This is a genomic window from Blastococcus saxobsidens, assembly GCF_010682065.1.
Taxonomy (GTDB): Bacteria; Actinomycetota; Actinomycetes; order Mycobacteriales; family Geodermatophilaceae; genus Blastococcus; species Blastococcus saxobsidens_B.
On record NZ_JAAGWG010000002.1, the window covers coordinates 227,154 to 283,979 of the forward strand.

Annotated in this window: 55 protein-coding genes (1 of these 55 cut by a window edge); 20 read left to right on the forward strand and 35 right to left on the reverse strand. The window is 73.8% G+C overall.

Going from position 1 to position 56,826, the window contains the following annotated elements:
• A protein-coding gene (locus GCU60_RS02180; protein WP_163201978.1) for a PPOX class F420-dependent oxidoreductase crosses the window boundary here: on the forward strand, positions 1–41 show its 3' portion. The gene continues 343 nt to the left of window position 1, outside the view; the window shows 41 of its 384 coding nt (coding positions 344–384); the start codon falls outside the window, past its left edge; its stop codon occupies positions 39–41.
• A 121-nt stretch (positions 42–162) separates the two neighbouring features.
• Here GCU60_RS02180 and leuS read toward each other — a convergent pair whose 3' ends face one another.
• Positions 163–3,057 (reverse strand): leucine--tRNA ligase, encoded by a 2,895-nt coding sequence (leuS, locus tag GCU60_RS02185; RefSeq protein ID WP_163201979.1) that lies wholly within the window; start codon positions 3,055–3,057, stop codon positions 163–165.
• 289 nt (positions 3,058–3,346) lie between these two features.
• Here leuS and GCU60_RS02190 point away from each other — a divergent pair, with 289 nt between their 5' ends.
• Positions 3,347–5,674, forward strand: coding sequence for a putative bifunctional diguanylate cyclase/phosphodiesterase (locus tag GCU60_RS02190; RefSeq protein WP_345770332.1), 2,328 nt, complete (start codon positions 3,347–3,349; stop codon positions 5,672–5,674).
• Positions 5,675–5,701: 27 nt separating this feature from the next.
• On the opposite strand, the gene GCU60_RS02195 is transcribed toward GCU60_RS02190, so the two are convergent.
• Positions 5,702–6,631, reverse strand: coding sequence for a TIGR03560 family F420-dependent LLM class oxidoreductase (locus GCU60_RS02195; RefSeq protein ID WP_163201981.1), 930 nt, complete (start codon positions 6,629–6,631; stop codon positions 5,702–5,704).
• Between the two features lie 116 nt (positions 6,632–6,747).
• Here GCU60_RS02195 and GCU60_RS02200 point away from each other — a divergent pair, with 116 nt between their 5' ends.
• The 3 genes from GCU60_RS02200 (at position 6,748) to GCU60_RS02210 (ending at position 9,844) form a co-directional block, all read left to right on the forward strand.
• Positions 6,748–7,899, forward strand: a complete 1,152-nt coding sequence (locus GCU60_RS02200; RefSeq protein ID WP_163201982.1) for a hypothetical protein — start codon at positions 6,748–6,750, stop codon at positions 7,897–7,899.
• An 82-nt stretch (positions 7,900–7,981) separates the two neighbouring features.
• Positions 7,982–8,965: a lipoyl synthase gene (lipA, locus tag GCU60_RS02205; RefSeq protein WP_163201983.1), complete on the forward strand. Its 984-nt coding sequence runs from the start codon at positions 7,982–7,984 to the stop codon at positions 8,963–8,965.
• A gap of 60 nt (positions 8,966–9,025) precedes the next feature.
• Entirely contained in the window at positions 9,026–9,844 is an 819-nt protein-coding gene (locus tag GCU60_RS02210) for a DUF4191 domain-containing protein (protein WP_163201984.1), read from the forward strand.
• Between the two features lie 59 nt (positions 9,845–9,903).
• On the opposite strand, the gene GCU60_RS02215 is transcribed toward GCU60_RS02210, so the two are convergent.
• Complete coding sequence (locus GCU60_RS02215) at positions 9,904–10,209, reverse strand: RDD family protein (RefSeq protein ID WP_345770333.1); 306 nt, start codon at positions 10,207–10,209, stop codon at positions 9,904–9,906.
• A gap of 291 nt (positions 10,210–10,500) precedes the next feature.
• On the opposite strand from GCU60_RS02215, the gene glnA (GCU60_RS02220) reads away from it, so the two are divergent.
• The 6 genes from glnA (GCU60_RS02220) (at position 10,501) to GCU60_RS02245 (ending at position 17,435) form a co-directional block, all read left to right on the forward strand.
• The gene (gene glnA / locus GCU60_RS02220) at positions 10,501–11,934 is read left to right on the forward strand and encodes a type I glutamate--ammonia ligase (protein WP_163201986.1); all 1,434 of its coding nucleotides are present in this window, start codon (positions 10,501–10,503) and stop codon (positions 11,932–11,934) included.
• 354 nt (positions 11,935–12,288) lie between these two features.
• The gene (locus tag GCU60_RS02225) at positions 12,289–12,669 is read left to right on the forward strand and encodes a hypothetical protein (RefSeq protein ID WP_163201987.1); all 381 of its coding nucleotides are present in this window, start codon (positions 12,289–12,291) and stop codon (positions 12,667–12,669) included.
• 248 nt (positions 12,670–12,917) lie between these two features.
• Positions 12,918–13,874, forward strand: coding sequence for a hypothetical protein (locus GCU60_RS02230; RefSeq protein WP_204261220.1), 957 nt, complete (start codon positions 12,918–12,920; stop codon positions 13,872–13,874).
• Between the two features lie 2 nt (positions 13,875–13,876).
• Positions 13,877–15,421 (forward strand): hypothetical protein, encoded by a 1,545-nt coding sequence (locus GCU60_RS02235; RefSeq protein ID WP_204261221.1) that lies wholly within the window; start codon positions 13,877–13,879, stop codon positions 15,419–15,421.
• Positions 15,418–16,101 (forward strand): ABC transporter ATP-binding protein, encoded by a 684-nt coding sequence (locus GCU60_RS02240; protein ID WP_163201989.1) that lies wholly within the window; start codon positions 15,418–15,420, stop codon positions 16,099–16,101. Before GCU60_RS02235 ends, GCU60_RS02240 begins: the two co-directional genes overlap by 4 nt.
• Entirely contained in the window at positions 16,098–17,435 is a 1,338-nt protein-coding gene (locus GCU60_RS02245; RefSeq protein WP_204261222.1) for an FtsX-like permease family protein, read from the forward strand. Before GCU60_RS02240 ends, GCU60_RS02245 begins: the two co-directional genes overlap by 4 nt.
• Before the next feature lie 47 nt (positions 17,436–17,482).
• On the opposite strand, the gene GCU60_RS02250 is transcribed toward GCU60_RS02245, so the two are convergent.
• On the reverse strand, positions 17,483–18,304 hold the full coding sequence (locus GCU60_RS02250) for a mycofactocin-coupled SDR family oxidoreductase (protein WP_163201990.1): 822 nt from the start codon (positions 18,302–18,304) through the stop codon (positions 17,483–17,485).
• A 62-nt stretch (positions 18,305–18,366) separates the two neighbouring features.
• Between GCU60_RS02250 and GCU60_RS02255 the strand changes: the two genes are divergently transcribed.
• A complete protein-coding gene (locus GCU60_RS02255; RefSeq protein ID WP_239520282.1) occupies positions 18,367–18,939 on the forward strand; it encodes a TetR/AcrR family transcriptional regulator in 573 nt (190 codons plus the stop codon).
• Positions 18,940–18,945: 6 nt separating this feature from the next.
• On the opposite strand, the gene GCU60_RS02260 is transcribed toward GCU60_RS02255, so the two are convergent.
• The 5 genes from GCU60_RS02260 to GCU60_RS02280 form a co-directional block, all read right to left on the reverse strand.
• Positions 18,946–20,124: an MFS transporter gene (locus GCU60_RS02260; RefSeq protein WP_163201992.1), complete on the reverse strand. Its 1,179-nt coding sequence runs from the start codon at positions 20,122–20,124 to the stop codon at positions 18,946–18,948.
• Positions 20,121–21,554: a hypothetical protein gene (locus tag GCU60_RS02265; RefSeq protein WP_163201993.1), complete on the reverse strand. Its 1,434-nt coding sequence runs from the start codon at positions 21,552–21,554 to the stop codon at positions 20,121–20,123. The genes GCU60_RS02260 and GCU60_RS02265 overlap by 4 nt, the downstream gene beginning before the upstream one ends.
• Positions 21,554–22,636, reverse strand: coding sequence for a transporter substrate-binding domain-containing protein (locus tag GCU60_RS02270; protein WP_163201994.1), 1,083 nt, complete (start codon positions 22,634–22,636; stop codon positions 21,554–21,556). Before GCU60_RS02270 ends, GCU60_RS02265 begins: the two co-directional genes overlap by 1 nt.
• A 93-nt stretch (positions 22,637–22,729) precedes the next feature.
• Positions 22,730–23,269: a DUF1353 domain-containing protein gene (locus tag GCU60_RS02275; RefSeq protein ID WP_163201995.1), complete on the reverse strand. Its 540-nt coding sequence runs from the start codon at positions 23,267–23,269 to the stop codon at positions 22,730–22,732.
• Between the two features lie 22 nt (positions 23,270–23,291).
• Positions 23,292–23,990 carry a Pr6Pr family membrane protein gene (locus GCU60_RS02280; RefSeq protein ID WP_204261223.1) on the reverse strand — a complete coding sequence of 233 codons (699 nt, stop codon included), beginning with the start codon at positions 23,988–23,990 and terminating at the stop codon, positions 23,292–23,294.
• A gap of 212 nt (positions 23,991–24,202) precedes the next feature.
• Here GCU60_RS02280 and GCU60_RS02285 point away from each other — a divergent pair, with 212 nt between their 5' ends.
• Positions 24,203–25,216, forward strand: a complete 1,014-nt coding sequence (locus GCU60_RS02285) for an iron-containing redox enzyme family protein (protein WP_163201996.1) — start codon at positions 24,203–24,205, stop codon at positions 25,214–25,216.
• Here the strand turns inward: GCU60_RS02285 and GCU60_RS02290 are convergent.
• Entirely contained in the window at positions 25,189–26,082 is an 894-nt protein-coding gene (locus GCU60_RS02290) for a bile acid:sodium symporter family protein (protein ID WP_163201997.1), read from the reverse strand. The genes GCU60_RS02285 and GCU60_RS02290 overlap by 28 nt on opposite strands.
• A gap of 273 nt (positions 26,083–26,355) precedes the next feature.
• On the opposite strand from GCU60_RS02290, the gene GCU60_RS02295 reads away from it, so the two are divergent.
• Positions 26,356–27,846: a methyl-accepting chemotaxis protein gene (locus GCU60_RS02295; protein ID WP_430537406.1), complete on the forward strand. Its 1,491-nt coding sequence runs from the start codon at positions 26,356–26,358 to the stop codon at positions 27,844–27,846.
• A gap of 60 nt (positions 27,847–27,906) precedes the next feature.
• Here GCU60_RS02295 and GCU60_RS02300 read toward each other — a convergent pair whose 3' ends face one another.
• From GCU60_RS02300 to glnA (GCU60_RS02320), 5 genes are all read right to left on the reverse strand, one after another.
• On the reverse strand, positions 27,907–28,221 hold the full coding sequence (locus GCU60_RS02300) for a CDGSH iron-sulfur domain-containing protein (protein WP_345770334.1): 315 nt from the start codon (positions 28,219–28,221) through the stop codon (positions 27,907–27,909).
• Positions 28,222–28,273: 52 nt separating this feature from the next.
• Entirely contained in the window at positions 28,274–29,194 is a 921-nt protein-coding gene (locus GCU60_RS02305; RefSeq protein ID WP_163201999.1) for an AMIN-like domain-containing (lipo)protein, read from the reverse strand.
• Between the two features lie 267 nt (positions 29,195–29,461).
• Entirely contained in the window at positions 29,462–32,566 is a 3,105-nt protein-coding gene (locus GCU60_RS02310) for a bifunctional [glutamine synthetase] adenylyltransferase/[glutamine synthetase]-adenylyl-L-tyrosine phosphorylase (RefSeq protein ID WP_163202000.1), read from the reverse strand.
• Positions 32,563–33,300, reverse strand: coding sequence for a glutamine amidotransferase-related protein (locus GCU60_RS02315; protein WP_163202001.1), 738 nt, complete (start codon positions 33,298–33,300; stop codon positions 32,563–32,565). Before GCU60_RS02315 ends, GCU60_RS02310 begins: the two co-directional genes overlap by 4 nt.
• A 65-nt stretch (positions 33,301–33,365) precedes the next feature.
• On the reverse strand, positions 33,366–34,706 hold the full coding sequence (gene glnA / locus GCU60_RS02320) for a type I glutamate--ammonia ligase (protein ID WP_163202002.1): 1,341 nt from the start codon (positions 34,704–34,706) through the stop codon (positions 33,366–33,368).
• Positions 34,707–34,855: 149 nt separating this feature from the next.
• Between glnA (GCU60_RS02320) and GCU60_RS02325 the strand changes: the two genes are divergently transcribed.
• Both GCU60_RS02325 and panB read left to right on the forward strand, forming a co-directional pair.
• The gene (locus GCU60_RS02325; RefSeq protein WP_345770335.1) at positions 34,856–36,685 is read left to right on the forward strand and encodes an NAD+ synthase; all 1,830 of its coding nucleotides are present in this window, start codon (positions 34,856–34,858) and stop codon (positions 36,683–36,685) included.
• Positions 36,682–37,512: a 3-methyl-2-oxobutanoate hydroxymethyltransferase gene (gene panB / locus GCU60_RS02330; RefSeq protein WP_163202003.1), complete on the forward strand. Its 831-nt coding sequence runs from the start codon at positions 36,682–36,684 to the stop codon at positions 37,510–37,512. The genes GCU60_RS02325 and panB overlap by 4 nt, the downstream gene beginning before the upstream one ends.
• A gap of 96 nt (positions 37,513–37,608) precedes the next feature.
• On the opposite strand, the gene GCU60_RS02335 is transcribed toward panB, so the two are convergent.
• The 4 genes from GCU60_RS02335 to GCU60_RS02350 are packed head-to-tail and all read right to left on the reverse strand — an operon-like array spanning position 37,609 to position 39,594.
• The gene (locus GCU60_RS02335) at positions 37,609–38,367 is read right to left on the reverse strand and encodes a helical backbone metal receptor (protein ID WP_345770336.1); all 759 of its coding nucleotides are present in this window, start codon (positions 38,365–38,367) and stop codon (positions 37,609–37,611) included.
• Entirely contained in the window at positions 38,364–38,639 is a 276-nt protein-coding gene (locus GCU60_RS02340; RefSeq protein WP_163202004.1) for a DivIVA domain-containing protein, read from the reverse strand. Before GCU60_RS02340 ends, GCU60_RS02335 begins: the two co-directional genes overlap by 4 nt.
• Before the next feature lie 5 nt (positions 38,640–38,644).
• Entirely contained in the window at positions 38,645–39,340 is a 696-nt protein-coding gene (gene npdG, locus GCU60_RS02345) for an NADPH-dependent F420 reductase (protein WP_163202005.1), read from the reverse strand.
• 59 nt (positions 39,341–39,399) lie between these two features.
• Complete coding sequence (locus tag GCU60_RS02350) at positions 39,400–39,594, reverse strand: hypothetical protein (protein ID WP_163202006.1); 195 nt, start codon at positions 39,592–39,594, stop codon at positions 39,400–39,402.
• A gap of 140 nt (positions 39,595–39,734) precedes the next feature.
• On the opposite strand from GCU60_RS02350, the gene GCU60_RS02355 reads away from it, so the two are divergent.
• Positions 39,735–40,856 carry a GGDEF domain-containing protein gene (locus GCU60_RS02355; protein WP_345770337.1) on the forward strand — a complete coding sequence of 374 codons (1,122 nt, stop codon included), beginning with the start codon at positions 39,735–39,737 and terminating at the stop codon, positions 40,854–40,856.
• A gap of 66 nt (positions 40,857–40,922) precedes the next feature.
• Complete coding sequence (locus tag GCU60_RS02360) at positions 40,923–42,227, forward strand: M24 family metallopeptidase (protein WP_163202007.1); 1,305 nt, start codon at positions 40,923–40,925, stop codon at positions 42,225–42,227.
• Between the two features lie 38 nt (positions 42,228–42,265).
• Here GCU60_RS02360 and GCU60_RS02365 read toward each other — a convergent pair whose 3' ends face one another.
• The 3 genes from GCU60_RS02365 to GCU60_RS02375 form a co-directional block, all read right to left on the reverse strand.
• Entirely contained in the window at positions 42,266–42,694 is a 429-nt protein-coding gene (locus GCU60_RS02365) for a ChaB family protein (RefSeq protein WP_163202008.1), read from the reverse strand.
• Between the two features lie 52 nt (positions 42,695–42,746).
• Positions 42,747–43,637, reverse strand: coding sequence for an alpha/beta fold hydrolase (locus tag GCU60_RS02370; protein WP_163202009.1), 891 nt, complete (start codon positions 43,635–43,637; stop codon positions 42,747–42,749).
• 85 nt (positions 43,638–43,722) lie between these two features.
• Entirely contained in the window at positions 43,723–44,928 is a 1,206-nt protein-coding gene (locus GCU60_RS02375) for an endo-1,4-beta-xylanase (RefSeq protein ID WP_163202010.1), read from the reverse strand.
• A 232-nt stretch (positions 44,929–45,160) separates the two neighbouring features.
• On the opposite strand from GCU60_RS02375, the gene GCU60_RS02380 reads away from it, so the two are divergent.
• Positions 45,161–46,207 carry a LacI family DNA-binding transcriptional regulator gene (locus tag GCU60_RS02380; protein ID WP_204261224.1) on the forward strand — a complete coding sequence of 349 codons (1,047 nt, stop codon included), beginning with the start codon at positions 45,161–45,163 and terminating at the stop codon, positions 46,205–46,207.
• A gap of 32 nt (positions 46,208–46,239) precedes the next feature.
• Here GCU60_RS02380 and GCU60_RS02385 read toward each other — a convergent pair whose 3' ends face one another.
• Genes GCU60_RS02385 through GCU60_RS02400 form a run of 4 tightly spaced genes read right to left on the reverse strand, consistent with a single transcriptional unit; the run spans position 46,240 to position 48,303 of the window.
• The gene (locus tag GCU60_RS02385) at positions 46,240–46,623 is read right to left on the reverse strand and encodes a thioesterase family protein (RefSeq protein WP_163202011.1); all 384 of its coding nucleotides are present in this window, start codon (positions 46,621–46,623) and stop codon (positions 46,240–46,242) included.
• A gap of 1 nt (position 46,624) precedes the next feature.
• Positions 46,625–46,855, reverse strand: coding sequence for a hypothetical protein (locus tag GCU60_RS02390; protein ID WP_163202012.1), 231 nt, complete (start codon positions 46,853–46,855; stop codon positions 46,625–46,627).
• A gap of 1 nt (position 46,856) precedes the next feature.
• Positions 46,857–47,114 carry a DUF2795 domain-containing protein gene (locus tag GCU60_RS02395; protein WP_163202013.1) on the reverse strand — a complete coding sequence of 86 codons (258 nt, stop codon included), beginning with the start codon at positions 47,112–47,114 and terminating at the stop codon, positions 46,857–46,859.
• A 58-nt stretch (positions 47,115–47,172) separates the two neighbouring features.
• Positions 47,173–48,303 (reverse strand): Vms1/Ankzf1 family peptidyl-tRNA hydrolase, encoded by a 1,131-nt coding sequence (locus GCU60_RS02400; RefSeq protein ID WP_163202014.1) that lies wholly within the window; start codon positions 48,301–48,303, stop codon positions 47,173–47,175.
• 172 nt (positions 48,304–48,475) lie between these two features.
• On the opposite strand from GCU60_RS02400, the gene GCU60_RS02405 reads away from it, so the two are divergent.
• Entirely contained in the window at positions 48,476–48,805 is a 330-nt protein-coding gene (locus GCU60_RS02405; RefSeq protein ID WP_163202015.1) for a hypothetical protein, read from the forward strand.
• Positions 48,806–48,991: 186 nt separating this feature from the next.
• On the opposite strand, the gene GCU60_RS02410 is transcribed toward GCU60_RS02405, so the two are convergent.
• The 9 genes from GCU60_RS02410 to GCU60_RS02450 form a co-directional block, all read right to left on the reverse strand.
• Entirely contained in the window at positions 48,992–49,891 is a 900-nt protein-coding gene (locus GCU60_RS02410) for a type II secretion system F family protein (RefSeq protein ID WP_163202016.1), read from the reverse strand.
• Entirely contained in the window at positions 49,891–50,832 is a 942-nt protein-coding gene (locus GCU60_RS02415) for a type II secretion system F family protein (RefSeq protein ID WP_163202017.1), read from the reverse strand. The genes GCU60_RS02410 and GCU60_RS02415 overlap by 1 nt, the downstream gene beginning before the upstream one ends.
• A gap of 2 nt (positions 50,833–50,834) precedes the next feature.
• Positions 50,835–52,298: an ATPase, T2SS/T4P/T4SS family gene (locus GCU60_RS02420; protein ID WP_163202018.1), complete on the reverse strand. Its 1,464-nt coding sequence runs from the start codon at positions 52,296–52,298 to the stop codon at positions 50,835–50,837.
• Positions 52,295–53,488, reverse strand: coding sequence for an AAA family ATPase (locus tag GCU60_RS02425; protein WP_163202019.1), 1,194 nt, complete (start codon positions 53,486–53,488; stop codon positions 52,295–52,297). The genes GCU60_RS02420 and GCU60_RS02425 overlap by 4 nt, the downstream gene beginning before the upstream one ends.
• Complete coding sequence (gene cpaB / locus GCU60_RS02430; protein WP_163202020.1) at positions 53,485–54,225, reverse strand: RcpC/CpaB family pilus assembly protein; 741 nt, start codon at positions 54,223–54,225, stop codon at positions 53,485–53,487. Before cpaB ends, GCU60_RS02425 begins: the two co-directional genes overlap by 4 nt.
• A gap of 10 nt (positions 54,226–54,235) precedes the next feature.
• Complete coding sequence (locus GCU60_RS02435) at positions 54,236–55,195, reverse strand: pilus assembly protein TadG-related protein (protein ID WP_163202021.1); 960 nt, start codon at positions 55,193–55,195, stop codon at positions 54,236–54,238.
• Positions 55,183–55,593: a TadE/TadG family type IV pilus assembly protein gene (locus GCU60_RS02440; protein WP_163202022.1), complete on the reverse strand. Its 411-nt coding sequence runs from the start codon at positions 55,591–55,593 to the stop codon at positions 55,183–55,185. Before GCU60_RS02440 ends, GCU60_RS02435 begins: the two co-directional genes overlap by 13 nt.
• A gap of 92 nt (positions 55,594–55,685) precedes the next feature.
• Complete coding sequence (locus GCU60_RS20040; protein ID WP_345770338.1) at positions 55,686–55,922, reverse strand: Flp family type IVb pilin; 237 nt, start codon at positions 55,920–55,922, stop codon at positions 55,686–55,688.
• A gap of 186 nt (positions 55,923–56,108) precedes the next feature.
• Positions 56,109–56,777 (reverse strand): prepilin peptidase, encoded by a 669-nt coding sequence (locus GCU60_RS02450; protein WP_345770339.1) that lies wholly within the window; start codon positions 56,775–56,777, stop codon positions 56,109–56,111.
• Positions 56,778–56,826: the final 49 nt, after the last annotated feature.

Below are 56,826 nucleotides of genomic sequence, written 5' to 3' on the forward strand. Positions count from 1 at the left end.
AGGGCGAGCGGCACGAACTCATCAGCATCCGTCCCGCCTGACAGGCTGACAGGCGCGCTGTCGTGCCGAGTGGGCCCGGAGGGTCCGCGCAGGCGCGACGGTGCGGCTCAGCGCATCAGGGGGACGCCACCTGGCCGCGGTGCGATCCGGAGGATCGCGATGTCACAGCACGAAGTTGACCAGGCGGCCGGGGACGGCGACGACGCGGCGGATCGTCGCGCCCTCGAGGTAGCCGGCGATCTTCTCGTCCGCCCGCGCCGCCGCCTCCAGCGCGGCGGCGTCGGCGTCGGCGGGCACCGACACCTGCGCGCGGACCTTGCCGTTGACCTGCACGGCGACCTGCACGGTGTCCTCGACCAGCCACCGCTGCTCGGCCACCGGGAAGGGCGCCCAGGCCGAGGACCCCTCGTGGCCCAGCCGCGACCACAGCTCCTCGGCCAGGTGCGGGGCCAGCGGGCCCACCATCAGCACCAGCGGCTCGGCCGCGGACCGCGGCACCGGGGCGTCGGCGCCGAACGCCGACGTCAGGTGGTTGGTCAGTTCGGTGATGCGGGCGATGGCGATGTTGAACCGCAGCGTCGCGTAGCCGTCGCGGACGCCGTCGATGGCCTTGTGCAGCGCGCGCAGCGTCTCCTCGGTCGGCTCGACGTCGTCGGCCGCGCGCACCGCACCGGTCTGCTCGTCGACCACCACCCGCCAGATGCGCTGCAGCAGCCGCTGGGAACCGACCACGGCCTTGGTCTCCCACGGCCGGGACTGCTCCAGCGGACCGGTGGACATCTCGTACACGCGGAAGGTGTCGGCCCCGTAGGCGCCGATCATCTCGTCCGGCGTGACCATGTTCTTCAGGCTCTTGCCGATCTTCCCGTACTCGCGGTTGACCGGCTTGCCCTCGTGCAGGAACTGGCCGTCGCGCTCCACGACCTCGGCGGCGGGCACGTAGAAGCCGCGCTCGTCGGTGTAGGCGTAGGCAGAGATGTAGCCCTGGTTCACCAGCCGGCGGAACGGCTCCTCGCTGGAGACGTGGCCCAGGTCGTGCAGCACCTTGTGCCAGAAGCGGGCGTACAGCAGGTGCAGCACCGCGTGCTCGACGCCGCCGACGTACAGGTCGACGCCGCCGGTGTCGCCGTCGCCGCGCGGGCCCATCCAGTACCGCTCCAGCTCCGGGTCGACCATGCGCTCGTCGTCACCGGGGTCCAGGTAGCGCAGGTAGTACCAGCACGAGCCGGCCCAGTTGGGCATCGTGTTGGTCTCGCGGCGGTACCTCTTCGGGCCGTCGCCCAGGTCCAGCTCGACGGTTGTCCACTCCGTGGCGCGCGACAGCGGGGGCTCCGGGGCGGAGTCGGCGTCGTCGTCGGCGAAGGTCTTCGGCGAGTAGTCGTCGACCTCGGGCAGCAGCACCGGCAGCATCGAGGTGGGGACGGCGACGGGCGAGTCGTCCTCGTCGTAGACGATCGGGAAGGGCTCGCCCCAGTAGCGCTGCCGGCTGAACAGCCAGTCGCGCAGCTTGTAGGTGGTGGTCGCCTCGCCGGCACCGCGCTGGACCAGCCACGCGGTGATCCGCTCGATCGCCGCCGCCTTGTCCAGGCCGTCCAGCGAGATCTCGTCGTTGGCGGAGTTGATCATGCGGCCCGGGCCGGTGTACGCGCCGCTGTCCTCGTCGAAGCCCTCGGGGCGCTCGACCGTGGGCACGATCTCCAGGCCGAACGTCGCCGCGAACTGCCAGTCGCGCTGGTCCTCGCCCGGCACGGCCATGATCGCGCCGGTGCCGTAGCCGGTCAGCACGTAGTCGGCGATGAACACCGGCAGCTCGCGCCCGTTCACCGGGTTGACCGCGGTGGCGCCCAGCCAGACGCCGGTCTTCTCCCGGCCGGCGTCCTGACGGTCCAGCTCGGAGCGGCGCGAGGCCTGCCGCTGGTACTCCCGCACGGCCTCGGCCGGCGTCGCGGCGCCGCCCGTCCAGCGCTCGTCGGTGCCCTCGGGCCACGCGTCGGCGGTCAGTGCCCCGACCAGCGGGTGCTCGGGCGCCAGCACCATGTAGGTAGCGCCGAACAGGGTGTCGGGCCGGGTGGTGAAGACCTCGACCGTCCGGTCACCGGCGGCGAACCGGACCTTCGCGCCGGTGGAGCGGCCGATCCAGTTGCGCTGCATGAGTTTCAGCGACTCGGGCCAGTCCAGCCGGTCCAGGTCGGCCAGCAGGCGGTCGGCATAGGCGGTGATCCGCATCATCCACTGCTTGAGCGGCCGCCGGAACACCGGGAAGTTGCCCCGCTCGGAGCGCCCGTCGGCGGTGACCTCCTCGTTGGAGAGCACCGTGCCCAGGCCCGGGCACCAGTTGACCGGCGCCTCGTTCAGGTAGGCCAGGCGGTGCGCGTCGACGACCGCCTTCCGCGCGCGCTCGTCCAATTCCGCCCACGGCCGGCCCGACGGGTTGGTGCCGGCGGCCGGCTCGCGCGTCCCGCCGTCCAGCTCGGCGACCAGCTCCTCGATCGGCCGGGCCTTGTTCGCGTCCTCGTCGAACCAGGAGCCGAAGATCTGCAGGAAGATCCACTGGGTCCACTTGTAGTAGCCCGGGTCGATCGTGGCGAAGGTGCGCCGCTGGTCGTGGTCGACACCCAGCCGGCGGAGCTGCGCGCTGATCGCGGCGATGTTGGCCTCGGTCGTGATCCGGGGGTGCTGGCCGGTCTGGACGGCGTACTGCTCGGCGGGCAGGCCGAAGGCGTCGTAGCCCATGGGGTGCAGCACGTTGTCGCCGTCCATCCGGCGGAACCGGCTGGTGACGTCGGTGCCCAGGTAGCCCAGCGGGTGGCCGACGTGCAGGCCCGCGCCGGAGGGGTACGGGAACATGTCCATCGCGAAGAACTTCGGCCGGTCGGCCACCCGGTCGAAGCCCTCGCTCAGCCGGCCGGTCGGGTTGGGCGTGTGGAAGGTGCCCCCGGCCTCCCAGCGGTCCTGCCAGGTCAGCTCGATCTGCTGCGCCAGGGCCGGCGTGTAGCGGTGCGGCGGCACGTCACCGGACACCGGCTCGACGTTCGGCTGGTCGGCGGTCTGGCTCATCGCTGGTGCTCCCGGGGTTCCGACTGGCGGCGCGGTGACGGCGGCGGACATAAAGAAACCCCTCACGCAGGAGGGGTCGGCCGTGCTGTCTGGACGTTCTGGGTCAGCACGGCCGGCGAAGCAGGAGCCGCCCGGTCACGATCGGCAGCCTACCGCCTGGGCACCCGGTTCCGACGGCCCCCGCGGGACCGCCCTGCGGATGCCCTCGCGACGCGGGCGTCTCCTCCGATGGGGCGAGTCCGGACGAATTCGTCTCGCCATCGCACCGGACGGAGCCGATGACCGGACCGTGGACCCATCCGACGCGCACGCCGGCCAGGGCCGCACCCCCGTGACCGGCCCGCTGCTGCTTGCCTGCCTGGGTGCGGTGGCCGCCTACGCCCTGGGCGAGATCTGGCGCCCGTCGACGCACCCGGTCGCGATGGTCTACGACCTCCTGGCCTACGACGCGGTCTACCTCTTCGGGGCGGCCGCCTGCCGGCGGACCGCGCTCCACCGCACGGACGACCGGCTGGTGTGGAACGCGCTGGCGGTCGCGCTCGCCGCCGTCGCGCTCAGCACGACGCTCTACGCCGTCACCCTCGCACCCCTGGGCGACCTCGTCCCGGCCTGGTTGCTGGTCGCCCTCTGGGCGCCCACCTACCCGGCGATGGGGGCGGCCCTGGTCGGACTGGTGCGGTCCCGGGTCGGGAAGCCGCACCCGAGCATGTGGTTCGACGCGCTGACCGGGGCCTGCGGTGCCGTCATCCTCGCCGTCACCCTGTTGCCTTCGCTCGCATCCGGGCCGGCCGACGGCTCGTTCGCGGTCATCCAGCTCTACCCCGTGGCCGACACCCTGCTGCTGGCGGCCGTCAGCGCCGTGTGCGCCGTCATGGGCCTCCGCCGGGACTGGCCGCTGGTGCTGATCATCGCCGGCCTCCTCTGCACCCTCGGCGCGGACGCGCTCCTCCTGAGCCGCACCGTGGACGGGGAGGCGGTCGTCGACGGCCCGATGACGCTCGCCTGGCTGACCGGCACCGCGTTCACCGCGCTGGCCGCCCACGTCGCCGGGCGGACGCCGACCGTCGTGCCCGCCGGCACCGACCCCGTGGCACGCCTGAGCTGGCGGGTGGCCTTCGTGCCCCTCAGCTCGATCGTGCTGAGCGTCGTCGTCCTCGTGTCCACGTGGGGCTCGGACGGTCTCGGCATGGCCGGGTGGGCCGCTGTCACCTGCCTGCTCGCCACCTTGGCGCGGACGGCCATGTCCGTGCAGGAGCTGCGTGGGCTGCACGAGATCACGGAGCAGGCCCGGACCGACGAGCTGACCGGTCTGCCCAACCGCCGGGCGCTCCTCGAGCGGACCCGCGCGGCCCTCGCCGCCCCGACCGCCGGTGAGCCGCTCGCCCTGCTGCTGCTCGACCTCGACGGGTTCAAGGAGATCAACGACAGCCTGGGGCACGCCGCGGGCGACGACCTGCTGCGCATGATCGGGCCACGGCTGGCACCGGAGCTGGGGCGCGGCGAGCTGCTCGCGCGCCTGGGCGGGGACGAGTTCGCGGTCCTGCTGCCCGGCGCGGGCCTGGACGACGCGCTCCTCCGCGCCGAACGCCTGCGGGCCCTCGTGCTCGAGCCGTTCGTCGTCCACGGTGTCCGCCTGCACGTCGGCGTGAGCGTCGGCGTCGCCACCGGCCCCGTGCCCGCCGCGACCGTGATCGAGCTGCTGCGGTGCGCCGACGCCGCGATGTACGAGGCGAAGAACGCCCGGGACGGCGTGCGCTCCTACGTGCCCGACGTCCGGAGTGGGGGCGGTGACCGGCTGCGGACCATGGAGGACCTCCGGACGGCGCTCGACGAGGGCCAGCTGGTGGTGCACCTGCAGCCGCAGGTCGCGCTGCACGGCCGCTCGGTGGTGGGCGTCGAGGCGCTGGTGCGCTGGGAGCACCCTGAGCGCGGGCTGCTGTCCCCGGCGGTCGTCCTGCCGGCGGCCGAGCAGGCCGGGTTGCTGCGGCCGCTCACCGACGCCGTGCTCGACCTCGCCCTGCGCGCGGCCGTGCGCTGGTGGTCGACCGACCCGGTCCCGGTCTCGGTCAACCTCTCGGCCGCGAACGTCACCGACGTCGACCTGCCGGCCAAGGTCGCCGCGGCGCTGGCCCGCCACGACCTGCCCGCCGAGGCACTGACCCTGGAGCTGGTCGAGGACACGCTCATGACCGACCCCGACCGCGGCCGCACGGTGCTGGGAGAGCTGCGACGGCTGGGCGTCCGGACCTCGATCGACGACTACGGCACCGGCTACAGCTCGCTGGCCTACCTCCGGCACCTGCCGGCGGACGAGCTGAAGCTGGACCGGAGCCTGACGCACGACGTCGGGCGCGACGACCGGGCGACGGCGATCGTGCGGCACACCGTCGCGCTCGCGCACGACCTCGGCCTGACGCTGGTCGCCGAGGGCGTGGAGGACGAGGCGACGGCCGCCGTGCTGACCGACCTCGGGTGCGACGTCGCGCAGGGCTGGGCCATCGCCCGCCCGATGCCGGTGGAGGACTTCCTCGGCTGGCTCGCCGACCGCTCGGCAGCACTCCCCGGGACGCCGTCGGTGCCCACGCCGCGGAGCCCTGGGCAGCGCATCCAGCTGTGACCGCCGCCGGGGGACGCCCGGCGGCGCTCAGGCCAGCTGCGGGGCCACCTCCGCGGCCACCAGGTCGAGGTGGTCGAGGTCGGCGAGGTCGAGCACCTGCAGATAGACCCGCTGCGCCCCGGCCTCGGCGTACCGGCCGAGAACGTCGACGGCCTCGGCGGGCGTGCCGGCCACCCCGTGGGCGCGCAGCTCGTCGACGTCCCGGCCGATGGCCGCCGCGCGGCGGGCGATCTGCGCCTCGTCCCGGCCGACGCACAGCACGAGCGCCGAGCTGTACGTGAGCGAGGCGGGGTCCCGCCCGGCCTCCTGGCACGCCTCCCGCACGCGGGCGAACAGCCGGGCGTTGTCCTCGGCGGGCATGAAGGGCACGTTGAACTCGCTCGCGTAGCGGGCGGCGAGCCGCGGCGTCCGCTTCCTGCCCGCGCCCCCGACGAGGATCGGGACACCGCCCTCCTGCACCGGCTTGGGCAGGGCCGGGGAGCCGGTCAGCCGGTAGTGGCGGCCGTCGAAGTCGAACGTCTCCCCCACCGGCGTGCCCCACAGGCCGGAGATGACGGCGAGCTGCTCCTCGTACCGGTCGAACCGCTCGCCCAGCGGCGGGAACGGGATGCCGTAGGCGCTGTGCTCCGCCTCGAACCACCCGGAGCCGATGCCCAACTCCACGCGGCCGCCGCTCATCTGGTCGACCTGGGCGACGCTGATCGCCAGCGGCCCCGGCAGCCGGAAGGTGCCGGCCGTCATCAGGGTGCCCAGCCGGATCCGGCTGGTCTCGCGGGCCAGTCCGGCGAGGGTCACCCAGGCGTCGGTGGGGCCGGGCAGCCCGTCCCCACCCATCGTCAGGTAGTGGTCGGAACGGAAGAAGGCGTCGAAGCCGGTCTCCTCCGCGCGGCGGGCCACGGCGAGCAGATCGTCGTAGGTCGCGCCCATCTGGGGCTCGGTGAAGATGCGCAGCTGCACCCCCGGACCGTAACCACGCCCACGGCCGGATGTGCACCGGCAGGTGGTCTCGGGGTGTGCTCCCCGCCCGGACCGGGCAGGATGATCGCCAGACGATCAACTCGGAGGTGCAGCTCGTGTTCCGCAAGAAGACGCGTGGTCAGGTCATCGGCGCCGAGCTCCAGGAGGCATTCGCCCACATCGGGGTCGCAGCGACCGAGGCCGGCCGCCTCGCTGCCGAAGAGCTGGGGCCGCGCGTCGCGGCCACCCGCGAGGCAGCCGGTCCGGCACTCGACGCAGCCCAGCGCGCGGTCGCCCCGAAGGTGGCGGCCGCGGTGGCGGTGGCGGCCCCGGCCGTCGCCAGCGCACGCGACACCCTCGGCCCCCGCGTGGAGGCAGCCCGTGACGCGCTCGCTCCCCGCATCGAGGCCGCCCGGGACGCCGCGGCGCCCAAGGTCGCCGGTGCGGTCGTGGCCGCCCAGGCCGCGGCGAGCAAGGCCGCCGCGGACCTCGGCCCGCGGGTCGAGGCGGCGCAGAAGGCACTGCGCGACGACGTCGCCCCGCGCCTGACCGCCGCCCAGAAGGCAGCGCAGAAGACCCTGACCGACGACGTCGCGCCACGGCTGACGGCCGCGCAGGCCGCCGCCCTGGCCTACGCCACCCCGCGGGTGTCGGCGGCGCGGGACGCGGTGACGCCGGCGCTGGAGAGCGCCCGGGACACCCTGGCCGCCGGTGTCGACAGCGCCCGGAGCGAGCTCGACGCCCGTCGCGCCGAGCTCGCCGCGGCGGCCGCGGAGTCCGGCCGCAAGGCGCGCAAGACGGCCAAGAAGGCCCGCAAGAAGGCCGGCAAGAAGCACAAGGAGTTCGAGAAGGCGGCGCTGGCCACCGCCAGGACCGTGAAGCGCCGGGTGGGCGTCGAGCCCGAGCCGCGCCGCTGGCCGTGGGTGTTCCTGTTCCTCGGCGTGGGTACTGCGGTGTTCGTCCTGCTGCGCCGTTCGAAGAACGACGCCTGGACCCCCGCTCCGGCCGGCGACGGCCCGGTGCCCAGCTACCGAGAGGACCCCGTGTTCAGCTCCGAGAGCAACTCCGGCAAGACCGTCTCCACCGCCGACACCACCGGCGACTCCGCTCCGGCGGAGTCGGACATGGGTGTCCGCGACGCCCAGTTCGTCGACGGCGACGGCGACGACAGCGCGAGCGAGGACATCAAGAACACCCCGGAGCCGTTCACCTCCGGTGGTGGCGCCACCGAGGGCCCGACCGCCGGTCCGGACGACCGTCAGGTCTGACCACCCCGCCCGACCGCACCCCCGCAGCCCCCGTCGCCGTCGCGACGGGGGCTGCGGCGTTCTCGCGAGTACCGTGGGGATCATGAGCGAGGCGCGGACCACCCCTGACCCGAGCACCACGCAGGAGTCCACGATCGCGCCCGCGGGCCGCAAGCTCCTGCGGCTCGAGGTGCGCAACAGCCAGGTGCCGATCGAGCGCAAGCCCGAGTGGATCAAGACCCGCCTCAAGACCGGCCGGGAGTACACCGAGCTGAAGTCGCTGGTGCGTCGCGAGGGGCTGCACACGGTCTGCGAGGAGGCCGGCTGCCCCAACATCTACGAGTGCTGGGAGGACCGGGAGGCCACCTTCCTCATCGGTGGTGACCAGTGCACCCGGCGCTGCGACTTCTGCCAGATCGACACCGGCAAGCCCGCCGACTTCGACGCCGACGAGCCGCGCCGCGTGGCCGAGAGCGTCGCCACGATGGGGCTGCGCTACGCCACGATCACCGGCGTCGCCCGCGACGACCTGCCCGACGGTGGCGCCTGGCTGTACGCCGAGACCGTGCGCCAGATCCACGCCCAGCTCCCCGGGTGCGGGGTCGAGCTGCTCATCCCCGACTTCAACGCCGACCCCGCCCAGCTGGCCGAGGTCTTCTCCTCCCGCCCCGAGGTGCTGGCGCACAACGTCGAGACGGTGCCGCGCATCTTCAAGCGCATCCGCCCCGGCTTCCGCTTCGAGCGCTCGCTCGCCGTCATCACCGCGGCCCGCGAGGCCGGCCTGGTCACCAAGTCCAACCTGATCCTGGGCATGGGCGAGGAGCCGCACGAGGTCGTGGAGACCATGCAGGCCCTGCACGACGCCGGCTGCGACCTGCTCACGATCACCCAGTACCTGCGGCCCTCGCCGCGCCACCACCCCGTCGTCCGCTGGGTCAAGCCCGACGAGTTCGTGCAGTTCCAGGCCGACGCCGAGGCGATCGGCTTCCCCGGTGTGCTGGCCGGCCCCCTGGTGCGCAGCTCCTACCGCGCGGGGCGCCTGTACCAGCAGGCGATCGAGGCCCGCGGGCTCGCCGCGCAGGCCTGACGAGGGGCTTCCAGCTCGGCGCACGCAGAGCCGGCCGGTCCCGGCCCTATCCTGGGGGGCATGGCACGCAGCAAGTCCTCAGACCCGGCGACTCCGAGCGGCGGCGGCAAGGCCGCATCCGCGGCGAAGGGCGCCACCGCGTCGGGGGCGACGAAGGCTCCCAAGCTCGGCAAGGACGGTCAGCCGAAGGTCGGCCGCCTGAAGAAGCTCGGCAACAACGGCCGCATGATCAAGCAGGCCTACACGCTCACCCGGCGCAACGACCCGAAGCTGCCGTGGGTGATGCTGATCGCCTTCGTCGTCGTGTTCGCCGTCGTCGAGCTGCTCGGCATCCTGCTGAACTCGCCGTTCATCTTCCTGCCGCTGGCGCTGATCCTCGGTGGTCTGGCGGCGCTGATCATCTTCGGTCGGCGCGCGCAGGGGTCGGCCTACCGGCAGGTGGAGGGTCAGCCCGGCGCCGCCGCGTGGGTGCTCGAGGGCATGCGCGGGGACTGGCGGGTCAGCTCCGGCATCGCCGGCACCCCGCAGATGGACTCCGTCCACCGGGTGCTGGGCCGCCCGGGCATCATCCTGGTCGGTGAGGGGTCCCCGCACCGGGTCCGCGGCCTCATCGCCCAGGAGAAGAAGAAGATCGCCCGCGTCGTCGGGGACACCCCCATCTACGACATCACCGTCGGCGACGACGAGGGCCAGGTGCCGCTGAAGAAGCTGAGCACCCACGTCATGAAGCTGCCGCGCAACCTGTCGGCCGCCGAGGTGAACACGCTGGGCCGGCGGATGAGCGCCCTGGGTGGCGCCCGGATGCCGGTGCCCGGCGGGCCGCTCCCCGGCGGCCGGCAGATGTCGATCAGCCAGCGGCAGGTCCGCCGCCGCAGCTGAGCTCCCACCGCAGAGAGGGCCCCGTCCGGTCGGACGGGGCCCTCTCTGCGTCTCAGGCCTCAGGCGTTGACGACGGCGGTCCCCGTCAGCCGGTCGTGCAGGCCGCGGCCGTCGGCGTCGGTGATCAGCGCCGGGACCAGCAGCACGAGCAGCGCCGTGCGCACCACCGCCCGCCACGGGGCGAGCCGCGCGCCGGGCGTGGGGTGGGCCAGGCGCAGGCCCAGCAAGCGGTGCCCCGGGGTCTGACCGAAGACGGCGACCGAGACCGCGGTGAGCACGAAGAACACGAGCAGGCTCAGGTTGCCGGGCAGTTCCGGTGCGCTGAACGCCCAGGCGATCGCCGCCGACAGCAGCGCGTCCACCACGTACCCACCAGCCCGCGCGGTGAAGGAGGCCAGCGATCCCGGGCCTTCGGCCGGCAACCCCAGGGAGGCGCCACGCCCAGGGGCCTGAGAGGGTTGTCCGGCATTACCGACCATGACCGCCAGCGTAGTAAGAGGACCCCCTGCCCCCCACCACTCGCCGGCTCGTGGCGGTGCCCTGCAGGGGGTCGTGCGCCCGGCGTGTTGTTACGCCCCCGAAACAATCGGGACACGGCGGGGCAACCCCTCGCTCGTAGCGTTCCGTTCGGCCGTCCGCCCACACCCGGAGGATCGATGTTCAACAGTCCCGACGAGGTCGCCGCCTACATCCGCGACAACGACGTCGAATTCGTCGACGTCCGCTTCTGCGACCTGCCCGGCGTCATGCAGCACTTCACCATCCCTGCGTCGACGTTCGGCGAGGACACCTTCAGCGAGGGGCTCGGCTTCGACGGCTCCTCGATCCGTGGGTTCCAGGCGATCAACGAGTCGGACATGCTCCTGCTCCCCGACGCCAACAGCGCCTTCGTGGACCCGTTCCGCCGGCACAAGACGCTGAACGTCAACTTCTTCATCCACGACCCGATCACGCGCGAGGCCTACAGCCGCGACCCGCGGAACGTGGCGAAGAAGGCCGAGGCGTACCTCGCCTCGAGCGGCATCGCCGACACCGCCTACTTCGGCCCCGAGGCCGAGTTCTACGTCTTCGACTCGGTCCGGTACGACACCGGCATCAACGAGGGCTACTACCACATCGAGTCGGAGGAGGGCTCCTGGCGATCCGGGGCCGCCACCGAGCTCGACGGCAGCCCGAACCGCGGCTACAAAGCCCGGCCCAAGGGCGGGTACTTCCCGGTCGAGCCCTACGACCAGCAGAGCGACCTGCGCTCGGACATGATGAAGAACCTCATGAGCGCGGGGCTCGAGCTCGAGCGCGGCCACCACGAGGTGGGCACCGGCGGGCAGGCCGAGATCAACTACAAGTTCGACACCCTGCTCCGCTCGGCCGACAGCCTGATGCTGTTCAAGTACATCATCAAGAACACCGCCTGGGCCGCCGGCAAGACCGCGACCTTCATGCCCAAGCCGCTGTTCGGTGACAACGGCTCGGGCATGCACTGCCACCAGAGCCTCTGGAAGGACGGGCAGCCGCTCTTCCACGCCGAGACCGGTTACGCGGGCCTGTCGGACATGGCCCGCCACTACATCGGCGGCCTCCTGGCGCACGCCCCGTCGCTGCTGGCCTTCACCAACCCGACGGTCAACAGCTACCACCGCCTGGTGCCGGGCTACGAGGCCCCGATCAACCTGGTCTACTCGGCCCGCAACCGGTCGGCCTGCCTCCGCATCCCGATCTCCGGTGACAGCCCGAAGGCCAAGCGCATCGAGTTCCGCGTGCCCGACCCGTCGGCCAACCCCTACCTCGCCTTCTCGGCGATGCTGATGGCCGGCCTCGACGGCGTGAAGAACAAGATCGAGCCGCCGGCGCCGGTCGACAAGGACCTCTACGAGCTGCCGCCCGAGGAGGCCCTGGGCATCGAGAAGGTCCCCGCGTCGCTGGACGCCGCGCTGGACAACCTCGAGACCGACCACGAGTACCTGATCGACGGCGGGGTGTTCACCCCCGACCTCATCGAGACGTGGATCGACTACAAGCGGGCCAACGAGATCGACCCGATCCGCCTCCGTCCGCACCCGCACGAGTTCGCGATGTACTACGACATCTGATCGCTCCTCCGGCGACACGAGGGCCGGTGACCTGCATCCGCAGGTCACCGGCCCTCTCGCTTTCCCAGGGCCGCCGCGGTCGGGACCGCCGGACGGACCGCCGGGAATGTCATCGACCGTTCCCGCCGTTGTCGTCGGCGGGCAACGGATCGCTCCTACGGTGGAACCGTGCCCGCAAGGCGTACACCGGCCCGACGACCGCGCACCGCCCACCGGCGAGGAACGCGCGAGGCCCGGTACCCGGCATCGACGCCGGTTCGCAGCGTCGCGAAACCCCACGAACCCGCCCGGGACGGCCGTCCCGGCGCTCCCTGCGGCGAACCGATCGCCGCCACCGACAGACGGATGGTCCCCATGACACGAGCACGCCCCGCACCGATCACCGACGACCACGGCGACCAGTTCCCCGGCGCCGTCCCCTTCTCCCCCGCGGCACCGGCCGCGGCGGCGTCCGAGCGCCTGGTGCGCATGCACGCGACCTACGTCCAGAAGGTCAATTCCGTCGTGGGGGCCGGCCGGGACGACCTCGTCGAGGAGCTCGCGTTGTCCTTCGCCGAGGAGTCCGGCGACGGCCGGCGGACCTCGGCCTCCCCGGACCGGCGCCCGGCCGGGCGGAGCCGGGGTGGACGAGGCCCGGGGCGCGTGGGCGGCTTCACGCGCCGCTCCCTCGAGCGGTTCGACCGGTACACCCTCGAGGTCTTCAACGCCGGGACGCCCACCCGCCCGCTGGACTGAGCACGCCGGCCGACGCCGTCGCGGACCGGTCCGCGTCGCGCACGGGCGCTGGGTGGCGGACCCGGCGTCGTCGGCCGGCCGGAGACGCCGGGCGGCCCAACGAGGTGGTTCCGGAACGACACGGAACATTCCGCGTCGAATGTGATGTACGGCCCGGTCAGGCACGGTTACGTTGCGCGCACGCGCCGTCCCGTGGAGACCTCATGCACATCCGCCGTGCCCTAGCCCCCCTGTCAGCGCTCGCCGCCTTGACCCTGCTGCTGTCCGGCTGCTCGGGGTCGGACGGCGACGCAACCGCGTCCTCCGAGCGGGACGACGAGTCCTCGCCGCTGACGGAGTACCTGAACGCCGTGTACGGCGGCGATCTCACGCCCGAGGAGCAGGAACGGAAGTTCACCGAGGAGCAGGAACGGGCCGAGGAGCTCGTCGCGCAGTGCATGCAGGAGCAGGGCTTCGAGTACACGCCCAGCTCCACCGGGGGCGCGTACCTGTCCGGTGACGGCACCGAGTGGGAACCCGATGACCGCGAGTGGGTGACCCAGTACGGCTACGGCGCCATCAACTCCCCGTTCAGCGAGGCACCCATGCCGGAGGAGGAGACCGTCGACCCCAACGCCGACTACGTCCAGAGCCTGTCGGAGTCCGAGCAGACAGCCTTCTACGAGGCGCTGTACGGCCCGATGCCCTCCGAGGACGAGATGCCCGAGGAGGTCGCCACCGAGTACGACTGGACCACGGCCGGGTGCCAGGGCGCCGCCCAGCACGAGGTCGCCGGCGAGGACCCCTCGCAGTCGGAGGAGTTCAGGCCGCTGTTCGACGCGATCAACGAGCTGTACTCCGGAACCGCGTCGTGGCCGGGCATGGCCGAGCTCGACGACGAGTGGTCCGCGTGCATGGACGCCTCCGGCCACGGTGGGTTCGCCACCCAGATGGACGCACAGGAGTCGATCAACGAGGCCGTGAACGAGCTGTACGAGAACGTCGGCATGTCGGACGACGGCATGCCGACCGGGGAGCCCGACCAGGCCGCGTTCGACGCGCTCGCCGAGCGCGAGGTGGAGCTGGCTCTGGCCGACCTCGACTGCCGTGAGGAGATCGACTACGCCGACCGCGCCGCTGAGATCACCCGCGAGGTCGAGCAGCAGTTCATCGACGACCACAAGACGGAGCTGGACGCGCTGGTCGCCGCGGCCGAGCAGAACTGACGGTGAACGAGCCGGACGACGAGTTCCTGATCGATTCGGTCACGGACGAGGCGGGGCCCTCGCGGTGGGCTGCCTGGCCCGCCCTGCTCCGCCGCAACCGCCCGCTGTGGATCACCGCCGCGGCAGCGGTCGTCGCCCTGGTCGCGGGGCTGCTCGTCGGCCGGTTCGTGGTGGCCCCCGACACCGCCGGGGCGAAGACCCCGGAGCCGGGCCTGGTGACCGTGCCCGTCGCCTTCGGACCCCTGAGCAACGACGTCACCATCCGCGGCGAGGTCGCGTACGCCGACTCCGTCGAGGTCACCCTCGACACGTCCGGCGTCGCCGGCCCGGCGGTGGTGACCGGTCAGGTCCCCGAGGTCGGCTCCGAGCTGGGGCCCCTGGGTGTCGCCCTGGAGATCACCGGTCGCCCGGTCATCGTCCTGCCCGGAGAGCTGCCGGCCTACCGGACGTTGCGCCTCGGCGTCGCCGGACCCGACGTCGTCCAGTTCAAGGAGGCCGTGCGCACCGTTGGCCTGGATGCCGGCGACCCCTCCGACGACGTGTTCACCGGAACCGCCGCCGCTGCCGTGACGGAGCTGTACGCCCAGGCAGGCTATCCGCCACCGGCCGCCGAGGAGGGTGCCGAGGAGGGCGTGCTCGCAGCGCAGGACGCCGTGCGCAGTGCGCAGCAGGGGGTGGCCGCCGCGCAGGCGGAGCTGACCGGGGTCCAGCGCGGTCCGTCGGCCGTCGACGTCCGGGAGGCGGACAACGCCGTCGCCAGTGCGCGCCGCGCGCTGGACGCCGCGCTGGCCGGCAACCCCGACGACCCCGTGGCGATCGGCGACCTGAGGGACGCCCTGGGCCTCGCGCAACTCCGGCGTCAGCAGCTCGACGTCCCGGGGGACACCAGCTCGCAGCGCGCCCAGCTGTCGGCCGCGCAGCAGCAGCTCACGCAGGCCCGCCAGGCCCTGACCCAGGCGCAGGAGGCCGTCCTGCCGACGCTGCCGGCCGGCGAGATCCTCTACCTCACCCAGCTGCCGCGCCGGGTGGACGCGGTGTCGGCACGGCGCGGCTCGGTGCTCCAGGGCGCGGCCATGACCGTGTCGGGCGCCACCCTCGGCCTGTCGGGCACCGTCGCCGTCGCGGACGCCCGGCTGCTCGAGCCCGGGATGACGGCGACTTTCGAGCTGCCCGACGGCGGGGAGCACGAGGCCACGATCACCGAGGTCACCCCAGGAGAAGGCGACGAGGCACGGTGGACCGTGCAGCTGGAGCCGGCCCCGCTCACCCCGCAGGAGGTCACCGAGCTCCAGGGCGCCAACGTGCGGGTCGGGATCCCGGTGGGAGCGACCGACGGCGACGTGCTGTCGGTCCCCCTGGCAGCGCTGAGCGCGGGCCCGGGCGGTGAGTCGCGGGTGGAGGTGGTCGACGGCGACCCGCGGGAGGGCTCCCGCGCCCGGACCCGCCTGGTCGCGGTCGAGACGGGGCTGGCCGCCGACGGCGCCGTCGAGGTCCGGGCCGAGGACGGCGACCTCGAGGAGGGCGACCTGGTGGTGGTCGGCCGATGACGGCGGGAGCGCCGGCCATCGAGCTCCGGGACGTCACCAGGTCCTTCCCCGGGCCGCCGGAGGTCCAGGCGCTCAAGGGGGTGAGCGTGTCCATCGCCGACGGCGAGTACGTCTCCATCACCGGGCCCAGCGGGTCGGGCAAGTCCACGATGCTCAACATCCTCGGGCTCCTCGACCGGCCGACCGTCGGGGAGTACTGGCTGGGCGGTGTGCTGAGCAGCTCCCTCGACGAGGACGCGCGGGCCGCCGTGCGCGCGCGGCACCTCGGCTTCGTGTTCCAGGCGTTCCACCTGATGTCCCGGCGGAACGTGCTGGAGAACGTGCTGCTGCCCATGCTCTACAACGGCACCCCGCGCACGGAGCGCGAGCCCCGGGCCCGGGCGGCGCTCGAGCGGGTGGGCCTCGGCCACCGCATCGACTTCCTGCCGGGCACCCTCTCCGGTGGGGAGCGCCAGCGGGTCGCCGTCGCCCGCGCCGTGGCCTCCCGACCACGGGTGCTCCTGGCCGACGAACCCACCGGCAACCTCGACCAGACGACGTCCGCGGAGATCATGGCGCTCTTCGAGGAGCTGCACGCGGACGGGCTGACGCTGGTGGTCATCACGCACGACCGGGACGTCGCCCGGCGGGCCTCCCGGCGCATCCGGCTCGCCGACGGCCGCGTGAGCGAGCCGGGGTGACCGCCCGGGACACCCGCCCGCTCCGGGCCCTGCGGGGGTGGGCCCACCACCAGCCGGCTCTGCTGCGCCGGCTCCGCCGGCCGGTCCCCCCGCCCGACGATCGGCCGGTCGAGCCGGCCGACCGGTTCCGCTTCTCCGACCTGCTGGGCGAGGCGACCGCCGACATCGGGTCCCGTCCCGGGCGGCTGGTGATGACGATCGCCGGCACCGTCCTGGGCATCTCCGCGCTGATCACCACCATCGGCCTCGCCCAGACCACCGCCGGGCAGATCGCCCGGCAGTTCGACGCCGACGCCGCCACCCAGCTCGTGGTCACGCCGAGGACCGCGAGCACCGGTGGCGGGGCGGTCGTCGCCACCGGAGCCCTGCCCTGGGACGCCGTCCCCCGGCTCGAGCGCCTGGCCGGGATCGAGTCGGCAGCCCTGCTCGCGGAGGTGTCCCTGCCCGGGGCGGTCGTCACGACGGTGCCGGTGAACGACCCCTCGCAACCGCCGAGCGCCCCTCCCCCGGTCTACGCGGCCTCCGAGGCCCTGCTCGACACGATCGGCGGCCGGTTGTCCACCGGCCGGTTCTTCGACGCCGGTCACGACCTCAGGGCCGACCGGGTGGCGGTGCTGGGCGTCCGGGCCGCGGACCGGCTGGGCGTCCAGCGGGTCGACACCCAGCCGTCGGTCTTCGTCGACGGCATCGCCTACGCGGTCCTGGGCGTGATCGACTCGGTCGATGCCCGGGCGGAGCTCCTCAACGCGGTGGTCCTCCCCACGGGGACGGCGCGTGCGGACTTCCGCCTGTCAGCCCCGGGCGACGCCCAGGCCCGCATCGCCGTGGGAGCCGGCCCGCAGCTGCGCGGGCAGGCCGCCCTCGCCCTGGCTCCCGACGACCCGGAGAGCCTGGACGTCAGTGCCCCGGACGGCCGGTCGCAGCTCGGCCGGGACGTGCAGGCCGACGTGAACGGGGTGTTCGTCATCCTGTCCGCCGTCGTGCTGGTCGCCGGCGGGGTGGGCATCGCCAACGTGACCATGCTGTCGGTCATGGAACGCGTCGGCGAGATCGGGCTGCGCCGGGCGATCGGCGCCACCCGGCGGCAGATCGCCGGGCAGTTCGTGGCCGAGTCGGTCGTGGTCGGTCTGCTCGGCGGCCTCATCGGCGCGGCGCTGGGCGTGTTCGCGGTGGTCGCCATCTCGGCGGTGCGGGCCTGGACACCGGTGGTCGATCCCTGGATCGCCCTGGGCGGCGCGCTGCTCGGTGCCGTGGTCGGGCTCGTGGCCGGGGGGTTCCCGGCGCGCCGCGCGGCCAGGATCGAGCCGGTCGACGCGCTACGCGGAGGCACCTGAGCATCGGGTGCTGACGCCCGACCTGCGAACCCGCGGGCCGAGAAGGCTCAGCGGCCGAGGATGCCGAGGTCCACGGGCAGCTGGATGCCGGTCACGTGCCGGGCCTCGTCCGAGGCGAGCCAGGCCACCGCGTTGGCGATGTCCTCCGGCTGGGAAACCGGGTCGGGCAGGGCACCCATGAGCATCGGGGCCAGCGTGGTGGCGTGCTGCTGCGCCAGCTGGAACATCTCCGCCGGCTGCATGCCGGTGGCCACGCCGTGCGGGTGCACGGTGTTGACCCGGATGTTGTGCTGCCCCAGCTCGTTGGCCATGGTTCGGGCCAGGCCGACGACGCCGTGCTTGCTGGCCGCGTAGTCGGCGAGGAACGGCAGGCCGCGCAGCCCGGCGACCGAGGAGATGATGACGATCGACCCGCCGGTTCCCTGCTCCAGCAGCACCGGCACGGTCGCCTTCATCGTGAAGAACGTGCCGGTCAGGTTGGTGTCGATCGTCTCCTGCCACTTCTCGACCGGGATCTCCCACGACATCGAGCCCGAGCAGATGCCGGCGTTGGCGACCACGACGTCGAGCCGGCCGAACTCGGCTACGCCGTCCTTCACCAGCGCTGCCTGGCCGTCGAAGTCGCGGACGTCGACCTTGCGCGTGAGGACCCGGCGGCCCTGCGCCTCGACCAGCCGCGCGGTCTCGGCCAGGTCCTCCTCGGTCGGCCCGGCATAGGACGTCGTCTCCGCCGTCGCGCAGTTGTCCAGGGCGATGATGTCGGCGCCCTCGGCGGCAAGTCGGACGGCGTGCGCCCGGCCCTGGCCGCGGGCCGCCCCGGTGATGAAGGCGACCTTGCCGACGAGGCGCCCGGTTGTAGTCGTGGTCACGCATCTCCTCCTGTGTTCCAGGCTCAACCGGACACTGCTGTCCGGATCACTAGGGTATGAGCATGGTCACCGTGGGCGGCAGAGTCAACCGCGGACCCGCCGCGGCGACGGACAACCGGCGTGCACTGCTGGCGGCGGCCCGCCGGGTCTTCGCCGAGCGCGGGTACCGGGTGCCGCTGAGCGCCATCGCCCGGGAGGCGGGGGTGGGCCAGGGCGTGCTCTACCGGCACTTCCCGACCCGGCTGGACATCGCGTTCGCCGTCTTCGAGGACAACTTCGCCGAGCTGGAGGCCATCGCCGCCGACCCGGGCCCGGACGCCTTCGGGCGGCTGTGGGTCCGGCTGGTGGACCTCACCATCGAGGCGTCGGCGTTCGTCGAGATGGTCGTCGACGCCCGGGACAGCCTCCCCCGTTACCCCGGTGCCGAACGGCTGCGCGCGCTGGTCGCGACCACCCTGCCGCCGGCCCGGCAGGCCGGCCTGACCGACGCCTCCGTGACCGTGGACGACGTCCTGCTCGCCTGGCGCATGGTCTTCGGCGTGGTGGCCACGGCTCCGGACCGGGACCAGGTCCGGACCGCGGTGTCGCGGGCCGTGTCGCTGCTGCGGCTGCCCGGGGACCGACCCGGTCGGTGACCGGCCTCAGGTCCGGGCGGGCACGGTGTCCAGCCGGCGGACGAGGAGCAGGGCGACCGCCACCAGCAGCGCGCCCACGGCCGCCCACGCCCCGAACGCCACCGGCGTGGACCAGTTGTCGGCGACGAGGCCCAGGGCCGGCCGCGCCACCGCGATGCCGAGGCCGCCGAGCATGGAGACGACGCTGAACGCCGTCGCCAGCACCGCCGGCGACGTGACCTCGCTGGTGACCAGCTCCAGCAGGACCTGGCCGAGCGCGTACGCCAGGCCGAGCACCGGCAGGAAGAGGAAGGGGCCCAGTCCCTCCCAGACCCCCGTGCCGACGAGCGCGGCCAGCACCACCAGGAACGACGCGCGCAGCACGGCGGGACGGCGGGCCGGCCCCACCCGCCCGGCCAGCAGCCCCGCCACCACGGCGGCCGCGGCGAAGGCTGCGTACATCCAGCCGGTGCGCTGGGCGGAGTAGTCCAGCTCCAGGGCCAGCGGCTGGAAGAGGATGCGCGGGCTCCAGCCCAGCAGCAGCAGGAGCGCCCCCAGCAGCACGGCGAGCCGCACCCGCTCGTCGGCGGCGGCCCGGCGCACGTCGCGGAGCACCGACCGGATGGTCGACCGCGCGCCGGCCGCCGAGGTCTCGGGAAGGGTCCAGGCGACGGCGAGGGCGATCGCCGCGAGCACGGCGGTCACGGTGAACGGCGCGGTCGGCTCGACGTCGTAGAGGTAGCCCGCGGCCACCAGCGACAGCAGCACGGCCAAGTGCCCCAGCGCCCGGACGACGGCGAAGCTGCGCGCGGGGTCCACCGAGGGCGCGTCCCGCACGGCGAGCTCGTAGAGGTAGGCGGTGGAGGCACCCGAGGCCAGCGCCCACAGCACCCCCCAGCCGATCCACGCGGCGAACAGCCCCGGGACGGAGGACACCTGCGAGATGGCGAGGAAGACGGCGACCGTGAGCCCGGCCAGCAGCAGGTAGGTGCGCCGACGGCCGATCCGGTCGGCGAGCACGCCCATCGGCACCTCGCAGGCCACGCTGACCAGCCGGAACAAGCCGTCGGCCACGACCGCCACGGCGAGCGTGAAGCCCATGTCCAGCAGGAAGATCAGGTAGACCGGGAACCAGAACTGGACTTCCAGCAGGAAGTGGGCCAGCGCGAAGCGCCGGAGCACGGGACTGCGCAGCGCACCGCTCATCGGCCGTGGTTGCGGCGGAACAGCAGGTAGAGCACGACCAGCGCCGCCGATACGGTCGCCGAGATCAGCAGGAGCGCATCGGCCGGCTGGGCGGCGAACCACGCGGTCACGGAGTTGCGCCCGATGTCGTAGCGCGCCATCCCCGGATCGCTGGCCATGGTGCGGCCGAAGTCCGACAGCGCCAGCGCCGTGCCGAGCACCGAGGTCACACCGATGCCGAGCAGGATGAGATCGGTGACCAGCGAGGAGCGCGCCGTCCGCCGGGCCGCGAGCTCGGCCAGCCGCCGGTCGCAGATGCCGATCTTGAAAAGGACCGGGGCCTCCACCAGCTCCGCGTAGTCCCACAGGTCGAGGATCTGGTCCATCTCGACCCGCACCGCGCGCTTGAGGTGCTTGGCCAGGGCCTGTCGGTCCATCACCACCAGCTCCGCCCGACGGCTGAGCCCGACCAGCTGCTCCTGCAGCTGCGCCAGCTCCCAGCGCGCGGTGGCCGCGGCCGAGTCGGCCAGGATCTTGGACAACCGGGTGTCGACGACGTCGAGCGCCGCGTAGAAGAACTGCGCGTAGCGCATGGCCTCCCACGAGTCGGTGAACCGCTGCCCCGGCAGCATCGTGCCCCCGGCGGCGCTGCCGTCGAGGAACACGTAGTTCAGCCACCGGGCGAGGTGGTCGATCTCCCCCGTCACCAGCCGTTCCACCGGCGGCGCCTGCTCCCCGCGCACGGCCGCCACGTCCTTGAGCCAGTGCCGGACGACCGCCTCGCAGTCGGCATCCGCGCGACCGACGACCAGGCTCCGGGTCACCCACAGCACCTCGCCGAACAGTCCCGCGCCGTCGCCCGGCCGGGCGGCGGGGGCCAGGACGTCGTCGCCCCGGTCGGCCTCGCGCAGCAGGGCGAGCACCGGGTCGAGGTAGCGGTGGACCGCCTCGCGCGCGACCGCGGCCCCCAGGGCGACGGCCGCGTCCTGGAGCAGGTCGAGGCACTCCTCGAGCGGTTCCTCGCGGCCGGCCAGCCACGCGTCGACGTCCACCAGCAGCTCCACCAGCAGGATGCCGTGGTCGTGCAGCCGCAGCGTGATCTCGCGGACGCCGCCGCACAGGGCCGGGTCCCGGCCGGCGAAGGCCTCGGGGAGGTGCTCCGGGCGCAGCGAGCCCGTCAGCACGTGCACCGGAAGGTCGACGGCGAGGTCGCTGATCACCCGGTACCGGTTCGCCGCGCTCGCCGGCCGGACGTGCTCCAGCCGGACGACCGGCGGTGCCGGCTCGGTCCCGGGCTGTCCCGCCGGTGCCGGGGCGAGCCGGTGGAGCAGCCGGTCGACCGGCTCCTGCTGGGACGTCCAGAACCGGGCGTACCGCTCGGGCTCCCGGACCGCCGCTCCGGGCACGGTCGTATGGTCGACGACGGTGGGCGCCAGGACGCGCAGCTGCATCAGTCGCTCCCCGTCAGCGCCAGCGCGCGGGCGTCGACCTGGAACACCCGTCCCTGCGCCGGTCCGTTGAGCAGCTTCACCGGCACCAGCAGGCCCTCGGTGGCCTCGCCCGCTGCCGACACGAAGGGCGCGGGCCAGGACAGCACCCGGGCCCGGGTGCCGCGGGGTGCGACCAGGGCCGGCGTCCCGTCGGCGGCGAACAGCTCGACCAGGTCGGCGTCGTCGACCGGCTCGAGCAGCACCTCGACGTCCGCACCGCCCTCGGTCAGCCCCGTGACGATGCGGGTGTAGGTGTCGGTCCCCTTGAGCGCAGCCAGCCCCGCGTCGAAGTCGCGCATCACCGCGGCCGCCTCGGCCGTCCGCGGCATCACGAAGTACAGGCCCTCGGTGGACCGCACCAGCGGGTCGTCGCCGGGGAGGTGGCCGAAGCGGGCCGGATCGGGGTCGAACCGGGGGTCGTCCAGGACCGCGCGCCCGGACAGCAGGCCCTCGGGCAGCAGGTCGATCTCCCCGTCGGCCAGGGCGCGGAACGCGGCCGTGCTCGTGGGGTACTCCACGAACCCGGGCACGGCGTCCTCCAGCTCGGACCAGTAGTCGTAGCCGGCGATCCGCCCGACCCGCAGGCCGGCCAGGTCGTCCGGCGTGCGGACCAGCGGTTCGCCGCGCGAGCGGTCGTAGAACAGCACGTACTGGAACTCGACCAGCGGCTCGGAGAGCAGCAGGGACGACCGCCGGGACTCGCTGCCCACCAGCGGGAAGGCGCCGATGGTCTCCCCCGTGGCCGCACGCTTCTCCGCCAGCGACCAGGAGGTGAAGTCGACCTGGGGGGTGTACCCCTGCGCGCGCAGCACCTCGGTGACCAGCTCGGTCAGCGGCCCACCCTCGGGCAGGTCCGGGCCGACGAACGGCGCCCAGGGCCCGCTGGACACGAGCACGGGCCGGGGCGTCGTCGCGGAGGTCCGGCCGAGCTGGATCGCGACGTACCCGAAGACCGCGGTGAGCAGCACGGTGACCAGCACCGTGGGGACGACGACCCGGAGCACCGGCCACCGCCGGAGGAGTCGACCGAACCGTAGGCGCACAGTGACCCACCGTATCGGCGCGCGCGAGCATCAGGAACGAACGCCGCTCCGACACGTCGGACGGCGCGGCCCCCCAACCCCCAGGAGGGCCGATCAGGTGCGGAAGGACCCGGCGTCCTGCGTCGTGGAGCCGGTCAGCGCACCGACGACCCGCTCGGCCGCGCCGTAGACCAGCAGGGCGACGGCGATGAGGACGGCGGGGGGCACGACGACCGGCCCCGCGAGCAGCGAGATGGCGAGGACCCCGGGGGCGCTGCGCCACCAGCCCTCCCCGCGCACCGGGTCGCCGAACGCGCCCCAGCGCACGCCGCACCACATCAGCCAGCGCCGGACCACCGGCACGCCGCTCTCCCGCATGACCCGCCGGAAGACGCCGTCGGCCTGGCGGGCGTTCACCGCGCCGCCGGCGATCCCCTCCGTGCACAGCCAGTCGTGCAGGATCGCCGCGGCGGTGTACCGGCCGAAGCGCGGCACCAGCCACACGACCACCCGCGGCACGGTCGCGAAGTCGGTCGGGAAGCCGGCGGGCACCACGAAGCGGTCCCGCTTGCCCCGGTAGACCAGCGGCTCCACGACCGCCCAGTGCTCGTCGTCCAGCCGCCGGACGACGACGTCCCCCACCTCGAACGGCACGCGTCTCCCCCGGTCCTCGTGCTCAGCGGAGCGCCGCGGCGCCCCGGCCCCCGTCGCCGACCCGCTCCGGTGCACCGGTGGCGGCCAGCCGCCGGTCGACGAACCGGAACAGCAGCAGGAACGCCAGGGCGAGCAGGACGACGAAGGCCAGGTTGCGCAGGGCGATCGCGTAGCCCTGCGCGGCGACGTCCATGAAGTCGTACGGGTACCAGTCGGTGACGGTGCCCTGCGCCAGGATCCAGGCGATCCAGGCCACCGGCCACAGGAGCGCCCTCGCCACCACGCCCGAGGTGATCCGCGGGCGGGGGCCGAACAGCAGCCAGCCCAGCACGGTCATCACCGGGGAGACGTAGTGCTCACCGGCGTTGGTCCAGGCGTTCACGCCCTCCGGGTCGTACAGCGGTGCCAGCACCACCGCGTACACGATGCCGGTGATCGTGATGCCGAGCAGCGACGCCAGGCGGACGACGCGCCACCACCGCCCGTCGTGGTCGGCGTCGCGGACGAGCGGCAGCACGGCGGCCAGCACGAGCAGGTTGCTCTGCACCGTGAAGTAGCTGAAGAAGCGCACCACGCGCTCGACCACGCCGAGGGAGGCGTCCTCGGGGTCGACCAGGTGCAGCACGAACTCGGTCGCGACCGAGACCAGCACGACCGCGGCGAGCACCGCCCACCACGCGCGGGCGACGGTTCGGGGGGCACCGGGCGTCGGGGTCGTCACGGGCGCCGATCATGCCGTGCCCGTGCGTGCCCGCCGGGAGGTGGTGAGCAGGCCGAGGTCAGCAGCCGCACGAGGCGGGGGCAGGCGGCTGCGTGAGCAACGCGGTGGTGGGCGTGCTGCAGCCCTGCGCTCGGGCCGGGCCCTCCTCCGACCGGAGGACATCACACCCGGCCGGCGCATCCTTTCCCGCGGCGTTGGGCATGGAGACGATCATGCGCCTGCCCGAGCCGAGGGGTCCGCTGACCGACGCCCTGACCCGTGACCTCCTCACCCGCTCGCCGTTGCCGGCGAGCACGCACGAGATCGCCGACCAGCTGGTGGCGCGGGTGGACGACGCGCTCACCGACGACGACCTCCAGCTCGCGCTGGCGATCTGCTACGAGCTGCACTACCGCGGTTTCGAGGGCGTGTCCGACGACTGGGAGTGGGACACCGGGCTGCTCGGCCTGCGGGCCGGTCTGGAGCGGGCGCACCTGGCGGCGCTGCGCGGGCTGGTCGGCCCGGTCACCGCCACCGACGAGTCGATCGACCGGCAGATCACCGCGCTGATCGACGCCGACGAGAGCCCGTCGCTGTCGTCCTACATGTCCAAGCACGGCACGGCCGAGCAGTGGCGCGAGTACCTGACCCTCCGGTCGGTCTACCACCTCAAGGAGGCCGACCCGCACACCTTCGCCATCCCCCGGCTCTCCGGCCGGGCCAAGGCGGCGATGGTGGAGATCCAGGCCGACGAGTACGGCGGCGGGTCAGCCGCGCGGATGCACAGCGAGCTGTTCGCCGGGCTGCTCCGCGACCTCGACCTGGACGCCGGCTACGGCGCGCTGTGGGACGAGGCGCCGGCCGCGGCGTTCGCCTCGGTGAACACCATGTCCCTGTTCGGCCTGCACCGCCGCTGGCGCGGTGCGGCCCTGGGCCACCTGACCGCGGTGGAGATGACCTCCTCCGAGCCCAGCCGCCGCTACTCCGCCGGCCTGCGCCGGCTCGGCCACGACGAGCGCACCACGGTCTTCTACGACGAGCACGTCGAGGCCGACGCCGTGCACGAGCAGATCGCCTCGGTGGACATGTGCGGCTCGCTGGTCGCCGAGGAGCCCGAGCTCGCCGCCGACGTCCTCTTCGGCGCCGCCTGCTCGCTGGCCATGGACGGGCTGGCCGCCTCCCACCTGCTCGGCGCGTGGGAGGCCGGCAGCTCCGCGCTCTACCGGGAGCGGGCGCTCGCCGCCTGATCGGCCGGGGCACCGGCCCCCCGGCTGATCAGCCACCCGAACGCCGCGGCCAGCGGGAACATCAGCACCCCGTAGACGGCGGCCGGCACGGCCAGCTCGACGTTGCCCAGCACGCTGAGGGCCACCGTGATGGCCAGCGTGCTGTTGTGGACGCCGATCTCGAACGCGCAGGCGATCGCCTGGCCGCGTGCCACCCCGAGCAGCCGCGGCACGGCGAACCCCACGCCCAGGCTCAGCAGGCAGAACAGGACCGCCGGCAGGCCCACCTGGCGGAGGTACTCCCCCACCCGGTCCTGCTCGGCCACGATCGTCCCGACGATCACCAGCGCGAGCACCACGGCCGACATGATCCGGACCGGCTTGTCCATCCGGTCGGCGAAGCCCGGGGCCCGGTTGCGCACGAGCATGCCCAGCAGCACCGGCACCAGCACGATCGCGAACACCTGCAGCGTCTTGCCGAACTGCAGCCCCAGGCTGCCGGCGTCGGCCGGGTCGAACCAGCCGATCGCCAGGTTGGTGACCAGCGGCAGCGTGACGACGGCGACCACCGAGTTGATCGCGGTGAGGCTGATGTTGAGCGCGACGTCGCCCCGGAAGAGGTGGCTGAACAGGTTCGCGGTCGTGCCGCCCGGCGAGGCGGCCAGCAGCAGCATGCCGACGGCCAGCAGCGGCGGGAGGTCGAAGGCCAGCACCAGCCCGAAGCACAGCACGGGCAGGACGAGCAGCTGCAGCCCCAGTGCCAGGAGGACGACCTTCGGCCGGCGACCCACCTCGGCGAAGTCCTGGGTGGTCAGGGACAGGCCGAGGCCGAACATGACGACGGCGAGCGCCAGGGGCAGGGCGACGGTGACGAGCGCGGAACTCATCGGACCTCCGATTCGGGAGCCGCCGGCGGCGGTAGGGGCATCATGAGGGACGAAGGTCACATCCCGGCACGCGGGCTCCCCGGTCCGCCCGACCGGGTGGCGCGCAACCGAGTGGCGCGCCGATCCGGCTCAACATCGACCGGTGCAGTCCGAAACCATCCCGGGAACGTCGACCGGGCTCCCGTGCGATGCCCGGCCCCGGGGGCAGGGAGAGCTTTGATGCGCAGGCGCGAGTCGGGTCGGGCATCGGTTGCGGCCGAGCAGCCGAGGGACGTGGAGGCGCTCGAGCGCGTGATCGAGGGGCTCGACGCCTCGGTGACCAGTGAGCTCGAGGCGCACCAGCGGATCATGTCGGTGCTGGTCGACGCGTTGGGCCTCTCCTACGGCGCGGCCTGGCTGCCCGACGGGCGGGGCGGCTTCGTGCTCCGCGTGACCGAGGGCCAGGCCGCCGACGCCATGGCGGCGCGGTGGAAGCCGGGCGAGGCGATGGTCGAGGGCGCCGGCTACGGCGGCGAGGCACTGCGCCGACGGACGACCGTGCTCATGGACGACACCACCACGGGCGACACCTGCCTGCGCTGGGCCGCCGCACGGGCGGCCGGCGCCCACCAGGGCTGCTTCCTGCCCGTCGTGGAGGACGGCCGGGTCACCGCCGTCCTCGAGTACTACAGCCGGAGCCCGCTCCCGTTCTTCGGCGGCCGCGCCCAGAAGTGGGCGGCCCTGGGCCGGCTCATCGCGCACGCCCGCCGGAGCGCGCTGACCGCCGCCGCCCTGCGCGAGAGCCTGGACGACCGCAACGCCGTCACCACCGTCGTGAGCCGCGTCGGTGACGCCCGGGACGAGGACTCCGCGCTGCGGGTCGCCCTGGACGCCGTCCGCGAGGCCTTCGGCTGGGCGTACGGCTCGTTCTGGGCGCTGGACCCGGAGGACAACGTGCTCCGGTTCGCGGTCGAGTCCGGCTCGGCCGGCGACGAGTTCCGCAAGGTCACGCTGGAGGCCAGCTTCGCCGAGGGCGTGGGCCTCTCCGGCCGCGCCTGGCGCGCCCGCGACCTCGTCTTCGTCTCCGACCTGGGCGACGTCACCGACTGCGTGCGCCGGCCCGCGGCGATGCGGGCCGGGGTCAAGTCGGGCGTGTGCTTCCCGATCGTGTCCGACGGCCACGTCGTGGGGACCATGGACTTCTTCGTCACCGAGACGATCGAGCTGAGCGAGTCGCGGGCGTCGGCCCTGCGCAACGTGCAGCAGCTGGTCTCCCAGCGCCTGGACATCCTCCGGCGGGCGCAGGCCGACGCGGTCAACTCGCGCGCGCTGCTGGAGACGGTGTCCCGGCTCCGTGACGCGGCCGACGACGCCGGCCGGGTCGCCGACAGCGCCGTGGGCAAGGCGTCGTCGATGACCACCGAGGTGGCGGCGCTGGCCACCGCGTCCGGGGCGGTCGGCGACGTGATCCGGATCATCTCCTCGATCGCCGACCAGACGAACCTGCTGGCGCTCAACGCGACGATCGAGGCGGCCCGGGCGGGCGAGTCGGGCAAGGGCTTCGCCGTCGTCGCCAACGAGGTCAAGGAGCTGGCCCGCGAGACCGCCGCGGCGACGAACAAGGTGTCGGAGCAGATCGCCGGCATCCAGGCGAGCACGGACTCCGTCTCCACCGGCATCCACGCGACCAGCGAGGTGATCGGCCAGCTCGACGCCGTCCAGGCCCGCATCGGGGAGATCCTCGAGGAGCAGGTGCGGATGGCCCGGGCGTTCGAGACGGCCTGACCCGCCGGGGGTCCGCGCAGCGCACCGACCTGCGCGGCGCGGGCCCCGCCCCGTGGGCGGTCAGTCCTCCCGGCGGAGCTGCGCGGCCGGCCGTGGCCGGCTGGGGGCGCTGGGTGCGGAGAAGCCGGACCGCTTGTGCGAGCCGTCGCAGAACGGCTTGATGCCGGACTTCCCGCACCGGCACAGCGCGATCGTCTCGCGGCCGGGGTCGATCTCGGTGCCGTCCTGGTCGACCAGCCGGAAGTTCCCGCGGACGATCAGCGGCCCGTCGCGGTAGGGCGTGATGGTCGCGGCATCGGGCCCGTCGCCGGGCGGCGGGCCCGCGGCGTCGACGTCCTCGGGCAGGTCCGGCTGGGCCGGCAGCGTTCGTGACACGTCCTCAGCATGCCCTGCCGACGGCGGCACCCTCCGCGTGTCCCCCGGCCGGTCAGGGGTCGCCGAAACTGAGCGTCTCGACCATGCGGTCGAGCACCCCGACGTTGCGCGCGTAGTCGAACTGCGGCAGACCCACCGTGTCGACCACCAGGGTCCGTGGTGCCTCCGCTCCCCCACCGAGGTCGACCACGTAGCTGGTGGCCCGCACTCCCGCGGGCCAGAGACCCTCACCGACGGAGACCCGTTCGACGCGCACCGCCGAGCGACCGCCGACCGTGGTCGCGCGACGGCTGAGCTCGTCCCCCGGACCAGGGCCGGCCACCTGCTGGAACGGGGCCTGCTCCACCCGGGCGGTCACGGCACCGACCCGGGCATCGGTGTTCGGGGGCACCGTGAAGGGGTCCGGGGCGAACCGGGTGCACGCGGCGACCGTCTCCCCCGGGTTCGCCGACCACCCCTGCGGATACGCCAGCGAGAACCCGGCCGGGCTCTCGCAGCGCTGGGTGAGCGCCGCGGGGGTCGCGGGATCCTCCGCGAGGACATCGACCACGATCCGCTGCGGGGAGTTCGCCGTCCCGACCGCGAACGGCCGCCGCCGGTCGGTCCCGGCGAAGAAGCTGTACGCGCCCTCGAAGAGGGTGTCCGCCACGAGCTCCTCCAGCACGGTGGCGTCGGCGATCCCCTGCCGCTCCGGCCCCTGCCAGCGCACCGCGCCGGCCTCCTCGTCGCCCGGCAGCGCGACGTTGGTCAGTGTGATGCCGAGGAACGCCTGCCCGGGCACCTCGACGGGGGCGCCCGACCCCTGGGCCCGCGGCTCGTCGACCCAGCCGACCTGCCAGCCGGCCGATCCCTCACCGGCGACCTCGAAGACGATCCGGTCGAAGCCGTCGTGCGCCCCGAGCCGCACGTCGGTGAGGGTCACCGGGCGACCGGCCCCGGCCGCGGCGGAGTCGGCGGTGGTCCCGTCGCCCACCGGTCGCAGCTCGTCGGGGTCGTCCCTCCCGGGGGCCGGGGACTGGCTCCCCGGGGTCCCGGTCGGGTCGGGCGCCGCGGCCGGTCCGCCGTCGCCGCCGCACGCGGTGAGGAGCAGAGCCGCACACACCCCTGCGGGGAAGAGACGCCACACGGTTCCTGCCTCGGTGTCGGGGTCCGGTCGTCCCCGTCCCCTAGCCCGTGCCCGACCCGTCCGAACCCGGGCGGGCCCGATGCCACCGGATCGTCACACGGCCCGCGAGGGCCCTCAGCCCTGGCCCGGCGGCGGCTGCCCGTAGAAGACCTGCTCCACGACCGACCGCGCGTGCCGGGTGGTGCGGCGGTAGTCGTCGACGAACTGGCCCGGGTCCTGGTCCGGGCCGTACCCGCACGCCCGGGCCACGCCGGCCAGCTCCAGCCCCGGGCGCGGCAGCTGGTCGCTGGGGCGTCCCCGGACCAGGAAGATCGCGTTCCGGGCCGTGGTCGCCAGCGCCCAGGCCTCGCGGAGGGAGGCCGCCTGCTCCGCGTCGAGGTGCCCGGCCGCCGCCAGCGCGTCCAGCGCCGGGGCCGTGGCGGGCACCTGCAGCGCCTCGGACCCGGCGGCGTGCTGCAGCTGCAGCAGCTGGACGGTCCACTCGACGTCGGACAACCCACCCCTGCCGAGCTTGGTGTGCGTCGCCGGGTCCGCCCCGCGGGGCAGCCGCTCCCGTTCCACCCGGGCCTTGATCCGGCGGATCTCGGCGACCTGGTCGGCGCTGAGCCCGGCAGCCGGGTACCGGATCGGGTCCACCAGCGAGACGAAGTCGGCGCCGAGCTGCTCGTCGCCGGCCACCGGCACCGCGCGCAGCAGCGCCTGCACCTCCCACACCGACACCCAGCGCTCGTAGTACTCCCGGAACGCCGAGAGGCTGCGCACCAGCGCACCCTGCCGGCCCTCGGGACGCAGGTCGGCGTCCACCTCGAAGGCGGGGTCCGGCCCGGGCTCGCCGAGCACCCGGCGCAGCGCATGGGCGACGGCGTTGGCCGCGGCCGCGGCCTTCGTCTCGTCCGCCCCCGGCCGGGCGCGGTGCACGAACAGCACGTCGGCGTCGGAGCCGAAGCCCATCTCCCCGCCACCCAGCCGGCCCATGCCGATGACCGCGAGGTCCATCGGCAGGTCGGCGACGTCGATCCGGGCCTCCCGCGCGTGCGCCCGCACGGCCACGTCCAACCCGGCCTGCAACGTGGCGACCGCGACGTCGGTGAGGGCGCGGCCGACCCGGTGCACGTCGAGCCGGCCGAGGAGGTCGGCCGCCGCGATCCGGAGCAGCTCCTGCCGCCGCAGGCCCCGGACCACGCGGATGCCCGCCTCCGGGTCCGGCGCGCGCCCGGCCGCCTGGCGCCACGCCTTGGCCAGTACCGCGGCCTCGCGCGGCTCGAGCTCGGCGTCGTCGGCGAGGATGCGCAGCGCCTCCGGAGTGCGGGTGAGCAGCGCGGCCACGTACTGGCTGGAGCCGAGCAGCTGGGCGAGCCGCTCGACCACCTGCCCCTCGTCGCGGAGCAGCCGCAGGTACCACTGGTTGCCGCCGAGGGCCTCGCTGACCTGCCGGTAGGCGAGCAGGCCGGCATCCGGGTTCGGGCAGGAGGCGAAGGTCTGGAGCAGGACCGGCAGCAGGTACTTCTGCATCGACGCCGACCGCGACAGCCCGCCGGTCAGCGCGGTCATGTGCCGCAGCGCGCCGTCGGGGTCGGCGAACCCGAGGGCGCGCAGCCAGTCGCCGGCCGCCTTGGAGCCGAGCTGGAGCTGCTCCCCCGGCACCCGCGCGACCGCGGACAGCAGGGGCCGGTAGAAGAGCTTCTCGTGCAGCCTGCGCACCTCGCGGGTGTGCAGCGCCAGCTCCGCGCGGAGCACGTCGACGGCGTCGCCGCGGTGGTCGGGCTTGTAGCCCAGCGAGCGGGCCAGCCAGCGCAACTGCTGCTCGTCGGTGGGCAGCAGGTGCGTGCGACGCAGCCGGAGCAGCTGGAGCCGGTGCTCCACGGTGCGCAGGAAGCGGTAGGAGGCGACCAGGGTCGCGGCGTCCTCGCGGCCGACGTAGCCCCCGGCCGACAGCGCCTGCAGCGCCGGCACGGTGCCGCCCAGCCGCAGGTTCGGGTCCACCCGCCCGTGCACCATCTGGAGCAGCTGCACGGCGAACTCGACGTCGCGCAGGCCGCCGCGTCCGAGCTTGAGCTCCCGCTCGGCCTGGGCCGGGGGGATGTTGGCCTCGACCCGGCGGCGCATGGCCTGCACCTGGCCGACGAAGCCGGGCCGGTCGCCGGCCTTCCACACCAGCGGCCACAGCGCCTCGACGTAGGACCGGCCCAGATCGGGGTCACCGGCGACCGGTCGCATCTTCAGCAGCGCCTGGAACTCCCAGGTGTCGGCCCACTGCTCGTAGTACGCGGTGTGTCCGGCGACGGTGCGCACCAGCGCCCCGCGCTTGCCCTCCGGGCGCAGCGCCGCGTCGACCTCCCACGCCGCCTCGTGGCAGATCCGCATGAGGGCTGCGGCCACGCGCGTGGCGCTGCTCAGCGCGGCGCCCTCGGCGTCCGTGGGGTCGACCGCCTCGGCCACGAACACGACGTCGACGTCGCTGACGTAGTTCAGCTCCCGGCCGCCGGTCTTGCCCAGGGCGATGACGCTGAGCCGGCAGGCGGCTGCGTCGGCCGGCTGCTCGGCGACGGCGACGGCCAGGCCGGCGGTGAGCACGGCACCGGCGATGTCGGCCAGCTCGACGGCGACCTCCTCCGCCGGCACGCCCTCGCCCAGGTCGCGCCCGGCGAGCGACAGGATCGCCCGGCGGTAGGCCAGCCGGAGCGCGGCCACGCGTTCGGGCCCGGCGTCCGGCGCCCCCTTGCCGAGCCGCACGCCCCACGGCGGGTCGTCCGGATCCGCGCCCACCGCCGCCAGCATCTGCCGCTCCAGCGCGTTCGGCGTCGGCCGCCAGATGCCGTGCCGGTCGTCGTCGAGCACCTGCCAGTCGAGCGGGTGCGCGGCCAGGTGGTCGGCCAGGCCGGAGCTGGCACCCAGGACCGACACGAGCCGTCCGCGCAGGTGGCCGGGCCCGCGGAGCCTGGCGAGCAGCGCCGCCGCGGCGCCGCCGTCCGGGTCCTCGGCGTCCAGCGCCTCGACCAGCCGGTGCAGCGAGCGGACGGCGAGGTCCGGGTCACCGGCGCGGGCGAGCGCCGCCACGACCGGGCCGGCCTCCGGGTCGGCGGGCTCGTTGCGCTCCAGGTCCCACAGGCCCAGGGCGGGGTCCGACAGCAGCCGGGCCGCCCGCTCGCCGTCCCCGAAGCCGAACCGGACCAGCCGGACGACGGCGCGCCGGGGCACCTCCGGCAGCGCAGCGGTCACGCCCGGGCCCCGGCGGAGGCGCTCACCAGCGCGGCGAAGCGGGCCGCGAAGGGCTGCCAGGCGTCGGCGACGTCGTCGTGCGCGGCGGTGGCGCGCAGGCACAGCGTCTCGAGGTCCAGCGGGCTCGCGGCCACGCCCACCGGATCGCTCTCGGCCCAGGCGCGCACCATCTCGGGCGTCGTCTCGATGTGGAACTGCAGGGCGTAGACGTGCCGGCCCACCCGGAAGGCCTGATGCGGGTAGTGCGGGTTGCTCGCCAGCAGCTGGGCGTCGCGCGGCAGCTCGGAGATCTCGTCGTGGTGCCACTGGATGACGTCGGGCGAGAGCGGGACGGGGCCGAACACCGGATCGGCGTCGGCGGCGTCGCGCTTGGCCACCAGTGTGGCGCCGACCTCGGGCCCGTCGACGCCCACCCGGGTGCGGCCACCGCCCACCTGCGCCACCAGCTGGGCGCCCAGGCAGATGGCGAGCGTGGGCAGGTCGCGGTCGATCGCCTGGCGCAGCAGCGCCCGGACACCGACGAGCTCGGGGCTGGTCTCCTCGTCGTCCATCGAGGACTGCGGCCCGCCCAGGACGAGCAGCCCGTCGACGCCGTCGAGGTTCTCCGGCAGCGCGTCACCGAGCCGCAGGTGCCGCTCGTCGAGCTCCAGCCCGGCGGCACGCAGCCACTCCCCCAGCCGCGCGGGCGGGTCGGTCTCGCTCGGGACGACGACGAGCAGGCGCGCGGCGGTCACGCCGTCGAGATTAGTGGCCCGCCCCCTGCACGCCGTCCGACCATGCTTTTCCGCGGAAACTCAGCTCACAGGCCGGGCAGGTAGCGCTGGAGCTCGAAGGGCGTCACGTTCTGCCGGTAGGAGTTGAACTCCTCCCACTTGTTGCGGAGGAAGAACTCGAACACGTGCTCGCCCAGCGTCTCCGCGACGAGCTCGCTGCCCTGCATCGCGGTCAGCGCCTCGCCGAGGGAGACCGGGAGGTCCTCGTAGCCGGCGGCGCGGCGCTCGGTGTCGGTCAGCGACCACACGTCGTCCTCGGCCTCGGGCGGGAGCTCGTAGCCCTTCTCGATGCCCCGCAGCCCGGCGGCCAGGATGACGGCGAAGGTGAGGTAGGGGTTGCAGGCGGAGTCCGGCGACCGCACCTCCACCCGGGCCGACTGCGCCTTGCTCGGCTTGTAGGAGGGCAGCCGGACCAGCGCCGACCGGTTCGCCCGGCCCCAGGTCGCCGCCGTCGGCGCCTCGGTGCCGGCCAGCAGCCGCCGGTAGGAGTTCACGGTCTGGTTGGTGATGGCCGTCATCTCCCGGGCGTGGACCAGCAGCCCGGCGATGAACTGCTTGCCGGTGGTGGACAGCCGCATCGGGTCGGCCGGGTCGTGGAAGGCGTTGCGGTCGCCCTCGAACAGCGACACGTGGGTGTGCATCGCCGAGCCGGCCAGCTCGGTGAACGGCTTGGGCATGAAGGTGGCGTGCACCTGCTGGGCCAGCGCGACCTCACGGACGACGTGCCGCAGCGTCATGATGTTGTCGGCCATGGAGAGCGCGTCGGCGTAGCGCAGGTCGATCTCCTGCTGGCCGGGCGCCACCTCGTGGTGGCTGAACTCCACCGAGATGCCCATCGCCTCCAGCGCGAAGACGGCCTCGCGACGGAAGTCGTGCGCCACGTTGTGCGTGGACAGGTCGAAGTAGCCGCCGGTGTCGGCCGGCGTCGGGGCACTGCCGTCGGTCGGCAGGTCCTTGAGCAGGAAGAACTCGATCTCGGGGTGGGTGTAGAAGGTGAACCCCATGTCGGCGGCCTTGGCCAGCGCCCGGCGCAGCACGTGCCGGGGGTCCGCCCACGCCGGTGAGCCGTCGGGCAGCGTGATGTCGCAGAACATCCGCGCGGTGTCGCTGGGCCGGCCCTCGCGCGCGGGCATCACCTGGAAGGTGCCCGGGTCGGGCTTGGCGAGCATGTCGGACTCGTAGACGCGGGCGAAGCCCTCGACCGCCGAGCCGTCGAAGCCGATGCCCTCGGCGAACGCCGCCTCGATCTCGGCCGGGGCCACCGCGACGGCCTTGAGGTAGCCGCTGACGTCGGTGAACCACAGCCGCACGAAGCGGATGTCGCGCTCTTCCAGGGTTCGCAGGACGAACTCCTGCTGTCGGTCCATGCCCGCCATGATCCGGTCCCCTCGTTTCCGGGATGTGAACTGGGCGCCAGCCTGCCCTGTCCGGGCGATTCGCACACGCTGCCGCGCTGCCGCGGCTCAGCGGCGCCCCACCTGGCCGTTCCCCGCGGCGAGCGGCGAGACTGTGCGGCGTGAACGAGCAGCCGGTGCAGTTGCGGGTGGCCATGGCCCAGGTCGACACCCGCGTCGGTGACCTGGCGGGCAACAGCGACCTGGTGCTCCGCTGGGCGGTGCGGGCTGCCGAGGCCGGCGCGCACCTGGTCGTCTTCCCGGAGATGACGCTGACCGGCTACCCGCCGGAGGACCTGGTGCTGCGGGAGTCCTTCGCCCGCGCGAGCGAGCAGGCGCTGGTCGACCTGGGCGCCCGGCTCGCCGCCGAGGGGCTCGGGGACCTCGCCGTCGTCGTCGGGTACCTGGCGCACACGCGAGGCGCAGGGCCGGCGCCGGTCGACCACCCCGACGACGACGACCGCCCGAGGGACGCCAACCCGCGCCGCGGGGCACCGCGCAACGCCGCGGCCCTGCTGCACGGGGGCGACGTCGTCGTCCGCTACTACAAGCGGCACCTGCCCAACTACGGGGTCTTCGACGAGGCCCGCTACTTCGTGCCCGGCACAGAGCTGCCGGTGGTGCGGCTGCACGGCGTGGACGTCGCGCTGACCGTCTGCGAGGACCTGTGGGTCGAGGGCGGTCCGTGCGGCGTGGCCGGGCAGGCCGGCGTCGACCTCGTCGTCTCCCCCAACGCCTCCCCCTACGAGCGGGCGAAGGACGACCTGCGCCTCCCGCTGGTGCGCCGCCGGGCGGCCGAGGCGGGAGCGGCGATCCTCTACTGCAACCAGGTCGGCGGCCAGGACGAGCTGGTCTTCGACGGCGACTCGATGGCGGTCTCCCCCACCGGCGAGCTGCTCGCGCGGGCGCCGCAGTTCGTCGAGCACCTGCTGACCGTCGACCTCGAGCTCGACCCCGCGGCGACCCCCGAGCGGCGCGAGGGCCGGCTCGGCCCGATGACCGTCACCCGCCACGTGCTGTCCGACGAGCCGGTCGCGGCCTACGAGGCGCAGCCGGCTCCGATCGCCGAGCCGCTGGAGGAGTGCGAGGAGGTGTGGCGGGCCCTCGTCCTGGGGCTGCGCGACTTCGTCGACAAGAACGGCATGCCCTCGGTCGTGCTGGGTCTCTCCGGCGGCATCGACTCCGCCGTCGTCGCCGCCCTGGCCGTCGACGCGCTGGGTGCGGACCGGGTGCACGGCGTGGGCCTGCCCTCGAAGTGGTCCAGCGAGCACTCCCTCGCCGATGCCGAGGACCTCGCCCGCCGCACCGGGCTGCACTACTCCGTCGTGCCGATCGCCCCGATGGTCGACGCCTACGAGTCCTCCGTCGAGCTGTCCGGGGTGGCCGCGGAGAACCTGCAGGCCCGGGTGCGCGGCACGCTGCTCATGGGGCTGTCCAACCAGCACGGGCACCTGCTGCTCACGACGGGCAACAAGAGCGAGGTCGCCGTCGGCTACTCGACGCTCTACGGCGACTCCGCCGGTGGGTTCGCCCCGATCAAGGACGTGCTCAAGACCCTGGTGTGGGAGCTCGCCCGCTGGCGCAACGCCGCCGCCCGGGAGCGCGGCGAGACCGAGCCCATCCCGGTGAACTCCATCGAGAAGCCACCCTCGGCGGAGCTCGCCCCCGGCCAGGTGGACAGCGACTCGCTGCCCTCCTACGACGAGCTGGACGCGGTGATCGCCGACTACGTCGACCGCGACCTCGGCATGGCGCAGCTGCTCGAGCGGGGCCACGACCCGGAGGTGGTCGCCCGCGTCCTCCGGTTGGTGGACACCGCCGAGTTCAAGCGCCGCCAGTCCGCTCCCGGTACCAAGATCAGCCTCAAGGCGTTCGGCCGCGACCGGCGGCTGCCCGTCACCAACCGGTGGCGCGAGACGCTGCCCACCGTGCGCGAAGGAGCCAGGGCATGAGCGAGTCGGTCCTCTACGGCGGGCAGTCGACGTCGCGGGTGCGGATCCACCACCTGCAGCAGGCCAAGGAGCGTGGCGAGAAGTGGGCGATGCTCACCGCCTACGACACCTACAGCGCGGCCGTCTTCGAGGAGGCCGGCATCCCGGTGATGCTGGTGGGTGACTCGGCGGGCAACGTCGTCCTCGGGCACACCAGCACCGTGCCGGTGACGGTCGAGGACCTGCTGCTGATGACCAAGGCGGTGACCCGCTCCACGAAGCGGGCGCTGATCGTGGCCGACCTGCCGTTCGGCAGCTACGAGTCCGGCCCTCAGCAGGCGTTCGACACCGCCGTCCGGTTCATGAAGGAGGGCGGCGCCCAGGCGGTCAAGCTCGAGGGCGGCGTGCGCGTGGCCCCGCAGATCGCGCTCCTCACCGACGCCGGGATCCCGGTGATGGCGCACATCGGCTTCACGCCGCAGAGCGAGCACGCCCTCGGCGGCTTCCGGGTGCAGGGCCGGGGTGCGGGCGCCGAGCAGCTGCTCGAAGACGCGCGCGCGGTGCAGGAGGCCGGCGCGTTCGCCGTCGTCCTGGAGATGGTGCCGGCCGGGATCGCCCGCCAGGTGAGCGAGGAGCTGTCCATCCCGACGGTCGGCATCGGCGCCGGCGTGGACTGCGACGCGCAGGTGCTGGTGTGGCCGGACATGGCCGGTCTCAACGGCGGCCGGGTGCCGAAGTTCGTGAAGAAGTACGCCGACCTGCGCGGTGAGCTGCTGCGGGCGGCGAAGGAGTACGCCGACGAGGTGCGCAGCGGCGTCTTCCCCGGCCCGGAGCACTCCTTCGACTGACCGTCCTCCGCTCTGGGGGTCGTGCACCTGCTCCACGACCCGTGCAGGACTTCCAGAGCGGATGAAGAACCCCCAGAGCAGCGACGGTCGGAGAACTCAGCCGGCGAGCTGGGCGACCAGCACGGTGGGCGCATCGACCAGCGAGGGGCCGTACCAGGTGAGGAGCCGGCCGCTGACGAACACCGGTCGAGCCTGCGGCCACGCCTCCGGGCCGTCGGCCGGGGTGAACGCGTAGGGCTCGTCCGGGAACACCACCAGCTCGGCCGGGACGCCGACCGGATCGTCCCGGCCCAGCTCCGGATACCGCTCGGCGTGCCCGGCGAAGACGTTGCACACCCCGAGCCGGGCCAGCACGTCGCCGGCGAAGGTGTCCCGGCCCAGCACCATCCACGGCCGACGCCAGATGGGCACGACGGCGCGGACGTCGGGCAGCCGCGGCGGGTCGGTCCACACGCTGCGGGCCCGGACCAGCCAGTCGGGGTCGGGCCGGTCGAGCACCTGGAGCAGGCGCCCGAGGGAGTCCAGCGCTCCGTCCACGGTCGCCGGCGCGGTCACCCACACCGGGACGCCGGCCGCGCGCAACGCGTCGACGTCGGAGTCCCGGTTCTCCTCGGCGTTGGCGACCACCAGGTCCGGCGCCAGGGCGAGCACCCGCGCGAGGTCGGGCCACTTCGTGCCGCCCACCCGCGGCACGTCGAGCCCGGCCGGGTGGGTGCACCAGTCGGTGACCCCGGCCAGCAGGGTCGCGTCGGTGACGGCGATCGCCTCGGTCAGCGACGGGACGAGGGACACCACCCGGCGCGGCGCCGCCCCGCCGTACGGCGTGCCGCGGTCGTCGAGGCGGGCCGGTGTCACGCCGCGGCGGCGCGCAGGGTGTGCTCGATCCGGTCGAGCAGCTCGTCGACCTGGTCCTCGTCGTATCCCCGTCCGCGGCCGAGTCCCGGCTTCCGGAACACGATGGAGCGCACCTCGTCGGCGGTCAGCTGCGGAGGGCGCCGGAGCGCCAGCGCCGTCAGCGCCTCGGCGGCACGGGCCAGGAAGGCGTCGACCTCGTCGGGGGCGTACCCGCGCCTGCCCAGGGGCGGCCGGCCCAGCTGCGCCGCCCGCAGCTCGTCCGCGGTGATCACGGGCGTCAGACGTCGGTGATGCGGACGCCGGCGTGCACCTTGTACCGCCGGTTGACCGAGACCAGGTTGATGGTCAGGGCCTCGACCTGGCGGGCGTTGCGCAGCCGGCCGGCGTAGATGCCGCGCATGCCCGGCAGCCGCCCGGCCAGCGCCTGCACGGTGTCCATGGACGCGCGGTCGTCGCCGACGACCATCACGTCGCCGTCGAGGGTGGGCTTGGACAGGTCCTCGAGCAGCTTGGCCGACAGGTGGTGGAACGCGCCGACCACGTGCGAGTCGGGCAGCAGGGCGGCGGCCTGCTGGGCGGCGCTGCCCTCCTCGACGTCCAGCACGTAGGCGCCGAGCTCGTCGAAGCCCATGGGCACCACGCAGTCGACGACGATCTTCCCGGCCAGCGGGGTGGCCAGCTCGGCCAGGGTCGCGGCGTGCCCGGCGAAGGGGACGGCGACGATCACCAGGTCGGCGGCGCCGGCGACGTCGACGTTCGAGCCACCGGTCACCGACACCTCCGCGTCGCCCGCGACGGTGGCGGCGCGCTCGGCGACCTCGGCGGCCACCTCGGCGGCGCGCTCGGCGTCCCGGGAGCCGAGCAGCACGCGCTGCCCCTGGGCGGCCAGCCGGACGGCGAGCCCCCGCCCCTGCGGGCCGGTGCCCCCCAGCACCCCGATGACCAGTTCCTCGACCGCGCGACCGTCCGACACGTCACTCCTCCCGGGGAGCCGGGTTCTCCGGCTGCTCGGCTCCGATCATGCCCGCCCGATCAGGACGGCGGCGGGTCACCCCGCCACTCGCGGTCCTCGGCGTCGAGCTCCTCGTTCCGCTCGGCCACCGCGTCGAGCGCGTGCTCCGCCTCGTCCCGGGTCTCGTACGGCCCGAGCCGGTGCCGCTCGGCGCACCCCTCCACGGGTTCGACGGTGTGGTGCTTCAGACAGAAGAACCAGGGCCCTCCGGCCATGTGCGCAGCCTCCTTCGCTCGACGTCGTCCCCACCCTTCCACCCGGGCCCGTTCCTCGCCGTGGGCGCTACCCCGCCCGGTCGGTTATCGGTCGCGCACAATTTGCCCCGGAATCGCCGATCGTGCGGCATCCTGCTGCCGTGACCAGCCCGGAGCCCGCGCCCACGCCCGCCGGGCCGATGCCGCAGGTGACCCCGGTGCTGAGCGGCCCCGACGGTGGTCTGGCCGCCCTGGCGGTGGCCGCGCTGCTGATCACCGGCGGGCTCATGGGCTCGCTCAACCTGCTCGTGGAGGGCGTCCTGCGCGAGGGCGCCGGCCGGTGGGCCTACGGCGCCACGATGCTGCTGCTCCTGTCACTCGGGGTCTCCATCGCCGTGCGCGGCCGGATCAGCCCCCGGCACACCTTCGTGCTCGTCCTCGTCGGCGACCTCGTCTACCTGGTCGTCGTCCTCTGCATCCACGACCCGCTGCGCTACGCCACGCCGCTCATGCTGCTGTTCCCGGCGCTGATCGCGGCCTGGTTCCTCGAACTGCGGCAGCTGTGGGTGCACATGCTCGTCACGGCCGCCGTCTGCCTGATGGCGCTGTGGCCTAGCTACGACAACGCCATCGGGCTGGGCGTCCAGGTGGGGGTCAGCGCGGGCATGCTGAACGCCGCCGCGCTCGGGGTCTTCCTGCTGCGGCGACGGGTGCAGCGGCTGCTGGTGGCCACCGAGAACCTCACCCGCCTGGACCCGCTGACCGGCCTGTTCAACCGCAGGTACCTGGTGGAGCAGGCGCCCCGGTTGTGGCGGCAGGCCCGGCGCGAGGGCACCCGGGTGTGCGCCATGGTCCTCGACCTCGACCACTTCAAGCGGCTCAACGACCAGTTCGGGCACGGCGCGGGCGACCAGCTCCTGACCGCGGTGGCGCGCTCGCTGGCCGCCACGGTCCGCCCGGCCGACGTGCTGGCCCGCACCGGTGGCGAGGAGCTCGTCGTCGTGGGCTCGGTGTCCGACGCGGCGGAGGGCCGCCGGCTGGCGGAGCGGCTGCGCGCGGCGGTCGCCGCGGCCCGGACGCCGGACGGGTACGGGGTGACCGCCTCCGTCGGCCTGGCGGTGGCCCGGCCGGTGGACGGCGAGGACCCGGTGGCCGCCCTCTGGCGACTGGTCGACCTGGCCGACGCGGCTATGTACGAGGCGAAGCGCCGTGGCCGCAACCGCGTGGCCACCGCCGCGGCTCCCCGCGCACGTTCCCCGCGCCCGGAGGAGACCCCCGCCTGAGGGAACGCACACCCCGCTCCCCGGCCTCGACCGGTGAGTTCGCCGGTTCTCTGCTTCCCTTGATCCATGTCGCTCGTCCTGCCGGACCCGACGCGGACGGTGCCGCTGCCGCTGCGCGAGCAGGCCGACGTGCGCGACCGCTGGCTCACCCAGCGCCTCCTGGACGTCCTGCCCGCTCTCATGGACCGCTGCGGCATCGACCTGTGGATCGTGGCCGGCCGCGAGTGCAACGAGGACCCGGTGCTGCGCACGCTGCTGCCGGCCACGTGGTTGTCGGCGCGCCGCCGCACGATCCTGGTGCTGCACCGCAGCGACGACGGGGTCACGCCCGCAGCGATCTCCCGCTACCCGGTGGGCCAGTTCCTCGCGGCCTGGACACCGGGGTCCTCGGGGGCCGGCGCCGACGGCGAGCAGCAGTGGGCCGAGGTCCGCCGGTTCGTGGAGCAGGCCGACCCGCTGCGGATCGGCATCGACGTCTCGCCGGACTTCGCGCACGCCGACGGGCTCTCCCACACCGAGCACCGGCTGCTGACCGAGGCCCTCGGCCCGTGGGCCGACCGGGTGGTGTCGGCCGAGGAGCTCGCCGTCGGCTGGCTGGAGACGCGGCTGCCCGAGGAGATCGCCGCGTTGCACGCGCTCAACCGCCTGGCCCACGACGTCATCACCGAGGCCTTCTCCCCCGCCGTGGTGCGCCCGGGGTCGACGACGGCGCTGGACGTGGCGTGGTGGATCCGGCAGCGGCTGCACGACCTCGGTGTCGAGCCGTGGTTCCAGCCGTCGGTGCTGATCCAGCGGGCGGGGGTGCCACTGGCCGAGGAGCGGGGGGCGCTGCTGCCCGCGGTGCCCTTCGACGCGGTGATCGAGCCGGGCGACCTGCTGCACTGCGACGTGGGGCTCACCAGCCTGGGGCTGCGCACGGACAACCAGCGCAACGCCTACGTCCTGGGGAGCGGTGAGAGCGCGGCGCCGACGGGGCTGCGCGAGGCCATGCGGGCGGCCAACCGGCTACAGGAGCTCACCGTGGCCGCCCTCGTCCCCGGGCGCACCGGCAACGAGGTGCTCGCGGCGACCCGCGCCGCCGCGGCTGCCGAGGGCATCGACGGCGAGGTGTACTCCCACCCCATCGGCTACCACGGGCATGGCGCCGGGCCCGCCGTCGGGCAGTGGGACGAGCAGCGGCGCATCCCCGGCGCCGGGGACTACCCGGTCCGCCCCGACACCGTCCTCGCGCTGGAGCTGGCCGTCAGCCGGCCGGTGGCCGAGTGGGGCGGCCAGTGCGTGCGGCTGGGGCTGGAGGAAGGTCTGGCGCTGACCGGCGGCGGAGCCGAGTTCCTGGGCCGGCGGCAGACCGAGTTCCTCATGATCGGCTGAACCGCCGGCGACCGCTGGGCGGCCGCCGGCGGAGGAGCCTACTTCTTCCGCGCCGCGGCGGTCTTCGTGTCGTTCGCCTTCTGGATGGCGTCGACCAGGTCCTTCTTCTTCATCCGGGACCGGCCCGAGATGTCGAGCTTCTTGGCCACGTCGAGCAGGTGCTCCTTGGTGGCGTTGGCGTCGACCCCGCCCGACGTCTGCTTCGCGGTGCCGCGGCCGCCCTCGGCCTGCGCGTCGGAGGGGCCCTTCTTCCCGCCGGGCTTCTTCTCCCAGTGGTCGCCGACCTTCTCGTAGGAGTGCTTGACCGCGGCCCAGGCCGTCCGGTTGGCGCGCTCCTCGTCGTCGTACTCCTCGACGGCGGAGTCGTAGGCCTTGGTGAACGTGCGCTGGGCCTTCTTCTCCGACCGGCGCAGCGTGCTCGGCAGTTCCGACTGCTTCGCCTCGCCCTTCTTGCTGGTCTTCGGCATGACCATCTCCTCTCGGGTCCGGCCGTGCCCCTACCCCGCCCGGCGATCATGATCACATCGCGAGGAACGGGACCAGTGCGGCGGCCAGCGCCTCGGGTGCCTCCTCCGCCATGTGGTGGCCGCTGTCGATCGGCCCGCCGCCACGCAGATCGGAGGTCCAGGCAGCCCAGATCTCCCGCGGGTCGCCGTGGAGCTCCTCCAGGTCGTCCCGGGCCGACCAGAGCACCAGGGTCGGGCACCCCACCCGCCGTCCGGCCGACCGGTCCGCCTCCTCGGCCAGCCGGTCGACGCCGAGCCCGGCCCGGTAGTCCTCGAGCATGGCCAGGCGGGTCGCCGGATCCCGGATCGCGGCGAGGAAGTCGGCGTGGTTCTCCTCCCCCATCTCCACGGCCCTGCCGGGCGCCAGCGCGTCGTACCAGGCCTCGGGGTCGGCAGCGATGGCCCGCTCGGGCTTGCCCGGCTGGGCGAAGAAGAACCAGTGCCACCAGGCCGCGGCGAAGCGGGCGTCGGCCCGCTCCAGGTGCTCGACCAGCGGGATGCAGTCGAGGACGGCCAGGTGGGTGACGGCCTCCGGGTGGTCCAGCGCCGTCCGCAGGGCGACGTAGCTCCCCCGGTCGTGCCCGACGAGGGCGAAGCGCTCTTGGCCGAGCGCGCGCATGAGCGTGACGACGTCGCCGGCCAGCGCCCGCTTCGAGTAGGGGGCGTGGTCGGCGGTGGTGGCCGGCTTCGACGAGCGGCCGTAACCCCGCAGGTCGGGGCAGACCACGGTGTGTCCCGCCGCCACGAGCAGCGGCGCGACCCGGTGCCAGGTCGTGTGCGTGCGCGGATGCCCGTGCAGCAGCACGACCGGCGGCCCTTCCCCGCCGACCCGGAACCGTAGGACGACCCCGTCGCCCACCTCGGCGCGACGCTCCTCGAAGCCGTCGAAGAATGCGCCCCTCACGCCCCCGATCCTGCTGCACGGGTGCGCGGACGACGAATCCCCCCGACCGGCCGGACGGCTGGTCGGGGGGATTCGGGTGCGGGAGTCAGTCCTGGGCGGCCGCGAGGGTCTCGTGCAGCGCCCAGTACGCGGGCTTGCGCTCGTAGTCCTCGAACATCACCGTCGCCGCCCCCTGGCCCGGCGAGAAGCTCGGGACCCACGAGTACTTGTCGGTGAAGCCCCAGATCGTGAAGGAGTTGCAGTCCTCGACCGACAGGCAGGCCTCGAGGACCCCCTGGTAGGTGTCGGCCTGCTCGGCCAGCTGCTCCGCCGTCGGCACCCCGCTCGCGGGCAGGGTGAACCGGACGTCGAGCTCGGTGATCGCGGTCTCCAGGCCCAGGTCGTCGAAGCGCTGCATGTTCTCGTCCAGGGTCGACGGGAAGGGGTACTGCAGGTCCAGGTGGGCCTGGAACGCGAACCCGTGCAGCGGAACTCCCTGCTCGAGCAGGTCCTGCGACAGTTCGTGGTAGGCGGTGCTCTTGGTGTTCCAGTCCTCGACGGCGTAGTCGTTGAGGAAGAGCTCGGCCTCCGGGTCGGCCTCGTGGGCCCAGTGGAAGGCCTTGCCGATGATCTCGGGGCCGAGCCGCTGGATGAAGATGTTGGCGGTCGCGAGCTCGGGGTCGTCCCGCAGCCGGACGCCGCCCTTGTCCCACTCGTCGGCGAAGATCTCGTTGGCGACGTCCCACTGCTGGATGCGGCCCTTGAAGTGGCCGACCACCGTCTGGATGTGCGACTTGAGGATGGCCTCGAGCTCCGCGTCGGTGTGGTCGCCCTCGGTGACCCACGCCGGCAGCTGGCTGTGCCACAGCAGGGTGTGGCCGCGGACGACCTGACCGTTGGCCTCGGCGAAGTCCACGATGGCGTCCGCCGGCCCGAAGTCGTAGACGCCGGGCTCGGGATGGATGAAGTCCCACTTCATCTGGTTCTCGGGCGAGACCGAGCTGAACTCGGCGGCGAGGATCTTCCGGTACTTCTTGTCGTAGGTGAACGGGTCCGGGTAGTCCTCGTTCATGTGATGGCCGCCGCCGGCGGCCGCAGTCCCGATGACGAGGTCGTCGGGAGCGACCGTGCGCAGGCCGTTCTTCTTGGCCTGGCCGTAGGACTGGTCCTCCTGCGCCTGGACCGGCGGGGCCGCCTTGTCCTTGGGCGCTGCGGTGGCGGGCAGGACGGTGGCGGCCAGGACGACGGGCAGCACGCCCAGACCCACCGCGCAGCGCGTGACCGCGCCGGAACCGAACCTCGATGTGCGCATTCCTCGACCTCTCGTCGGCGTCGTTGCCGTCTCCCGATAACTTCCGGAAGGTTGCCGGAACGTTACGAAGGTCACATCTGGGGCGTCAAGGGCGACCTGCGTCGTGCCTCGTCGCGCCGCGTGTCCCCGTCCGGCGGAGGCCCGCCGACTGCCCCGGTGGGGTGGTCCCCCACGGGCGGCAACGGTCCCCCGGGGCGTCCGGCCGTAGGCTGGCCGCCCGACGAGGAGGGGCATGTTGGCCGACCACCAGGCACGCACGGTGACGATCGCGGACATCGCCGCGGAAGCCGGCGTCTCCGTCCCGACCGTCTCGCGGGTGCTCAACGGGCGCTCCGACGTCGCGCCGCGGACGCGCCAGCGCGTCGAGCAGCTGCTGCGCGACCACGGCTACCAGCGGCGCGGGGTGCGACCGCAGCGCCGGGCCCGGCTGATCGACCTGGTGTTCAACGACCTCGACAGCCCCTGGGCGGTCGAGATCATCCGCGGTGTCGAGGACGCGGCGCACGCCGCCGGCGTCGGCACCGTGGTCACCGCGATCCACCGGCGGGCCAGCGCCGCCCGGGAATGGCTGGAGAACCTGAGCGCGCGGGCCAGCGACGGCGCGATCCTGGTGACCGGCGACCTCGACCCCGAGCTGCACTCCGAGCTGCGCAACCTGCAGGTACCCGCGGTCGTGGTCGACCCGGCCGGGGTGCCCGGCCTCGACGTGCCGACGATCGGCGTCACCAACTGGGCCGGCGGGCTGAGCGCCACCGAGCACCTGACCGGCCTGGGGCACCGGCGCATCGCCTTCGTCGCCGGGACGCCGACGCTCTGGTCGGCCCGGGCCCGGCTGGACGGCTACCGCGCCGGCCTGGAGAGCGCCGGCCTGCCGTTCGACCCGGAGCTGCTCGTGGCCGGCGACTTCGACTACGCCTCCGGCGCCCGGGCCGCCGACGTGCTCCTGGCCCTGGACGACCCGCCCACCGCCGTCTTCGCGGCCAACGACCAGATGGCCCTCGGGGTCTACGAGGGGGCCCGCCGCAAGGGCGTGCGGGTGCCCGACGACCTCAGCGTCGTCGGGTTCGACGACCTGCCCCAGGCCCGGTGGTCCTCCCCGCCCCTGACGACGGTGCACCAGCCGCTCGCGGAGATGGGGATGATGGCGGCCCGGACGGTGCTGCGCATGGTCGACGGCGAGACCATCGAGAGCCCGCGGGTGGAGCTCGCCACGCGGCTGGTCGTCCGGGACAGCACCGCGCCCTCGCGTCTGCTGGCAGCCGGCCCGGTCCCGTCCTAGCCGGCGACCACCCGCAGCCCCCGCCCGGCGGGTCAGGGCTCCAGGTAGGTGCTCCAGTGCTCGCGCTCGTCGTCGGTCATGGGCCGGCTGGTGCTCGCGGTGAAGTCGAAGACGACGAGGACCAGGTCGGCCCGGATGGCGACCTCGCCGTCCTGCACGAGCTCCTGGCGGACGCCGAACGACTTCGTGCCCAGCCGCGTCACCCAGCTGGACACGGTCAGCGACTCGTTCACCCGGTAGTAGAGCTGCCGCAGGTAGTCGGCCTCCAGGCGCGCCAGGATCAGCTCCCCGCCCGGCCGGCCGTCCATCATGGCCAGCCGGGCGTCCTCCAGGAGGCTCAGCGCCCGGGCGTGGTTGACGTGCCCGAGCATGTCGGGGTCGGACCAGCGCAGCTGGACCCGGTGCTCGTGCCGCACGTCAGGGCTGGTCGGCGGTCTCGGCCGACTGGCGGTGGGCCCCCTGCGCGTCGTCGGCGTCGGGGTGCACGGTCCGCTCCTCGGACTCGGCCAGGATGATCTCCGCCGCCACCTCCTCCATGCCGCTGCCCTTCATCCCGTCCTCCTCGGGCAGCAGGTGCGACCGCGTCTCGACGTTGTGCTCGGTGACGTTGTCCAGTGCCTCGGGGCTCGGCTTCTTCTGCGTCGTCACCTCAGAACCGCTGCTGCTCGGTGCCGAGCCCGAGTGCCTGCGCGACCTCCTGGACGTTCTCGAACTGCTGGCCGGCGGGCAGCCGCCGCAGGTCGGCGAGGACCCGGTCGGCGGGGTTCCTCTCCTGCGCCTTGGCGACGAGCTGGTCGCGGTCGGCCGGCCACACCTCCTTGCCCAGTGCCTCGGCGATCGCGGCGCGGTGCTCGATGTCGCCCTGGTCGGTGCCGGGGCTGGTGGCGGGCTGGTGCGGGTCGGTCACGGGATCGTTCTCCTTCGGTTCGGTTCGGTGCGGTTCGGATGGGTTTCGGTTGAGGAGGTCAGTCGGACGACGTCGAGGCGTCGGTGTAGCGGAGGATCGCGGCCACCGGCTCGTCACCGGCGAGGGCCGCCTGGGGCACGACGAGCAGGCCGGCCGCGCCGGCGACCGCGGCCGCCACGAGAGCGGCAGCGGCGGGCTGGACCGAGCCGTGCACGCCGAGCGCGTCCATGTCCTGCTGCCCGACGCCCAGCTCGAGCGGGCCGTTGCCCACGAGCAACGTCGCGTCGTCCGGCCACTCGTCGGTCAGGATCAGCGTCTCCACCTGGCCCTTGCGCAGGGCCTCGACGACGGCCGACGTCCCGGTGACCGCGAGGCCGTGGGCCCCGGCGCTCTGCACCTGCTCGACCGCGGTGGCGATGTCCCGCGCCTCGTGCTCGGCGAGCAGCTCCGCGGTGCGCCGCGAGATCGGCTCGCGGTCGGCCCCGGCCGCGCGGCCACCCTCCTCCGTCGTGACGACGAGGTCGGACCACACGCCGCCGGCGCGGTCGCTGAGGATCTGGCGGGCGCGCACGTCGCCGGCGAGCAGGACGAAACGCGGCTGCACGCGGCGGGCGAGGGACGCGATGTCCTCGGCGACCTTGTCGGCGTTCTCGACCCACTGGTTCTCGGCCGTGTGCATGTAGGTGTTGTGCGCCCAGCCGCCGACCTTGACCTTGCGCATGGGGAAGGTGTCGCCCTCCACCTGCCGCTGCTCCTCCTCCTGGTCGGCGAGCCCCGCGACGGTGATGTCGGCACCCACGCGGTCGGCGACGACCACGACGTGCGGCACCCGACCGGCCAGCTGGCGCAGCAGGGGCAGCAGGTCGGGCTGAGGCGTCCACCGGGCGGTCTCGCGGGCCGGCACGTCGGCCAGCACCTGGTCGAGCACCACGGTCCCGTCGGCGGCGACGACCACGGCACGGCCCTTCAGCGTCCCGGCCTCGCCGCCCTCGTTCCCCTCGAGCAGCCGGGCCCGGACGGCCTCGACCACCACCTCGGGGGCGCCCTGCTCGGTCAGGTGCCCGGTCAGCGCGCGCACCCGCAGATCCAGCTCGGTGTCGGCGTTCTCGGTCGTGTGCGTGACGTCGGCGCACACCGTGGCGTAGGGCCCTGCGGCGGCGAACACCGGCTCCAGGAAGGACACGTCCATGTCGCGGGACAACTCCTCTGTCGATCGGGTGCTGGTCGGTCACGGGGGTCGCGGCTGCTCACGAACCCCGTCGTCGCCGCCTACCCAGGCCCCGCCACCTCACACGCGGTGTCGATCCGCGGAGCCCGGGGTAGGCGGCACCGGACCCGAGAACCTCTCGAGAGGATGAGCGATGACCGTGCGCGACGATCTGCCGTTGCCCGACTACGACCACCTGCCCGTGGGTTCGCTGACGTCCCGGATCCGCACGCTGGGCTCCGATGACCTCAAGACGCTGCTGAGCTACGAGCGTTCCCACGCCAACCGCGTGCAGGTGGTGAGCGCGATGCAGCACCGGCTCAACGGTCTGGCAGAGGGCGCCCAGCCGTCCGGCGGCGACCCGGCCGCCCCGGCCCCCGAGGCACCGCCGGCGGCCGATGGCGGGTCCAAGGCGTCCGAGGCCACCACCGGGCCGAAGATCAACCCTCCGTCCCAGGGCGACCCGACCAACCCCGCCCGCTGACCCGCCTCACCGGCTGACAGGAGCCACCTTTCCTGTCGCGCCGAGTGGGGGGGACGCAGTCCCTCCGGGCAGGCGCGACGCAGCGGCTCATCGCGGCCAGGGGCACGGCTCCTGGCCGCGGTGTCGTCGGGAGGACGACCGTGTCACGGGCCGCGGTGTCGTCCGGAGGACGACGGTGCAACAGCGTCACTGCCCGCTGAAGGCCGCGACGATGTCCATGACCGCGGGACCGAGCAGCACGATGAACAGCGTGGGCAGGATGCAGAGGATCAGCGGGAAGATCACCTTCACCGGGATCTGCATCGCCTTCTCCTCGGCGCGCTGACGCCGCTTGAGCCGCATCTCCGCCGCCTGCGTGCGCAGCACGTCGGCGATCGACACGCCGTACTGGTCGGCCTGCACGACGGCCCGGATGAACCGGCGCAGGTCGGCGACGCCCGTCCGCTCGGCCAGCGCCAGGTAGGCGTCCCGGCGCGGCTGACCGACGGCGATGTCCTGCAGCGTGCGCACCAGCTCCTCGGCCAGCGGGCCCTTGCCGTTGCTGCCGGCACGGGCCATGGCCGACTCGAACCCCAGCCCCGCCTCCACGGCGATCGTCATCTGGTCCAGGGTGTCGGCCAGCTCGAGCCCGATCGCCTCCTGCCGTTCCTGCCCGCGGCTGTGCAGCAGCAGTTCCGGGAGGAAGTAGGCGACGACGGTGCCGAGGATCGCCACACCTCCGGTCAGCGGACCCGGCGAGGACGTGGCCAGCAGCAGCCCGAGAACGCCGGCGACCGGCCCCAGCACCAGCTTCGCCGCGACCAGCCGGGGCACCGGCCAGGCTGCGGGTCGTCCCGCGCGGCCGGCCAGCCGGTCGAGCCGGGCGACGGTGCCCCGCGGGGTGAGGCCACGGGCCAGACCGGCGAGGAGACCCGGCCCGCTCCGGCCGGGCGTGCCGGCCCCGGTGGGCTCTATCCCGCGGAGCAGGTTGTCGCGGACCTGGGCGTTCCCGCCGCCGGCGCCGGAGAGCAGCGACCAGCCCAGCACGGGGAGGGCCGCGCACAGGGCGAGCGCGGCCACGATCACGGAGGCGGGGACGGTGGCCATCAGAACGTGATCGCCACGGTCTTCTTGAGCCACAGGCCGCCCACCAGCAGCATCAGCCCCGCCCCGCCGAGCAGGCCGTAGCCGACGAGGCTCTCGGTGAACTTCGCCAGGTACTCCGGGTTGCTCACCGAGAGGAAGCCGGTCACGCCGAAGGGCAGGGCCATCAGCACGATCGCCGAGAGCTTGCCCTCGGCCGACAGCGCCTTGACCTGACGGCGGATGGCGTTGCGCTCGCGGATCGTGTTCCCGACGGCGTCGAGCACCTCGGCGAGATTGCCCCCGACCTCGCGGTGGATGGCGATGGCCTGCGCGACCCAGGTGAAGTCGTCGCTGCCCATGCGCTCGGCCACCTCGTCCAGGGCGTCGTTGAGGTCGCGCCCCACCCGGGTCTCGTTGACGATCCGGGCGAACTCCTCCGACGTCGGCGCCTCGGCCTCGTGGGACACGGAGTCCACGGCCCGCAGCAGGCTGTGGCCGGCCCGCAGGCTGCTGGCCATGAGCTGCAGCGAGTCGTCGAGCTGGTCGGCGAAGGCCGCCTGCCGACGGCCGGCGCGGAACCCCAGCAGCAGCTTCGCGCCGACGGGCACCAGCACGACGAGGAGCAGGGCCAGCAGCGGGCCGCCCAGGAACCCGCCGAGCAGCGCGCCGGCGACGGTGCTCAGCCCGACGGCGAGGACGAAGTTCGGCAGCGTCATGGACATCCCGGCGCGCTCGAGGGCGGCCGCCCCGGAGGCGAGCCGGCCGCGGCCCCGCAGCACCTTCTCCACGGCGGCCTCGGCCGCCGCGCCCGCACCGGCCAGAGCCGACGTCGGGGGCGCCAGCGACGGGTCGAGCCGGCTCAGCGGCACCCGGGCCGGGCCGGACGGCAGTACGACGAGGGCGACGACCAGCAGCGCCGCGGTGATCGCGGCGACGCCGAGGACGAGGAGTGCGACCGGCACGGTCACCACCTCCGGGGCGCGGCCGGCTCGACGGCGCCGAACACGCGCGGCGAGAGGGTGATGCCGAGGTCGTCGAACTTGTCGGTGAAGCGCGGCCGCACACCGGTCGGCACCGGCTTGCCGAGGAACGTGCCGTGCGCGTCGACGCCGGCGGAGTAGTCGAAGAGGAAGGCGTCCTGGAGGGTGACGGTCTCCCCCTCCATGCCCTGCACCTCGGTCACGTGGGTGACGCGGCGGCTGCCGTCCCGCAGCCGGGTGATCTGGACGACGAGGTCGACGGCGGAGGCGATCTGCTCCCGGATGGCCCGCAGCGGCAGGTCCATGCCGGCCATGAGCACCAGCGTCTCCAGCCGGGCGATGGCGTCGCGCGGGGTGTTGGCGTGGACGGTGGACAGCGAGCCGTCGTGGCCGGTGTTCATCGCCTGGAGCATGTCCAGGGACTCCCCACCACGGCACTCCCCGACCACGATCCGGTCGGGGCGCATCCGCAGGGAGTTGCGCACCAGGTCGCGGATGCTGATCGCGCCCTTGCCCTCGATGTTGGGCGGCCGGGACTCCAGCCGGACGACGTGGTCCTGCTGGAGCTGCAGCTCGACGGCGTCCTCGATGGTGACGATCCGCTCGCCCTCGGGGATGAAGGAGGACAGCACGTTCAGCAGCGTCGTCTCACCGGTGCCGGTACCGCCGGAGACGATCACGTTCAGCCGGGCCTGGACGCAGGCGTCGAGCAGCTCGGCCATCTCCGGGGAGAGCGTGCCGAAGTCGATCAGGTCCTCGACGGTGAACGGGTCCTTGGAGAACTTCCGGATGGTGAGGGTCGAGCCGCTGAAGGCCAGCGGCGGGATGACGGCGTTCACGCGCGAGCCGTCGGCCAGCCGGGCGTCGACCAGCGGGGAGGACTCGTCGATCCGCCGTCCCACCCGGGAGACGATGCGGTCGATGACCCGGCGCAGGTGTTCCTCGGAGGTGAACCGCGTGGCGGTGCGCTCCAGCCGGCCGCTGCGCTCCACGTAGATGGCGTCCGGCCCGTTGACCATGATCTCGCTGACCGCAGGGTCGTCGAGCAGCCGCTGGAGGGGGCCGTACCCGAGCACGTCGTCGGCCAGTTCGGCGGTCAGCCGCTGCCGCTCGTCGGTGCTGAGCGGGACGTTCTCCTCCTCGACGACCTCGTCGAGCTCCTTGAGGACCACCGCCCGCAGTGCGTCCTCGGCCATCGAGGGGTCGTTCATGCGGCTGCCCATGCGCTCGAACAGGGCCTTGCCGACCCGGTCCTTGAGCCGGGCCAGGGCGTCGGTCGGCGGCGCGGGGGCGGCCACCGGCCGGGGCCTGGGCAGGGTCCGGACGGACGTCGTCGCGGGCGTGCCGGCTCGCGCCGGCGCCAGGTCGACGGCGGGGGCCGGCTGGTCGGTCGCCGGTGGCGCCGCTCCCCCACCGCGCGCGGCCTCCAGCCGCGGGGCGAGGTTCACGACGCCGCCCGGTGCTTGGCCCGGTACTTGCCGGACTTCATCAGCGGGGTCGCCGCGAAGCGGGACACCAGGCGGCGCAGTTCGCGCACCATCGGGTCCCGGCGGCCGCCGCTGCTCAGGATCGGGACGCCCTGGTTGGTGGTGGCCGGCACCGACTTCGACCGGGGCAGGACGACGTCGACGCCGGTGCCGATCGTGGTCTCGACGTCCCGCACCGTCAGCCCGCCCTTGGGCTCGGCGAAGTTCATGACGACGTGCCGGCCGGCCGGGATCATGGCCAGCTCGCGCAGCACGTCGAGCTCCTTGCGCAGCCCGCGCACCCCGGGCACGTCCATGCTGGTCAGCATGATCACGTCGGAGGCGCGGTCGAGCGCCGCCAGCGTCTGCTCCGACAGACCCGGCGCGGTGTCGACGACGACGTAGCGGAACTCGCGGGCCAGGGAGGCCAGCAGCCGGGTGACGTCCTCACCGGTGACCGTGTCCCCGGCCGCCGGGGACTCCGCACCGCACACGGCGAACAGCCCGCTCGGGTGCTGGGTGAGGAAGGTCTTGAGGACCATGGTGTCCTCGGCCGCCGGACCGTGCACGGCGTCGGGGAGCGTGTACTCGGGAACGAGCCCCAGCGCGGAGGCGACGTCGCCGAACTGCACGTCGAGGTCGACCAGGACGGTCGACTGGGGCGCGGCCTCGGTGAGCCCGATGGCCAGGTTCGTCGAGACGGTGGTCTTGCCGACGCCGCCCTTCGGGGAGGCGACGGTGATGACGCGGCCGGCGTAGCGATCGGTCTCGCTCGTCGGTCGCAGCACCCGACGCCGGCCGGCGGCCGCGCGCCCCGCCCGCTCGACCGCGGCACCGATCTCCGCCACGTCGGCGTCCGGCGGCAGCAGGTCGCGGATGCCGGCCCGCATCGCCGCCTGCCACATCTCCGGCGAGGGCTCGGCCATGAGCACGACCGTGATGCCGGGCGACTGCACGTCGAGCCGGGCGGCCAGGCTCAGCACCTCGTCCGCGGGCGCGTACGGGCCGACCAGCAGCACGTCGGGCAGCTCGCCGTCGACCAGCTGCTCGAACAGGCGGGCCAGGTCGCTGGGGAGCCGGCCCGGCGGCAGGACGTGGAGGTCGCCGTCGGTGGCCTGCTTGACCCGCAGGATCAGCTCCTCACCGGCACCGGCCAGGACGACGCGGCTCATGAGTAGGCCTTTCCGTAGATGGTGTCCGGCGTCAGCACCTGCGTGCGGGAGACGTCGGGGTCCGCGGGCTCGAGGGTCAGCCAGATGCTGGCGTGCTCGGCGCCGAAGACGATCGCCTCGGCCTGGGCGGCCGTGACGGCGAACGTGATCATGAGACTGCCGGAGGGCGCGGGACCCGCGACCGGTGCCGCCGCGCCCTCCGCGGGCGGGGCGGGAGGCGCCGGGGCACCCTGCACCTGGGTGACCAGCACCTCGTGCAGGACGGAGTGGGTGGTCCCCGGATCGGCCATGGAGACGACCAGCCCCACCCGGTCGCCGGCGGCCAGCCGCCCGCCCACGGCGCGCTGCGGCTCCAGGACGATGCTGACCTCCTGAAGGCCGTCGGGCACCGGCACGGTCCCCGGCGTCTGCAGCGCGTCGGGCCGCACGAAGCGGCTGTCGAGGAGCTGCTCCCCGGCCTGCAGGTCGACGGTGGCGACGCGGTCGGCCAGGATGGCCAGGTCGGTGACCCGGCCGGCCAGCGCCGCCTTGGCCGGCAGCACCTCGATGCGCACGAGATCGCCCAGCGCGCTGCCGGCGGTCCCGGCCGGGATCAGTGCATCGGCGACCAGCACCTGCACGGTGCTCGCACCGGCGAAGGCGCGGGCTTCCGCGCCCCGGACGTAGCTCACCAGGACGACGGTGCCCACGGCGATGAGGACGAGGGCCGCCGCGGCGGCCAGGAGTCGACGTCTCACGAGGGTGCCCCTATCGGATCAGTCGGAGGATGGAGGCGCCCAGCTGAGGGGCGTCGGGGCTGTACTCCCAGTCGTCGGACAGCTCGACGAAGCGGGTGAAGTGGCCGGTGATGCAGCGGACGTTGCCGTTGCACGGCGCCGGGGAGGACCTGAACTGGCCGGTGAAGGAGTAGCCGGTCAGCCGGAAGGCCGCGTAACCGTGGACGCGGTACCAGCCGCCACTGCCCGTTCCGCCGGCCTCGTCGTAGATCGGCAGCAGCACCGTCTGACCCAGGTAGGAGGCGAAGTCCGCCGGCGTGCAGCCACCGGACGGTGACTGGCCGGGGTCTGACTGGAGGATGCCGTCGATCTGGCTGGCGGTCCCGCAGCCGGCCGAGCCGGTCCGCACGAATCCGAAGCCACCGGGGATGTCGTTGCCCGACTGCGGGTGGCACTCCGGGGCGTCGTCGGTCTTGGTCAGCCTGAGGAACTGCGGCTTCTCGTCGTTCGGGATGCCCCCGCCGGTCTGCTTCTCGAACGCGCACCAGGAGAAGGCGAGCGGCAGCACCGCGGTCCCCTGGCTGGGCGCCCCCCAGCCGACGGTGGCCGTGGCGGTGACCTGGCTGGAGTCGTGCCCGATCACGGGGGCGAACCAGTGCTCCTTGGGCGCGCCACCGGTGACGGTGACGCTGAGCGGGTCGCTGCTGAGGACCGGCTGGCCGGCCGTGCCGGTGGGGTCGTTGAGGGTGATCAGCTGCTGCGCCGTCGCCAGCATGTCGCCGCAGTTGCCACGCGAGCAGTCCTGGGCGACGGCGATGGCAGCGGCATCGGCCGCCACCTGGAGTCGGGCCCGTTCGGCGTAGAGGGCACCGAGGTCGACGGCGATGGCCGCGAACCCCAGCATGGGGACCATCAGCAGCGCGAGGACGACCGCGGAGGCGCCGCGCTCCCCGGCCAGCCGCGCTCGGACGCCGGCGGTCAGCCGTTGCATCGCATGACCCCCGAACCGGTGAGTTCGATCCCTGTGCCGAAGAAGCCGGTCAGGTACGGCTTGGAATAGGTGATGGTGAGGCGGACGGCGGTGTCGCCGGCGCCGGTGGTGGGGCAGGTCTCCGCGGTGCCGCCGACGATGACGATGTCGATCTGGGCGTCGGTGATCGCCGGATTCAGCGAGGCTGCGGCCTGGCGGACGACGGCTCGCGCGTCCGCCGGGTCGTTGCGCAGGGCCATCGCCCGCACCCCCTCACGGGCGGCGGCGGAGAGCGTGCCCTGGACCTGGAAGGCGTGGCCGAACTCGACGATGCCGATGACCAGCGTGATCAGCAGCGGCACGATGAAGGCGAACTCGACCGCCGTCGCCCCCCGCTGGTCGCGCAGACGTCTCCTCATCCCTGGTCACCGCCCCTCCTCGTGCAGCGGCGCAGCGGCCCGGGAGGAGGGCCGCTGCGCCGCATCGCCACGTCGTACGCAGCAGCGAGTGATCAGCCGCCGGTGGTCGTGGTGGTGGTGGTGCCACCGACGGCCGGCAGCTTGCCCTCGACGTCGGAGAAGAGGTCGCTCAGCCCGCCACCGAGGGTGGTCACGGCGACGATGATGGCGACGGCGATCAGGCCGACCATGAGGCCGTACTCGACGGCGGTCGCGCCCTTCTCGTCACGGCGCAGGCGGTCCTGGGCGAACGCGACGAAGCTGGCGATGGTGGCGTAGGCGTTGATCACGTGTACTCCCTGAGATGTCGGCCGTCGGGCAGGATCGGGTGATCCGGCCTCTGCGGCTGCTGGGGGAGGTTGTGAGGGCCGGCTCTGGGCTGCTTGAGGCTTCTTCACCCGGTTCACGGACACGGGCCCGCCGTTCAGGTGACGCTGCACAGCCCGATGTGACTGCGCGTGAGCAGATCGGCCGGATCAGCCGGGTCCGGCACTGCTCCAGGCGACCGCCACGGCGGCCCCGAGCAGCATCGCCGGGCCGAACGGGAGCTGCGAGCGCAGGCCGATGCGGCGCGCGGCGAGCAGGAGCAGGGCCAGGACCGCCTGCACGACGAAGCCGGCCGCGGCCCCGAGCAGCACCGCGCCCCAGCCGAGCCACCCCAGCGGCAGACCGATGAGGCCGGCCAACTTGACGTCCCCCATGCCCAGGGAGCGCGGGGAGATCAGCGCCATGACCAGGAAGACGGCGAAGAGCAGCGCCGCACCGAGCACGGCGCGCAGCAGCTGCTCCCCCGACCCCTCGGCCACCGCGGCCAGGACGAGCAGAGCGGCGGTGATCCCGGCAGCCGGCGCGATGACGCGGTTGGGCAGCAGCCGGTGCCGGAGGTCGATGACGGTCAGGAGCACACCGGCGCCGGTGACGGCGAGGAAGGGGGGCAGCTCCCACGCCGCGCCGAAGCGGAGCGCGACGAGGGCGAACAGCGCCGCCGTCGCCAGTTCCAGGAACGGGGTCGGCACCGCCCAGCGGGCGCGGGGCGTGTCGGTGCCGTCCCACGGGAACGCCCCGGCGGCCCGGTTGACCGCGGCGCCGACCAGCAGGCCGAGCACGGCGGCGAGCGCGACGGCGAGGGCGGCGGCTGCCGTCACCGGTGGCCCCGCGGACCGACGTGCCTCACGGCGCACACCCTCGCACAGC

Bases quoted from the DNA above. Each gene is read 5' to 3' on its own strand.
- GCU60_RS02425 (WP_163202019.1), bottom strand. From the start codon at position 53,488: ATGAGCCGCGTCGTCCTGGCCGGTGCCGGTGAGGAGCTGATCCTGCGG.
- glnA (WP_163201986.1), top strand. From the start codon at position 10,501: ATGTTCAACAGTCCCGACGAGGTCGCCGCCTACATCCGCGACAACGAC.
- GCU60_RS02265 (WP_163201993.1), bottom strand. From the start codon at position 21,554: ATGCAGCTGCGCGTCCTGGCGCCCACCGTCGTCGACCATACGACCGTG.
- GCU60_RS02410 (WP_163202016.1), bottom strand. From the start codon at position 49,891: ATGGCCACCGTCCCCGCCTCCGTGATCGTGGCCGCGCTCGCCCTGTGC.
- GCU60_RS02360 (WP_163202007.1), top strand. From the start codon at position 40,923: ATGTCGCTCGTCCTGCCGGACCCGACGCGGACGGTGCCGCTGCCGCTG.
- GCU60_RS02225 (WP_163201987.1), top strand. From the start codon at position 12,289: ATGACACGAGCACGCCCCGCACCGATCACCGACGACCACGGCGACCAG.
- leuS (WP_163201979.1), bottom strand. From the start codon at position 3,057: ATGAGCCAGACCGCCGACCAGCCGAACGTCGAGCCGGTGTCCGGTGAC.
- GCU60_RS02290 (WP_163201997.1), bottom strand. From the start codon at position 26,082: ATGAGTTCCGCGCTCGTCACCGTCGCCCTGCCCCTGGCGCTCGCCGTC.
- GCU60_RS02380 (WP_204261224.1), top strand. From the start codon at position 45,161: ATGTTGGCCGACCACCAGGCACGCACGGTGACGATCGCGGACATCGCC.
- GCU60_RS02285 (WP_163201996.1), top strand. From the start codon at position 24,203: ATGCGCCTGCCCGAGCCGAGGGGTCCGCTGACCGACGCCCTGACCCGT.
- GCU60_RS02350 (WP_163202006.1), bottom strand. From the start codon at position 39,594: ATGGCCGGAGGGCCCTGGTTCTTCTGTCTGAAGCACCACACCGTCGAA.
- GCU60_RS02375 (WP_163202010.1), bottom strand. From the start codon at position 44,928: ATGCGCACATCGAGGTTCGGTTCCGGCGCGGTCACGCGCTGCGCGGTG.
- GCU60_RS02435 (WP_163202021.1), bottom strand. From the start codon at position 55,195: ATGCAACGGCTGACCGCCGGCGTCCGAGCGCGGCTGGCCGGGGAGCGC.
- GCU60_RS02440 (WP_163202022.1), bottom strand. From the start codon at position 55,593: ATGAGGAGACGTCTGCGCGACCAGCGGGGGGCGACGGCGGTCGAGTTC.
- GCU60_RS02405 (WP_163202015.1), top strand. From the start codon at position 48,476: ATGACCGTGCGCGACGATCTGCCGTTGCCCGACTACGACCACCTGCCC.
- GCU60_RS02400 (WP_163202014.1), bottom strand. From the start codon at position 48,303: ATGGACGTGTCCTTCCTGGAGCCGGTGTTCGCCGCCGCAGGGCCCTAC.
- GCU60_RS02255 (WP_239520282.1), top strand. From the start codon at position 18,367: ATGGTCACCGTGGGCGGCAGAGTCAACCGCGGACCCGCCGCGGCGACG.
- GCU60_RS02210 (WP_163201984.1), top strand. From the start codon at position 9,026: ATGGCACGCAGCAAGTCCTCAGACCCGGCGACTCCGAGCGGCGGCGGC.
- glnA (WP_163202002.1), bottom strand. From the start codon at position 34,706: ATGGACCGACAGCAGGAGTTCGTCCTGCGAACCCTGGAAGAGCGCGAC.
- GCU60_RS02365 (WP_163202008.1), bottom strand. From the start codon at position 42,694: ATGCCGAAGACCAGCAAGAAGGGCGAGGCGAAGCAGTCGGAACTGCCG.
- panB (WP_163202003.1), top strand. From the start codon at position 36,682: ATGAGCGAGTCGGTCCTCTACGGCGGGCAGTCGACGTCGCGGGTGCGG.
- lipA (WP_163201983.1), top strand. From the start codon at position 7,982: ATGAGCGAGGCGCGGACCACCCCTGACCCGAGCACCACGCAGGAGTCC.
- GCU60_RS02260 (WP_163201992.1), bottom strand. From the start codon at position 20,124: ATGAGCGGTGCGCTGCGCAGTCCCGTGCTCCGGCGCTTCGCGCTGGCC.
- GCU60_RS02240 (WP_163201989.1), top strand. From the start codon at position 15,418: ATGACGGCGGGAGCGCCGGCCATCGAGCTCCGGGACGTCACCAGGTCC.